This window comes from Rhodococcus sp. 21391, from assembly GCF_016772255.1.
GTDB lineage: Bacteria > Actinomycetota > Actinomycetes > Mycobacteriales > Mycobacteriaceae > Rhodococcus_F > Rhodococcus_F opacus.
On record NZ_CP063781.1, the window covers coordinates 2,057,565 to 2,115,235 of the forward strand.

General features: G+C 68.8%; 52 protein-coding genes, 1 tRNA gene and 1 riboswitch (2 of these 54 cut by a window edge). Of the genes, 23 read left to right on the forward strand and 30 right to left on the reverse strand.

Features of this window, described 5'->3' with window-relative positions; all coding sequences use genetic code 11:
• The 11 genes from GO592_RS09765 to gcvP form a co-directional block, all read left to right on the forward strand.
• Window positions 1–1,031, forward strand: partial view of an SMP-30/gluconolactonase/LRE family protein gene (locus tag GO592_RS09765; RefSeq protein WP_007295583.1) — the 3' portion only. It extends 28 nt beyond the left edge of the window; only the last 1,031 of its 1,059 coding nucleotides appear in the window; its start codon lies off the left edge, out of view; it ends in the stop codon at window positions 1,029–1,031.
• A gap of 115 nt (window positions 1,032–1,146) precedes the next feature.
• Entirely contained in the window at window positions 1,147–1,770 is a 624-nt protein-coding gene (locus tag GO592_RS09770; RefSeq protein WP_005264195.1) for a CDP-alcohol phosphatidyltransferase family protein, read from the forward strand.
• Window positions 1,770–2,633 (forward strand): DUF881 domain-containing protein, encoded by an 864-nt coding sequence (locus GO592_RS09775; RefSeq protein ID WP_007295584.1) that lies wholly within the window; start codon window positions 1,770–1,772, stop codon window positions 2,631–2,633. Before GO592_RS09770 ends, GO592_RS09775 begins: the two co-directional genes overlap by 1 nt.
• Before the next feature lie 32 nt (window positions 2,634–2,665).
• Entirely contained in the window at window positions 2,666–3,028 is a 363-nt protein-coding gene (locus GO592_RS09780; RefSeq protein ID WP_005264197.1) for a small basic family protein, read from the forward strand.
• A gap of 7 nt (window positions 3,029–3,035) precedes the next feature.
• Window positions 3,036–3,782, forward strand: coding sequence for a DUF881 domain-containing protein (locus GO592_RS09785; protein WP_007295585.1), 747 nt, complete (start codon window positions 3,036–3,038; stop codon window positions 3,780–3,782).
• A gap of 42 nt (window positions 3,783–3,824) precedes the next feature.
• Complete coding sequence (gene gcvH / locus GO592_RS09790; protein WP_007295586.1) at window positions 3,825–4,229, forward strand: glycine cleavage system protein GcvH; 405 nt, start codon at window positions 3,825–3,827, stop codon at window positions 4,227–4,229.
• 295 nt (window positions 4,230–4,524) lie between these two features.
• Entirely contained in the window at window positions 4,525–5,049 is a 525-nt protein-coding gene (gene odhI, locus GO592_RS09795; protein WP_206032940.1) for an oxoglutarate dehydrogenase inhibitor Odhl, read from the forward strand.
• The gene (gene ftsR / locus GO592_RS09800; protein ID WP_007295587.1) at window positions 5,046–5,786 is read left to right on the forward strand and encodes a transcriptional regulator FtsR; all 741 of its coding nucleotides are present in this window, start codon (window positions 5,046–5,048) and stop codon (window positions 5,784–5,786) included. Before odhI ends, ftsR begins: the two co-directional genes overlap by 4 nt.
• 142 nt (window positions 5,787–5,928) lie before the next feature.
• Window positions 5,929–6,402, forward strand: coding sequence for a bifunctional nuclease family protein (locus GO592_RS09805; protein ID WP_005264201.1), 474 nt, complete (start codon window positions 5,929–5,931; stop codon window positions 6,400–6,402).
• Between the two features lie 284 nt (window positions 6,403–6,686).
• Entirely contained in the window at window positions 6,687–7,307 is a 621-nt protein-coding gene (locus tag GO592_RS09810) for a MerR family transcriptional regulator (protein ID WP_005243116.1), read from the forward strand.
• Between the two features lie 69 nt (window positions 7,308–7,376).
• Window positions 7,377–7,500: riboswitch (glycine riboswitch) on the forward strand.
• A gap of 174 nt (window positions 7,501–7,674) precedes the next feature.
• A complete protein-coding gene (gene gcvP, locus GO592_RS09815; RefSeq protein ID WP_007295588.1) occupies window positions 7,675–10,527 on the forward strand; it encodes an aminomethyl-transferring glycine dehydrogenase in 2,853 nt (950 codons plus the stop codon).
• A 45-nt stretch (window positions 10,528–10,572) separates the two neighbouring features.
• Here the strand turns inward: gcvP and GO592_RS09820 are convergent, their stop codons facing one another.
• The 9 genes from GO592_RS09820 to GO592_RS09860 all read right to left on the reverse strand — a co-directional run bounded on the left by GO592_RS09820 (window position 10,573) and on the right by GO592_RS09860 (window position 21,091).
• Window positions 10,573–11,727, reverse strand: coding sequence for a metallophosphoesterase (locus GO592_RS09820; protein WP_007295589.1), 1,155 nt, complete (start codon window positions 11,725–11,727; stop codon window positions 10,573–10,575).
• Entirely contained in the window at window positions 11,724–13,454 is a 1,731-nt protein-coding gene (locus GO592_RS09825; protein ID WP_237720325.1) for a substrate-binding domain-containing protein, read from the reverse strand. The genes GO592_RS09820 and GO592_RS09825 overlap by 4 nt, the downstream gene beginning before the upstream one ends.
• 192 nt (window positions 13,455–13,646) lie before the next feature.
• A complete protein-coding gene (locus tag GO592_RS09830) occupies window positions 13,647–15,830 on the reverse strand; it encodes a malate synthase G (RefSeq protein ID WP_202715106.1) in 2,184 nt (727 codons plus the stop codon).
• A gap of 135 nt (window positions 15,831–15,965) precedes the next feature.
• Window positions 15,966–16,931: a sulfite exporter TauE/SafE family protein gene (locus GO592_RS09835; protein ID WP_202715107.1), complete on the reverse strand. Its 966-nt coding sequence runs from the start codon at window positions 16,929–16,931 to the stop codon at window positions 15,966–15,968.
• Between the two features lie 262 nt (window positions 16,932–17,193).
• Window positions 17,194–18,438, reverse strand: a complete 1,245-nt coding sequence (locus GO592_RS09840; RefSeq protein WP_202715108.1) for a saccharopine dehydrogenase family protein — start codon at window positions 18,436–18,438, stop codon at window positions 17,194–17,196.
• Window positions 18,439–18,473: 35 nt separating this feature from the next.
• A complete protein-coding gene (locus tag GO592_RS09845; protein WP_007299020.1) occupies window positions 18,474–18,878 on the reverse strand; it encodes a DUF2784 domain-containing protein in 405 nt (134 codons plus the stop codon).
• A 77-nt stretch (window positions 18,879–18,955) separates the two neighbouring features.
• Complete coding sequence (locus GO592_RS09850; protein ID WP_005243098.1) at window positions 18,956–19,372, reverse strand: universal stress protein; 417 nt, start codon at window positions 19,370–19,372, stop codon at window positions 18,956–18,958.
• Window positions 19,373–19,478: 106 nt separating this feature from the next.
• Window positions 19,479–20,933 carry an SDR family oxidoreductase gene (locus tag GO592_RS09855; RefSeq protein ID WP_007299021.1) on the reverse strand — a complete coding sequence of 485 codons (1,455 nt, stop codon included), beginning with the start codon at window positions 20,931–20,933 and terminating at the stop codon, window positions 19,479–19,481.
• Between the two features lie 72 nt (window positions 20,934–21,005).
• Window positions 21,006–21,091, reverse strand: a tRNA-Leu gene (locus GO592_RS09860).
• A 111-nt stretch (window positions 21,092–21,202) separates the two neighbouring features.
• On the opposite strand from GO592_RS09860, the gene GO592_RS09865 reads away from it, so the two are divergent.
• Together GO592_RS09865 and GO592_RS09870 are read left to right on the forward strand one after the other, a co-directional pair.
• The gene (locus tag GO592_RS09865; protein WP_007299022.1) at window positions 21,203–22,555 is read left to right on the forward strand and encodes a M20/M25/M40 family metallo-hydrolase; all 1,353 of its coding nucleotides are present in this window, start codon (window positions 21,203–21,205) and stop codon (window positions 22,553–22,555) included.
• A gap of 34 nt (window positions 22,556–22,589) precedes the next feature.
• Entirely contained in the window at window positions 22,590–23,120 is a 531-nt protein-coding gene (locus GO592_RS09870) for a YbhB/YbcL family Raf kinase inhibitor-like protein (RefSeq protein ID WP_005243092.1), read from the forward strand.
• Between the two features lie 76 nt (window positions 23,121–23,196).
• On the opposite strand, the gene GO592_RS09875 is transcribed toward GO592_RS09870, so the two are convergent.
• Genes GO592_RS09875 through GO592_RS09885 form a run of 3 tightly spaced genes read right to left on the reverse strand, consistent with a single transcriptional unit; the run spans window position 23,197 to window position 25,528 of the window.
• A complete protein-coding gene (locus GO592_RS09875) occupies window positions 23,197–24,267 on the reverse strand; it encodes a quinone-dependent dihydroorotate dehydrogenase (protein ID WP_005256369.1) in 1,071 nt (356 codons plus the stop codon).
• A 10-nt stretch (window positions 24,268–24,277) separates the two neighbouring features.
• Entirely contained in the window at window positions 24,278–24,517 is a 240-nt protein-coding gene (locus GO592_RS09880) for a DUF5703 family protein (protein WP_005243088.1), read from the reverse strand.
• On the reverse strand, window positions 24,518–25,528 hold the full coding sequence (locus GO592_RS09885) for a hypothetical protein (protein ID WP_007299023.1): 1,011 nt from the start codon (window positions 25,526–25,528) through the stop codon (window positions 24,518–24,520).
• A 184-nt stretch (window positions 25,529–25,712) separates the two neighbouring features.
• Here GO592_RS09885 and GO592_RS09890 point away from each other — a divergent pair, with 184 nt between their 5' ends.
• Window positions 25,713–26,066, forward strand: a complete 354-nt coding sequence (locus GO592_RS09890) for a hypothetical protein (protein WP_007299024.1) — start codon at window positions 25,713–25,715, stop codon at window positions 26,064–26,066.
• Window positions 26,067–26,076: 10 nt separating this feature from the next.
• Here the strand turns inward: GO592_RS09890 and GO592_RS09895 are convergent, their stop codons facing one another.
• The 5 genes from GO592_RS09895 to GO592_RS09915 form a co-directional block, all read right to left on the reverse strand.
• A complete protein-coding gene (locus GO592_RS09895; RefSeq protein ID WP_007299025.1) occupies window positions 26,077–26,955 on the reverse strand; it encodes a heme ABC transporter ATP-binding protein in 879 nt (292 codons plus the stop codon).
• Entirely contained in the window at window positions 26,952–28,025 is a 1,074-nt protein-coding gene (locus GO592_RS09900; RefSeq protein WP_007299026.1) for a FecCD family ABC transporter permease, read from the reverse strand. The genes GO592_RS09895 and GO592_RS09900 overlap by 4 nt, the downstream gene beginning before the upstream one ends.
• Entirely contained in the window at window positions 28,022–29,062 is a 1,041-nt protein-coding gene (locus GO592_RS09905) for a heme/hemin ABC transporter substrate-binding protein (RefSeq protein ID WP_007299027.1), read from the reverse strand. The genes GO592_RS09900 and GO592_RS09905 overlap by 4 nt, the downstream gene beginning before the upstream one ends.
• Window positions 29,059–29,745 (reverse strand): biliverdin-producing heme oxygenase, encoded by a 687-nt coding sequence (locus GO592_RS09910; protein WP_007299028.1) that lies wholly within the window; start codon window positions 29,743–29,745, stop codon window positions 29,059–29,061. The genes GO592_RS09905 and GO592_RS09910 overlap by 4 nt, the downstream gene beginning before the upstream one ends.
• A 98-nt stretch (window positions 29,746–29,843) precedes the next feature.
• On the reverse strand, window positions 29,844–30,773 hold the full coding sequence (locus tag GO592_RS09915) for an aldo/keto reductase (protein ID WP_039952119.1): 930 nt from the start codon (window positions 30,771–30,773) through the stop codon (window positions 29,844–29,846).
• Between the two features lie 235 nt (window positions 30,774–31,008).
• Between GO592_RS09915 and GO592_RS09920 the strand changes: the two genes are divergently transcribed.
• The 5 genes from GO592_RS09920 (at window position 31,009) to mshC (ending at window position 35,442) form a co-directional block, all read left to right on the forward strand.
• Complete coding sequence (locus GO592_RS09920) at window positions 31,009–31,854, forward strand: undecaprenyl-diphosphate phosphatase (RefSeq protein ID WP_039952123.1); 846 nt, start codon at window positions 31,009–31,011, stop codon at window positions 31,852–31,854.
• A 40-nt stretch (window positions 31,855–31,894) separates the two neighbouring features.
• Window positions 31,895–32,593, forward strand: a complete 699-nt coding sequence (locus GO592_RS09925) for a histidine phosphatase family protein (protein ID WP_039952124.1) — start codon at window positions 31,895–31,897, stop codon at window positions 32,591–32,593.
• A gap of 128 nt (window positions 32,594–32,721) precedes the next feature.
• Complete coding sequence (locus GO592_RS09930; RefSeq protein WP_005256347.1) at window positions 32,722–33,315, forward strand: DUF3090 domain-containing protein; 594 nt, start codon at window positions 32,722–32,724, stop codon at window positions 33,313–33,315.
• Between the two features lie 3 nt (window positions 33,316–33,318).
• Window positions 33,319–34,122 (forward strand): SCO1664 family protein, encoded by an 804-nt coding sequence (locus GO592_RS09935; RefSeq protein ID WP_007299032.1) that lies wholly within the window; start codon window positions 33,319–33,321, stop codon window positions 34,120–34,122.
• 72 nt (window positions 34,123–34,194) lie between these two features.
• A complete protein-coding gene (mshC, locus tag GO592_RS09940) occupies window positions 34,195–35,442 on the forward strand; it encodes a cysteine--1-D-myo-inosityl 2-amino-2-deoxy-alpha-D-glucopyranoside ligase (RefSeq protein WP_007299033.1) in 1,248 nt (415 codons plus the stop codon).
• 39 nt (window positions 35,443–35,481) lie between these two features.
• Here the strand turns inward: mshC and GO592_RS09945 are convergent, their stop codons facing one another.
• From GO592_RS09945 to GO592_RS09970, 6 genes are all read right to left on the reverse strand, one after another.
• Window positions 35,482–39,639: a TIGR02680 family protein gene (locus tag GO592_RS09945; protein ID WP_007299034.1), complete on the reverse strand. Its 4,158-nt coding sequence runs from the start codon at window positions 39,637–39,639 to the stop codon at window positions 35,482–35,484.
• On the reverse strand, window positions 39,636–41,030 hold the full coding sequence (locus GO592_RS09950) for a TIGR02678 family protein (protein ID WP_007299035.1): 1,395 nt from the start codon (window positions 41,028–41,030) through the stop codon (window positions 39,636–39,638). Before GO592_RS09950 ends, GO592_RS09945 begins: the two co-directional genes overlap by 4 nt.
• Entirely contained in the window at window positions 41,027–42,478 is a 1,452-nt protein-coding gene (locus GO592_RS09955) for a TIGR02677 family protein (RefSeq protein WP_007299036.1), read from the reverse strand. The genes GO592_RS09950 and GO592_RS09955 overlap by 4 nt, the downstream gene beginning before the upstream one ends.
• Window positions 42,479–42,781: 303 nt before the next feature.
• The gene (locus tag GO592_RS09960; RefSeq protein WP_007299037.1) at window positions 42,782–43,945 is read right to left on the reverse strand and encodes a hypothetical protein; all 1,164 of its coding nucleotides are present in this window, start codon (window positions 43,943–43,945) and stop codon (window positions 42,782–42,784) included.
• A gap of 183 nt (window positions 43,946–44,128) precedes the next feature.
• Entirely contained in the window at window positions 44,129–45,250 is a 1,122-nt protein-coding gene (locus GO592_RS09965; RefSeq protein ID WP_005562906.1) for a helix-turn-helix domain-containing protein, read from the reverse strand.
• A 167-nt stretch (window positions 45,251–45,417) separates the two neighbouring features.
• The gene (locus GO592_RS09970) at window positions 45,418–46,269 is read right to left on the reverse strand and encodes a class I SAM-dependent methyltransferase (RefSeq protein WP_007299038.1); all 852 of its coding nucleotides are present in this window, start codon (window positions 46,267–46,269) and stop codon (window positions 45,418–45,420) included.
• Between the two features lie 47 nt (window positions 46,270–46,316).
• Here GO592_RS09970 and GO592_RS09975 point away from each other — a divergent pair, with 47 nt between their 5' ends.
• Together GO592_RS09975 and GO592_RS09980 are read left to right on the forward strand one after the other, a co-directional pair.
• Window positions 46,317–46,898, forward strand: a complete 582-nt coding sequence (locus GO592_RS09975) for a helix-turn-helix domain-containing protein (RefSeq protein ID WP_007299039.1) — start codon at window positions 46,317–46,319, stop codon at window positions 46,896–46,898.
• An 11-nt stretch (window positions 46,899–46,909) separates the two neighbouring features.
• Complete coding sequence (locus GO592_RS09980; RefSeq protein ID WP_005562911.1) at window positions 46,910–47,122, forward strand: hypothetical protein; 213 nt, start codon at window positions 46,910–46,912, stop codon at window positions 47,120–47,122.
• A 16-nt stretch (window positions 47,123–47,138) separates the two neighbouring features.
• Here the strand turns inward: GO592_RS09980 and GO592_RS09985 are convergent, their stop codons facing one another.
• Complete coding sequence (locus GO592_RS09985) at window positions 47,139–47,939, reverse strand: helix-turn-helix domain-containing protein (protein WP_007299040.1); 801 nt, start codon at window positions 47,937–47,939, stop codon at window positions 47,139–47,141.
• A gap of 65 nt (window positions 47,940–48,004) precedes the next feature.
• Here GO592_RS09985 and GO592_RS09990 point away from each other — a divergent pair, with 65 nt between their 5' ends.
• Window positions 48,005–48,445 (forward strand): DUF3224 domain-containing protein, encoded by a 441-nt coding sequence (locus GO592_RS09990; RefSeq protein ID WP_007299041.1) that lies wholly within the window; start codon window positions 48,005–48,007, stop codon window positions 48,443–48,445.
• Window positions 48,446–48,483: 38 nt separating this feature from the next.
• On the opposite strand, the gene GO592_RS09995 is transcribed toward GO592_RS09990, so the two are convergent.
• The 6 genes from GO592_RS09995 to GO592_RS10020 all read right to left on the reverse strand — a co-directional run bounded on the left by GO592_RS09995 (window position 48,484) and on the right by GO592_RS10020 (window position 56,471).
• On the reverse strand, window positions 48,484–49,062 hold the full coding sequence (locus tag GO592_RS09995) for a carboxymuconolactone decarboxylase family protein (RefSeq protein WP_007299042.1): 579 nt from the start codon (window positions 49,060–49,062) through the stop codon (window positions 48,484–48,486).
• A 99-nt stretch (window positions 49,063–49,161) separates the two neighbouring features.
• Window positions 49,162–51,348, reverse strand: coding sequence for an acyltransferase family protein (locus tag GO592_RS10000; RefSeq protein WP_007299043.1), 2,187 nt, complete (start codon window positions 51,346–51,348; stop codon window positions 49,162–49,164).
• Window positions 51,349–51,472: 124 nt separating this feature from the next.
• Window positions 51,473–51,799, reverse strand: a complete 327-nt coding sequence (locus GO592_RS10005) for a Rieske 2Fe-2S domain-containing protein (protein WP_007299044.1) — start codon at window positions 51,797–51,799, stop codon at window positions 51,473–51,475.
• The gene (nirB, locus tag GO592_RS10010) at window positions 51,796–54,291 is read right to left on the reverse strand and encodes a nitrite reductase large subunit NirB (RefSeq protein WP_007299045.1); all 2,496 of its coding nucleotides are present in this window, start codon (window positions 54,289–54,291) and stop codon (window positions 51,796–51,798) included. Before nirB ends, GO592_RS10005 begins: the two co-directional genes overlap by 4 nt.
• Before the next feature lie 90 nt (window positions 54,292–54,381).
• On the reverse strand, window positions 54,382–55,533 hold the full coding sequence (locus tag GO592_RS10015; RefSeq protein WP_007299046.1) for an MFS transporter: 1,152 nt from the start codon (window positions 55,531–55,533) through the stop codon (window positions 54,382–54,384).
• Window positions 55,530–56,471, reverse strand: a complete 942-nt coding sequence (locus GO592_RS10020; RefSeq protein ID WP_005256316.1) for a PAC2 family protein — start codon at window positions 56,469–56,471, stop codon at window positions 55,530–55,532. Before GO592_RS10020 ends, GO592_RS10015 begins: the two co-directional genes overlap by 4 nt.
• Before the next feature lie 51 nt (window positions 56,472–56,522).
• Between GO592_RS10020 and metH the strand changes: the two genes are divergently transcribed.
• On the forward strand, window positions 56,523–57,671 hold the beginning of the coding sequence (metH, locus tag GO592_RS10025; protein ID WP_007299047.1) for a methionine synthase. It continues 2,421 nt past the right edge of the window; the window shows 1,149 of its 3,570 coding nt (coding positions 1–1,149); it begins with the start codon at window positions 56,523–56,525; its stop codon lies off the right edge, out of view.

The following is a 57,671-nucleotide window of genomic DNA, read 5'->3' on the forward strand; positions in this document are numbered from 1 at the left end:
AGCTCGACCGCACCGGTGTCGACCCCGTCGTCTGGCACGCCCCGCCGCCACCACCTCAGACGGGAGTGCTCGCGCCCAACGGCATGCTCGACGACGCGCATCGCTGGACCCTCCCCACCGGGGAAGGCCCGGAGGACGTTGTTGTCGATCACGACGGCCGGGTGGTCACCGGAGGCAACGACGGCCGGATCTGGCGGTTCGACAGCCGCGGACACGCCACCGAACTCGCGAACACCCACGGTCGGCCCCTCGGGGTCGAGATACTCGACGACGGCCGATTCCTGATCTGCGACGCCGAGCGCGGTGTGCTGCGAGTCGACGACACGGGACGCATCGACGTGCTCGCCGACGCCGCGGCCGGGCGTCCGCTCGTGGCGTGCAACAACTCGGCGGTCGGCCGGGACGGCATCGTGTACTTCACCGACTCCTCGGCGCACTTCACGATCGCCGACCACCGCTACGACCTTCTCGAGCACCGCGGGACCGGCCGCCTGCTGCGTCTGGACCCGCGGACGGGGGAGAGCGACCTCCTGGCCGAGGGACTGCAGTTCGCCAACGGCGTGGGACTGGCCTCGGACGAATCGTTCGTCCTCGTCGCCGAGACCGGCTCGTACCAGATCTCCCGCGTCGACCTGACCGGCCCGTCGCAGGGCAGAACGTCGGTGTGGGCCGCGAATCTGCCCGGCATACCGGACAACATGACGTCCCAGACGTCTGACGGCCTGTTCTGGGTGGCGCTCTACAGTCCGCGGATGCGGTTGCTCGACCTGCTCGCGCCCTACCCCACGCTGCGCATCGTCGCGGCGAACCTGCCGGAGTCGGTGCAACCGAATCCGGAGCACGCCGGCTGGGTGATCGCCCTCGATCACCGCGGCGAGATCGTGCACAGCCTGCGCGGAGGCAAGGGCAGCTATTCCCCCGTCACAGGTGTGCGGGAGCACGACGGGTGGCTGTACCTGGGAAGTCTGACCTCGGACGCCGTCGCGCGCGTCCCGGCCCCACCCCGACCGGGGCTCGCGCCGGGCGAGTGACACGGTCGGACGGACGGGACGATCGACTGAACACCAACCCGGTTGTGGAAGAGTGGCGAGAGCGGTGCGACGAGCGCCCGAAGACAGGTCCGCACTCGACGCTGGGGAGATTTTGGTGAATTCGGTGGACCGGGACACTGCGCGGTCGGACCGGATCGTGACCGTCCCGAACCTCCTGAGCGTGGTTCGACTCCTCGGCGTGCCGCTGTTCGTGTACCTGCTGCTCGTCACCCATTCCGACGGGTGGGCGCTCGCGATCCTCATGATCAGCGGCTTCACCGACTGGCTCGACGGCAAGCTCGCGCGGATCCTCGACCAGTCGTCGAAGCTGGGCGCGCTGCTCGACCCCTTCGTCGATCGCCTCTACGTCGTCACGACGCTGGTGACATTCGTCCTGCGTGGATTCATCCCGTGGTGGGTGGCGGCCATCCTGATCGGCCGCGACGCCGTTCTCGCGCTCACGCTGTTGATCTACCGACGGCGCGGTCTGCCACCCCCCGACGTGATGTACCTCGGCAAAGGTGCCACGTTCCTGCTGATGTTCGCGCTGCCGATGACCCTCGCGGCGCACGGTGACTGGAGCATCGCGACCGTGGCGCAGCCGCTCGGCGCTGCGCTCCTGATCTGGGGCACGGTGCTGTACGTGTGGACCGGACTGCTCTACACCGTGAACGCGCTGACCGTCGCGCGCACCGTTCCCGTGCGAGGACCGGGCGGCGAGGAACGCGAGGTCCATTGATGAAACGGACAGATTCCGGCATTCGCAGGAATCCGGTGCCGTCCCTGCTGCGGTCTCTGATGAACGATCATCTGGACCCCGGGTACGAGGGTGCGGCCGAGGATCGTGAGCAGGGACATTCACGACAGACGCGGGTCGGTCAGCAGGTGTGGATCGCGATCGGCGCGCTGCTCGTGGGGCTCGTGCTGTCGGTCGCCTACCGGCAGGCCACCGAACGCATCCCCGGCACCGAGCAGGTGCGGTCCGAACTCCTGAGCAAAGTGCACGACGCCGAGGATCGGGCGGGCGCCCTCGCCGCCACCCGGGACACGCTGTCGACGCAGACCGACGACGCGCGCGCCACTGCGCTGGCCGGCGACGCCCGAGGTGCGGCACTGCTCGACGAGCTTCGCGGACTCGAGGGAGATGCCGGAGTCGAGGCCGTGCACGGTCCCGGCCTGACCGTGACGTTGACGGACCCCGCGGCCAAGCCCAACCTGTCCGACTCGTCCCAGCGCAGTGTCGGGGGGAAGGCCGTGGTGCTCGACCGTGACCTCCAGTCGGTGGTCAATTCGCTGTGGGCGAGCGGCGCCGAGGCCATCGCGGTCGGCGACGTGCGGATCGGCCCGTCGGTGACGATCCGCCAGGCGGGTGGCGCGATGCTCGTGGACAATCAGCCGGTGTTCTCGCCGTACGTGGTCTCGGCAATCGGCCCGCAGGGGCCGATGCAGACCGGATTCGTGGTGAGCGACGCCTATCTCAGGATGTCCAGCGTGGCGCAGTTGTACGGCATCGGCTTCGCGGTGGCGGAGGCCGATGATCTCCACCTGCCCGCCGCCCCGGCGCGGGAAGTGCGGGCAGCCCGGGAAGTGGGAACACGATGACAACGGCGGAGTCGAATGGAGGCGTCACACGAATGAAGGCAGCACTGAAGGGCGGATCCGCGATCTACGGGGTGCTCGCCCTGATCGTGGGCATCGTGCTGGGCGTGGTGTTCAGCCCGCAAGTGCCCGACGCCGTGCAGCCCTACCTGCCCATCGCCGTCGTCGCCGCGCTGGACGCGGTGTTCGGCGGATTACGCGCGTACCTCGACGAGATCTTCGACTCGAAGGTGTTCGTCGTCTCGTTCGTGTTCAACGTCCTGGTGGCGGCCCTGATCGTGTGGCTCGGTGACCAACTCGGTGTGGGAACCCAGCTGTCCACCGCGATCGTCGTCGTGCTGGGTATCCGCATCTTCGGCAACGCGGCCGCGCTCCGGCGACGTCTGTTCGGGGCGTGATCGCGACGTGAGCGGACACGAGGGCAGACACGAACTCCACGGGAACGAACCGGCGACGTCGCAGCGATCGCACGTCGTCTTCGCCCTGCTCGCCGCGCTCCTGCTCGGCGGGCTGGGAATCGCGATCGTGACGCAGGTGAAGAACACCGGGTCCGGCGACACCCTCGACTCGGCGAGCCCCGCGGATCTGCTGGTCGTCCTGGACACGCTGAACCAACGGGAGGCGGCCCTGCGGCAGGAGATCGCATCGCTGGAACAGACCTTGGCAACGTTGCAACAGAGCGGCAGCTCCGGGGCGGCGCTCGACGAGGCGCAGGCCCGGTTGACGGCGCTGTCGATCCAGGTCGGCAGCGCACCGGCCACCGGCCCCGGGGTGACGATGCGCGTCACCGACCCCAACAAGGGGGTCGGCTCCGAGGTTCTGCTCGACCTCGTGCAGGAATTGCGTGCCGCCGGTGCCGAAGCCGTCCAGATCCAGGGGGCGGACGGCCCGCCCATCCGGATCGGCGTCGACTCCTGGGTGTCCGGTTCGGCCGGCGGTGTGTCGGTGGACGGCCGGAAGGTGAACGCCCCCTACGGGGTGGTCGCCATCGGCGATCCGCCCACTCTGGCGGCGGCCCTGAACATTCCCGGCGGGGTGGTCGACACGGTCGCGCGCAGCGGCGGGCAGCTGACGATCGAACAATCGCAGCAGGTCACGATCTCCGCCTTGCGAGAGGCGAAACCTCGCCAATACGCTCAGCCCGGAAATTGATCTTCGCATCCGCCCGCGGATTGCCATCGAAAGGAAGCCACTGTGAGTGAGCTCGAAATCCCCGCCGATCGTCGGTACACCGCCGAACACGAGTGGGTCGAGCGGACGGGGCCCACGACGGTACGCGTCGGCATCACCGATTTCGCTCAGTCCCAGCTCGGCGACGTCGTGTTCGTCCAGCTTCCGGCGGTCGACGAGGCAGTGACGGCGGGCGAATCGTTCGGCGAGGTGGAATCCACCAAGAGCGTCTCCGACATCTTCGCCCCGCTGACGGCGAAAGTCGTTGCCGCCAATGCCGATCTGGACGGCAACCCGGAACTCGTGAACTCCGCGCCCTACGGGCAGGGGTGGCTGGTGGACCTCGGCGTCGACGACGAGGCGACCCTCGACGCGGCACTGGCCGAAATGCTGGACGCCGTCGGCTATGCAGACATCACGGCAGGATAATTCCCGACAACACGCGAGGCGGTAATCGGATAGTTTCGGAAGATGCCGACAGCCCGGAAAACGGGGTTGCCGGAGAAATCCGCTGTCGGAATACCGGTTCGTAATGTGCTGGCGGCCTGTCTCACTACACGCACCGGCGTGCGCAGGGTACGGTCGATGTTGAACGCATGTGCCGTGTCGGGGCGCAGGTCCGTAGTTTGAATGTGATCGTGGGAGTTTGCACAGAAGTTAATGTGCACGGGAACCGAATTATGTAGTACCGAGTGGCATTGCGTAGTCCAGCGAATCTTGCTGGATGATCGAACTAGGAGGAGAAACGGTGAGCGAGAACGGCAACGACGCGGTCTATGGGGAGACGCCGGCGGAAACCACGTCGGTCTTCCGCGCGGACTTTCTCAATGAGCTCGACAGCTCCTCGGCAACCCAGGCTCCGGAAGCCCCGGTGTCGGGTGTGGAGGGACTGCCCGCGGGCTCTGCTCTGCTCGTCGTCAAGCGTGGACCGAACGCAGGGTCGCGCTTCCTGCTCGACCAGCCGACGACGTCCGCAGGACGGCACCCCGACAGCGACATCTTCCTCGACGACGTGACCGTCAGCCGTCGTCATGCGGAGTTCCGCCAGGAGGACGACGAGTTCCAGGTGGTCGACGTCGGCAGCCTCAACGGCACCTACGTCAACCGCGAGCCGGTCGACTCGGCTGTCCTGGCGAACGGTGACGAGGTCCAGATCGGCAAGTTCCGACTGGTCTTCCTGACCGGACCCCGGACCACGGCCGGTGGCTCGCAGATCGGTGAGACGTCAGCTGGTGCGGGTAGCCAATGACCGCGGTGCGGCAGCAGCAGGCGCAATCGGGGATGTCGATCGGCTCCGTGCTGGATCGACTGCGCCCCGATTTTCCTGATGTGACGATCTCGAAGATCCGATTCCTCGAAGCCGAGGGTCTCATCAGCCCCCAGCGAACACCCTCGGGGTATCGGCGTTTCTCGATCGCCGACTGTGAACGACTGCGCTACGTCCTCACTGCGCAGCGTGATCAGTATCTGCCGCTGAAGGTCATCAAGGAGCAGCTCGAGGCCATCGACAGAGGTGTGGCCACGGTCGGCGCAGGCGATTCGTCGCCGCGCCGGCCGCGCGCGCTCACCGTGGCCCCGGGCGAGGTGTCCCCGGAGGAGTTCCGCACCGACCGCGAGGTGCGGATCTGTCGCGACGACCTGATCTCCCGGGCGGGAATCGACGAGAAGTTCCTCGGCGAACTGACCCGCGGAGGGCTGGTCGTTCCCGGGCCGGCGGGGTTCTTCGACGAGGACGCGGTGACCCTCGCGCGCACCGCGAGGGCGATGTCCGAATTCGGACTCGAGGTGCGGCACCTGAGGGCGTTCAAACTGGCGGCCGACCGCGAGGCCGGCTTGGTCGCGCAGATCGCCGGCCCCGTCGCCAAGGGCCGCGACGCCGGCGCACGTGATCGCGCCGAGGAGATGGTGCGCGAACTGGCCGCCCTGTCCCTGACGTTGCACACCTGCCTGGTGAAGTCGGCAGTCCGGGGTGCGCTCGATCGGTGAGCTGAGCTCGCCGACCGTCCCAACTTCCCAACGACGCTGCGCTCGAACGGCTGTACGGTCGAAGAGCAGACACGAATCGAATAGAATCCTGGTACGGCATTGTGTGCCGCGGACGGACCATTGCAGGGTGGAGGCAGACGCGATGAGCGAAATGCACGTGATCGGAGTTCGTGTCGAGCAGCCCCAAAACCAACCTGTTCTGCTGTTGCGTGAAACCGACGGCGAGCGGTACCTGCCCATCTGGATCGGCCAGACCGAGGCCACCGCGATCGCACTCGAACAGCAGGGCGTCGAGCCAGCGCGTCCGCTGACCCACGACCTGATAAAGAACCTGATCGAAGCCTTCGGTCGCACGCTGAAGGAAGTTCGCATCGTGGACCTGCGCGAGGGCACGTTCTACGCCGACCTCGTGTTCGACCAGAACACTCGCGTCTCGGCCCGCCCGTCCGACTCCATCGCCATCGCACTGCGAATCGGGGTACCGATCTTCGCCGAGGAGGCGGTACTCACGGAGGCCGGTCTGGTCATGCCCGACGAGCGCGAGGACGAGGTCGAGAAGTTCAAAGAATTCCTCGAGTCCGTGTCGCCGGACGATTTCAAGGCTACTGACGGCTAGATTGCACCTGCGGAAGAGCCTCGGGCGCGCAGTAACGGTTGAGGTTCTTCCGGCGCGTTGCGTTGACCCCGTCTCTTCGGAGTCATAGCGTTCGGTGCAGTGATTATCTGCCCTGCAGATTGTATCGGGCGTACGCTGAGTAGGTTCAGGGTACGGACTTGCTCGATGTCACTGGTGGCGCTTGCGCCGCTCGATGTGCTGCGGCTGTGCCGCGGACACTGGCGACGCGCGTCACAGGCGCACTGATCGTCGGGTTCAGTGCAACATGCGAGAGGGAGTAGTCAGTGGGAGATCGGCCGCAGGAGAATGCGCTGAATCTTGCGCCCGGCGACAACGTTGCCGAGTCCGAATTCAGCTCCGAGGAGATCCAACCGGGCCTCTTCCCGGACGATTCCGTGCCCGACGACCTCGTCGGATACCGCGTCCCCATCGCCTGCCAGATCGCGGGAATCACCTACCGCCAGCTCGATTACTGGGCTCGCACATCCCTCGTCGTGCCGTCCATTCGCGGCGCAGCAGGTTCGGGCAGCCAACGGCTGTACTCGTTCAAAGACATCCTCGTCCTCAAGATCGTCAAGCGTCTGCTCGACACCGGAATATCCTTGCAGAACATCCGCGTGGCCGTCGACCACCTCCGTAAGCGCGGAGTGCGGGACTTGGCCAAGATCACACTTTTCTCGGACGGGACCACGGTCTACGAGTGCACCTCGCCCGAAGAGGTCGTCGATCTGCTCCAGGGCGGGCAGGGCGTCTTCGGTATCGCGGTGAGCGGCGCCATGCGCGAACTGACCGGCACCATCGCCGATTTCCCGGCAGAGCGCGCCGACGGCGGCGCGAGCGAGCAGAGCCCCGAGGACGAACTGGCGTCGCGGCGCAAGAACCGCGCGAGCCGCAAGACGGGCTAGCCCGCATCCACCGGAGCGCGGCGCTGCCTGCGCCGTCCTCTGCAGCCGTGACATAGACTGGCTGTGCGTCGACGCCGTGCGGGAGAGTTCCGGGCACTGCAAGCACAGAAACATCGTGTGTGCGGGAGTTCGGGCGCCGAAGGAGCAACACCTCCCCGTCAATCTCTCAGGCAGACAGGACCGTGCGGGCTCCGACGTCTCTGGAAAGCGGTGGGAGCACCCACCCGCCCACGGGGAAAGGGCCGCCTTCACACGTGAACGACGGTACCGAATCTCTCAGGCGCTCGACTCGAGCAGGCGACAGAGGGGGAGGGACGTTCCGCTACGCGGGGCGTGTCCTGATCCTCCGAACTGCTTGGGAGTTGTCGTGATCGACGCTGGAAGCCGTACATTCGCCGATCGTCATGTCGGCCCGAACGCTGCGGAACTCGCGCACATTCTCGAGCTGGTCGGAGCTGATTCGCTCGACGACCTCGCGTCGAAGGCCGTCCCCGCCGTCATCCTGGACGGGGTCACGGGCGGCATCGCGGACGGGCTCGACGCGCTGCCCGCCCCGGTGTCCGAGCACGAAGCGCTCGCCGAACTGTCCGCACTCGCCGCACAGAACACCGTGGCGACGTCCATGATCGGTCTCGGCTACTACGACACCCTCACCCCGCCGGTCCTGATCCGGAACATCATCGAGAACCCGGCCTGGTACACGGCCTACACGCCGTACCAGCCCGAGATCAGCCAGGGCCGCCTCGAAGCCCTCCTCAACTTCCAGACGATGGTCGCCGACCTGACCGGCATGGAGGTCGCCAACTCGTCGATGCTGGACGAGGCCACCGCCGCCGCCGAGGCGATGACACTGCTGCGCCGCGCGAGCAAGAGCAACTCCCCGCGGTTCGTCGTTGACGCCGACCTGTTCCCGCAGACGCTGGCCGTCGTCGAGACCCGGGCCGAGCCGCTCGGCATCGAGATCGTGGTGGCCGACCTGTCCGCCGGCCTGCCGGACGGTGACTTCTTCGGCGTCCTCGCGCAGATGCCCGGCGGGTCCGGCCGCATCGTCGCCTACACCGATGTGATCGCCGCCGCCCACGAGCGCGGCGCACTGGTCGCCGTCGGGGCAGATCTGCTGGCGCTCACCCTCCTCACCCCGCCCGGCGAGATCGGGGCCGACGCCTGCTTCGGCACCACCCAGCGGTTCGGTGTCCCCATGGGCTTCGGTGGCCCGCACGCCGGCTACCTCGCCGTGCACACCAAGCACGCACGTCAACTCCCCGGGCGTCTGGTGGGCGTCTCCGTCGACGCCGACGGTGACAAGGCGTACCGGCTGGCGCTGCAGACCCGGGAGCAGCACATTCGCCGCGAGAAGGCGACGTCGAACATCTGCACCGCACAGGTGCTGCTGGCGATTCTGGCGGCCATGTACGCCAGCTACCACGGCGCCGAGGGACTGAAGGCGATCGCCCTGCGCGTCGCGAACACGGCGCACTCCCTGGCGGCCGCGCTCCGCAAGACCGGGGCGGTCGTCGTCCACGAGCACTTCTTCGACACCATTCTCGTGCGAGTCGACGGCCGGGCGGCGGACGTGGTGGCGAAGGCGAAGGACGCGGGCATCAACCTGCGGCTCGTCGACGCCGATCACGTCGCCATCGCGTGCGACGAAGCCACCACCGACGACGACGTCGCCCACGTGCTCGCGGCGTTCGGCGGCGAAGGCGCCGTGACCGAGGACGCGGGCACGTCCGTCCCCGACTCGCAGCTCCGCGGATCCGACTACCTGCAACACGAGGCGTTCACCCGGTACCGCACCGAGACGGCGATGCTGCGCTACCTGCGGGCGTTGTCCGACAAGGACATCGCACTCGACCGCAGCATGATCCCGCTCGGTTCCTGCACGATGAAACTCAATGCCACCGCCGAGATGGAGGCGATCACCTGGCCCGCGTTCGCCGGACTGCACCCGTTCGCGCCGACCGGGGACACACCGGGAATTCTCCGCATCATCAAGGACCTCGAGAACTGGCTCGTCGCCGTCACCGGCTACGACGCGGTCAGCCTGCAGCCGAATGCCGGTAGCCAGGGCGAGTACGCGGGGCTGCTCGCGATCCGCAACTACCATCTCAGCCGCGGAGACAAACACCGCGACACGTGCCTCATCCCGTCGAGCGCCCACGGCACCAACGCCGCATCCGCGGTCATGGCCGGGATGCGCGTCGAGGTCGTCGCGTGCCGCCCGAACGGTGACGTGGACCTGGACGACCTGCGGGCGAAGATCGCCGACCATGCCGAGCGTCTCGCCGCGATCATGATCACCTACCCGTCCACGCACGGTGTGTACGAGCACGAGATCGCCGACATCTGCGCTGCCGTCCACGACGCCGGCGGCCAGGTGTACGTCGACGGCGCCAACCTCAACGCCCTGGTCGGCCTGGCCCGTCCCGGCCGGTTCGGCGGCGACGTGAGCCACCTCAACCTGCACAAGACGTTCTGCATCCCGCACGGTGGCGGTGGCCCCGGTGTCGGTCCGATCGGTGTGCGGTCCCACCTCACGCCGTTCCTGCCCGGACATCCGCTCGCACCCGAACTCGGCACCGCCGGACCGATCTCGGCGGCCCCGTACGGCAGTGCGTCGATCCTCCCGATCACGTGGGCGTACATCCGGATGATGGGCGCCGTCGGGCTGCGTCGCGCAAGCCTGACCGCCATCGCCTCGGCCAACTACATCGCGCGCCGCCTGGACGAGTACTTCCCCGTCCTCTACACCGGCGAGGGGGGAATGGTGGCCCACGAGTGCATCCTCGACCTCCGGCCGATCACCAAGGACACCGGTGTGACCGTGGACGACGTCGCAAAGCGCCTCGCCGACTACGGTTTCCACGCACCGACCATGAGCTTCCCGGTGGCGGGCACCCTGATGGTGGAGCCCACCGAGAGCGAGAACCTCGAAGAGATCGACGCCTTCTGCGAGGCGATGATCGCGATCCGCGCCGAGATCGACCGCGTGGGTGCGGGGGAGTGGCCGGTGGACGACAACCCGTTGCGCGGCGCCCCCCACACGGCCGGTTGCCTCGCAGCGGAGTGGAACCACCCCTACACCCGTGAGACGGCGGTGTTCCCCCGCGGCAAGGCACGGCCGAAGGTGTGGCCGGCGGTCCGGCGCATCGACGGCGCGCACGGCGACCGCAACCTCGTGTGCTCCTGCCCGCCGATCTCCGCGTTCGAAGGCGCCTGACACCGACGATGCCCGCCCCGCTCACGCGGGGCGGGCATCGCTCGCTCAGTCCTCGCGCACCAGCTCGAGGATCGTGATCTCCGGTGGGGCGGCCACGCGCACGGGCGGACCCCACGTGCCCACACCGCGAGTGGTGTACAGAACGGTGTTCCCGATGCGGTCCAGTCCCGTCACCGACGGCTGCTGCAGCGGCACCAGATAACCCAGCGGCCACATCTGCCCGCCGTGGGTGTGCCCCGACAGTTGCAGGTCGACACCGAGGTCGGACGCTTCCAGTGCCTGCCGCGGTTCGTGCGCGAGCAGCACGACGAACGTCGACGGATCGCGTCCGGCGAGCGCGGCGGATAGATCGGGTTCGTACGGGGCGGGCGAGGAGTAGTCGTGGATGCCCGCGATGTCGAGAGTGGCGCCGCCTCGGGTGATCGTCGCGCGCTCGTTGCGCAGCGTCCGGATGCCCAGTCGGTCCCACACGTCCAGCCATCGGCCACCGTCGTCGGCGTAGAACTCGTGATTGCCGCTGACACCGAACACCCCGAGCGGGGCCTCGACGTCGCCGAGCGGTTGCAGATCGGGCGATACCTTCGCGACGGTCCCGTCGACCAGATCGCCCGCGATCGCGACGAGATCCGGCTGCTCCGCGTTCACCAATTCGACGACACGCCGAGTGAAATCCACTCCTCGCGCCGGGCCGACGTGGAGGTCGGACACGAGCGCCACACGCACACCGTCGAACTCGGCGGGGAGACGTTTCAGCGGCACCCGAACCCGCACGATCCGCGGCCGCGCGGCCTCCGACACCCCGTAGCCGGCGGCGCCGACGGCACCCACCACGACGACGGCGGTGGCGATGCGCAGGCCGCGCCGCCGTGACAGATCGACCTGTTCGCCGTTTCCGGTACCGCGCAGGCGGCCGAACAGCCGCGTCAGCAGTGACACCAGTGCGACCAGTAGAAGCCCGAGCACCAGATAGAACGTCGCGCCGAGCCACACCCAGCCCACCCACCCCGGGGGACGCGCCCATCCCTGGTCGAAGGCTTCGCCGCTGCCGACGCCGATGACCGCGAGAACCCACAGGACCACGAGGGTCACGTCGACGACCACCGGCCAGGGACGGCCGAGCCCGGTGGCCCGGACGAGTCGCCTGTGGAGCCACCAGCTGACGAGTGCGAGGAAGACCGCGAAGACCAGAAGCCTCGTCACGACAGCAGCCTGCTGATTGCGGTCGGCAAGGCCGCTCCTTCCGAGGATGCGACCTTCTCCAGCGACCCGCCGGTGCGATCGGCCAACGCCTGCAACGTGTTGAGGTCGGAATTCTCACCGATCGTCACCACGTCGATGCGCACCGGCTTCGACGTGTTCGAGGCCGCGGCGATGGCCGACAGCAAGTCCGCGCGCGCGACGGAGTCGTCGTTGGCGCCGTCGGTGACGAGCAGCACCGAGTTGGTGAGGCCCGGCGTGTATCCGTCGACCGCACTCTTGTAGGCAGCTTCGAGCGCCGTGTACGTGGAGGTTCCGGTGGCGGGTGTCGCCCTGGCGAGCCGGGCGTCGAGGGCCTGCCTGCGGGTGCCCTCGGTGAAACCGCCCGCCGAGAGCGGACCGGTCGCGACCACGGTCGTGTACGGGCGCGACCCGTCGAGTGTCGTGCTGTACTCCCACAGTCCGAGGTTCGACGAGTCCGGAGCACGGTCGACGTGGGCTGCGAGCGCTGCCGTCGTGTTCGCCAGGCGCGTCGCCGTTCCCTCGCGCTCACCCATCGAGCTGGAAACATCGAGCAGGACGGTGGAGGCGCGGGGCGTGATCGGATTCCGGATCACGTGCATCAGCTCGGCCGCAGCCGCCGCATCCGCGGGAACCAGGGTGGATTCGAAACCGGGAAAGGCCAGCGTGGTGTCGTCGGGGCGGGCAAGTCCCTCGACCCGGAACCCGGCGTCGGCCAGGACCTGCGCCTGTTCGGGTCGACGGACGAACTCCGCGAACTGCGCGGCGGCGCGGCTCTGCGTTTCGTCGACGGCCGGGCCCGCGAGGACGGCCGCCGGATGATCTGCCACGGGTGTCGGGCCTTTCGGCATCGATGTGGTGATGTCGGCTCCGGGTGCGTCGCGCAGGGCCTGGTAGACCTGCTGTTCGGTAGCCGCGACCGCGTGGATGTCGGAGGTCGCAGGATCGCCCTGCTCGGCCAGCGCGGTGAGTGCCTCCCGCGTCGTCGCGGGTTTCGTCCCCGACGACGCCTCGTAGCCGAGCGCCAGACCGGTGAGTGCCGACGTGACCGGAGCGGAACGCGCCTGCTCCTCCGTCACCGGACCCGTGCTGCTTCCCGTGACCGCGGCCGCGACCGCCTCGACTGCCATCTCCGTACTCTCGGCGCCGGGGCCGACGGGGAGCGCCATGCCCAGGCTGCCCCAGCCCGGCAGACCGAGAGCCGCGAGGGAATCGCGGCCGGTCTGCAATGACGGCAGGTCCTTCCAATCGATCGCCGGCGTGCCCGGCGCATTCGCGAACGCCGTCCGGACCGCGAGCACCACCGGGCTGGTCGCCACGGGACGCGCTTCGCCGCTGATGACACCGGTTGCCGACACCTGCTTGACGGAATGCGAGCTCGACGGAATCCACAGACCGGGCCGAGGACCGAGGGCCGCTGCGTCCCACGGGCCGTCCGGCCCCGCGGACAACGCGTCACGCACGGTGTCGGACGCGACGGCAGTGACCGTCACCGACACGCACTGATCGCGTATCACCGGCGCCGTCTCCGTGAAATGGTCGGCGAGAGTCTGCAGCTGGGGTGCGATATCGGGATCCGCCGCGACCGCGAGCACGGATTCGCCTTCGACGCAGGCGCCCGCGGCAGCCACTCCCTGGTCGTTGATTCGGTCACGCAACTGGAACCAGCCCACCACGCCCAGCACGAGGACGACGACGAGACCGAGCACGATCAAAGGCCCCCTGCTGATACCCCTGGCGCGCGATTCGCCGCGATGCTGCCCCACGTGCTTTCCAGCCCCTGTCCGACGAGTTCGACGTTGACCCTCGCAGTGTAGTGATGCGCAGGATCACCCCGGCCTGACACGTGAGTGGCGAAGCGTGCCGGGGCACGCTTCGCCACTCACGTGCGGGGAACCGGGTCAGGCGTTGGCTGCTTTGTATTCGCGGCGGCGGCGGTGCAGGATCGGTTCGGTGTAGCCGGAGGGCTGGGTGGTGCCGTCGAGGATGAGTTCCTTCGCGGCCTGGAAGGCGATGTTGGTGTCGAAGTCCGGGGCCAGCGGCCGGTAGGTGGGATCGCCCTGGTTCTGCCGGTCCACCACGGGGGCCATCCGCTGCAACGATTGCACGACCTGGTCGGCGGTGACCACACCGTGCCGGATCCAGTTCGCCAGCAACTGCGACGAGATGCGGAGGGTGGCGCGGTCCTCCATCAGGGCGACGTCGTGGATGTCGGGGACCTTGGAGCAGCCGACGCCGGCGTCGATCCAGCGGACCACGTACCCGAGGATGGACTGGCAGTTGTTGTCGAGTTCTTCCTGCTTCTCCGCCTCGGACCAGTCGGTGTCGGGGGCGAGGGGGATGGTGAGGATCTCGTCGAGGGTGGCCCGCCGGGCGCCCTTGAGCCGGTTCTGGACGGCGACGACGTCGACCTGGTGGTAGTGGGTGGCGTGCAGGGTGGCCCCGGTCGGGGACGGCACCCACGCGGTGTTCGCGCCGGCCTTGGGGTGGCCGATCTTCTGCTCGAGCATCTCGGCCATCAGCTCGGTCATCGCCCACATGCCCTTGCCGATCTGCGCCCGCCCCTGCAACCCGCAGGCCAGCCCGACGTCGACGTTCCAGTCCTCGTAGGCGGTGATCCAGGTCTGCTTCTTCATCTCGGCCTTGCGGATCATCGGCCCGGCCTCCATCGAGGTGTGGATCTCGTCGCCGGTGCGGTCGAGGAATCCGGTGTTGATGAACACCACCCGCTCACTGGCTTCCTTGATGCAGGCGGCGAGGTTGACGGTGGTGCGGCGTTCCTCGTCCATGATGCCGACCTTGAGGGTGTTGGCGGGCAGCCCGAGGACCTGCTCGACGCGGCCGAACAGTTCGGTGGTGAACGCGACCTCGTCGGGGCCGTGCTGTTTGGGTTTGACGATGTAGATCGACCCGGTGCGGGAGTTGTCCAACGGCCCCGTCGCCTCGGACCGGGACAGCCCGTGGACCGCGCACAGGGAGGTGATCAGGGCGTCGAGGATGCCCTCCGGGATTTCGGTGCCGTCGCCGTGCAGGATCGCCGGGGTGGTCATCAAATGCCCGACGTTGCGGACGAACAGCAGCGACCGCCCGTGCAGGGTGAGCTCGGACCCGTCCGGGGCGGTGTAGACCCGGTCCGGGTTCAGCCGGCGGGTGAACGCCGTGCCGCCCTTGGTCATCTCCTCGGTCAGGTCCCCGCGGTTGAGGCCGAGCCAGTTGCGGTAGCCGATCACCTTGTCGTCGGCGTCGACGGCGGCGACGGAGTCCTCGAAGTCCATGATGGTGGTGACCGCGGATTCGAGCACCACATCCTTGACGCCCGCCGCGTCGGTGGACCCGATCGGGGAGGTCGGGTCGATCTGGATTTCCGCGTGCAACCCGTGGTTGCGCAGCAGCACACTGGTCGGGGCGTCCGGGGCGCCGAGGTAGCCGACGAACTTGCCCGGCTCGGCGAGGCCGGTGATGGTGCCGTCGGCGAGCTGCACGGTCAGGGCGGTGCCGTCGACGGTGTAGGCGGCGGCGTCGGCGTGCGACCCGGTCGCGAGGGGGGCGGCGGTGTCGAGGAAGGTGCGGGCCCAGGCGATGACCCGGTCGCCGCGGACCTTGTTGTAGGAGCTGCCCGCCTCCGCGCCGCCGTCGTCGGGGATGGCGTTGGTGCCGTACAGGGCGTCGTACAACGACCCCCACCTCGCGTTGGAGGCGTTCAGCGCGAAGCGGGCGTTGAGGACCGGGACCACCAGCTGCGGGCCGGCGGTGGCGGTGATCTCGGTGTCCACGTTCGCCGTCGACACCTCGAACGGGGCCGGTTCGGGCACCAGATACCCGATCTCGGTCAGGAACGCCTTGTACTCGGCCGGGTCGATCACGGCACCGGCCCGGTCGCGGTGCCAGGCATCGATCCGGGCCTGCAGGTCGTCGCGGGTGGACAGCAGCGCCTTGTTCTTCGGCGCCAGATCGTCGATCACCTTCGCCGCACCCGACCAGAACCCGTCGACGTCCACCCCGGTCCCCGGCAGCGCCTCCTCGTTCACGAAGTCGTAGAGCACCTTCGCGACCTGCAGACCGCCGACCTCAACACGCTCAGTCATGAAATGCCTCACTGTTCCGCACTTGGAGCACCGGACGGGTGCCATGAACCGCACCCAATGTTACCCGCTGGTAAGGATGCGGTGGGGCCGGATGTCCTGCGGAGGTGCGCCCCGAGGTGAGGGCGGGAGGTGAGGTCAGGCCTTCTCGCCGGTGGACGGCTCGAGGGAAAGGGCCTCCGACTCGACGGGCGTGTCGTTCTCGGCGTCGATCCGGTGCAGATCGCCTGCGGCTTCTGCCGCGCTGAGACGCGAACGACGCCAGGCGACGACCAGCAGTCCGGCCCACACCGCAACGAGAGCAAGGTACCCGAGGGTGGCGGCGACGCCGGTGACGTCGAATGTCTTGAACAGCTTCTGCGCGTTGGTGATGATGATGATGCCGCCGACACCGGTTCCCAGAAGGGTTGCGGGCACCCGGCTGACGAGCCAGGCGGCGAGCGGTGCGGCGATGATGCCGCCGAGAGCCAGCCCCGCGATGATGGGGATGTTGTCGAAGAAGTCGCTGCCGAGACCGAAGATGAACCCGATGCTGGCCGCGGCGGACACCAGGAACTCCGACGCGCTGACCGAACCGATGACGGTGCGCGGTGCGGTCTTGCCGCGCGAGAGCAGCGTGCTGGTGGTGATCGGCCCCCAGCCGCCGCCGCCGCTCGCGTCGATGAATCCACCGAACAGGCCGAGCGGTGACAGGAACTTCGCCGTGTGCGGCGACGTCCGGGCGTCGTTGACGGCGGGAGGGCGGATGGAGAAGCGGAGCAGGACGTACACACCGATCGCCAGCAGGATCGTCGACGTCACGGGGACGGCGGCGGCCGTCGACAACTGGGACAGCACCGTCGCACCGAGGAACGCGCCGATGGCGCCGGGGACACCCAGGCGCAGTACGAGGGCCCAGTCGATGTTGCGGAACCGCCAATGCGACGCGCCGGAGGCGAGCGTGGTGCCGACCTCGGCGAAATGCACTGCTGCGCTGGCGTGTGCCGGTCCGACGCCGCTGAACACGAGCAGGGTGGTCGCAGTCACGCCGAAGGCCATGCCGAGAGCGCCGTCGACCAGCTGGGCACCCACGCCGACCAGCGTGAAAATCAAGAGCTTGAACATCGAGACTCCGACCGAGAGAGCGAACCGTCAGGGCAGCAAAGACCAGCGAGCAGGCTGGTCAGCAACATCCCTGGTCGAAGGCATGGCCTCGGCGGGAGGGCCAGAAGGGCATGAGGGCGAGCGAGGCCGCGGGGCCTGCCTGCGCGCTCGTGCCGTTCACTCGGACTCCCACATCTCTCGTCGCGTGCGCGGCCGTCCGCGCACAAGGCTCGACACTAGCTGGAGGGGTGGGCGCGTGTCATCTTCACACGCGCCCAACCGCTCACAGTTTTCGCGCAGAGATCTCGAAGCCCGCGTCGCGCAGCCGTGTCACCAGGACGTCGCCGAGTGCCGTCGCGGGGGTGAGGACGCCGGCCGAATCCGGCAGTGCGTCGCCGCCGAGGACGAGGCTCAGCGCGGATTCGCCGAGCATCACCGCGGTGGCGCTGTATCCGGGATCGCCCTTCGCCTTCACTCGCGACGTGTAGCGCGCGCCCGTGGTGGTCGTCGTGTACACGTCGATGGTGAAGTGGCCCTTGCGCTGCGCCTCTTCGCTGGGGCCGTCGCCCGGTGAGGGCAGAACGCGGTCGAGGACGTACCGGGTGGGCGGGAGGGCCATTCCGACGATCAACCCGCCGATGCCGGCCGCCACCGCACCCGCGATCACCGGTGTGATCGGGGAGCTTCCGACGTTCATGACCTCGCGGTACTTGAACTCCCGACCGTAGGCCCAGTCGCGGAGCGCGTTGCTGCGCCGCACGACCCGGGTGTTGTAGGGACCCATGAAGAAGGGGGCCTTCCACCCCTTCAGGCCGGGTGCGATGTCCTCGCCGTTGACCACGCTCATGTCGGACTGCTTGCCGAGGTCTGGTTCCTTCGCGCGGTCGGGGCTCAGCGAGTACGGCGACGCCGCGAGATGCCGCGACGCCGGATTCTTCTTCGACACGTCCACCTGTGTGCGCAGCGAATCGATCGTGCCGCCGCTGACGCCGCCGCGCACGGACGTGACCACCAGGGTGGTGTCGGTGAGTTCGCCGGCGCCGTCCTCCCGGACCTTCTCGTACAGGACGTGCACCCCGAGGTCGGACGGAATGGAGTCGAACCCGCAGGAGTGGACGATCCGGGCGCCGGTCTCGCGGGCCCGATCGTGGTTGGCGTCGATGCTCTCGCGGGCGAACAGCACCTCTCCGGTGAGGTCGACGTAGTCGGTGCCCGCCTCGGCGCACGCCGCGGCGAGGGCATGTCCATACTTGGCGTACGGCCCAACCGTCGTCGCGACCACCCGGGTGCGTCCCGCGAGGGCTGCGAGCGACGCGGCGTCGTCGGAGTTCGCGACGATGACGGGCCACTGCGCCGCGCGCGGACCGAGCGAGGACCGCACCGCTTCGAGTTTGGCGGCTGTCCGCCCCGCGAGCGCGATCCGCACGCCGTCCGGAGCGTGCTGTACGAGATAGTCGGCGAGAAGTTTGCCGACGAAGCCGGTGGCCCCGTAGACGACGAGATCCAATTCACGTGCGCTGTCTGTCATGGCACGACCCTACTCGGCGGTAGGGAAGGGCGTGCTCAGACGCCGGTACCGGGGTGGGTGGGTGCGAGGGGTACCCGGGTGCGGAGCCGCAGGACGACGTAGCCGACCCACGAGGTGACGACGCCGAGCGCGACGAGAGTCTGGATCGCTCCCGCGGCGGATTCCGGGTAGACGACCCCGGTGAGGTAGTGGGAGATGAACCCGGACGAGGGGAGCGGGTCCTGCCCGGCGCGGACCCGGGCCCAGCTCTCCAGGTGGGTCAGCGGGCAGTCGATGCCGACGAGGAGGCCGGTGAATCCCCAGGCCACCGCGGCGAGGTGGAGGGCGATGGTGCGCGCCCAGTGCCAGGCGAGAAACCCACCGCACACGACGTAGAGGATGAAGATCAGGTGTGCGACGGCAGTGGCGTCGGCGACGACCTCGTAGAAGACGCTCCCCATCGATGCACCCCTGACATCCGAATTTCCCCCATTAGCCATCGTAGGCGTCGCCCGGCCGGGTCCGCCGGGTAACGGGCTCAGGCGGTGCCGCGCACGTCTTCCTTGACCACCAGGATCGGAATGTCGACCTCGAGAAGGAGGCGTTGCAGCCATCGTTCCAGGAGGAACTTGCCGATCGGGGACATGCGCCGGGTACCCACGACGAGCAGATCCGCGCCGCTGCTGTCGACCAGCGCGCGCAGAGCGCTCACCTGATCACCGTCGTGCTCGTTGGTGCGCAGCTCCCACGACGACTCGCCGACCCCGCCACTCTCGAGCGTGGCCTGGATCTCGGCGCGCAGGGCGGACCGGTCGGACTCGGCGTCCTGGCCGGGGTCGTCGTCGAGGACGTGGAGGACGAGCAGCTGTTCCCGTCGTTGCACAGCCTCACGGGCGGCGTGGACGATGGCCGCCCGGCCTTCCGGGCTGTCTCGGTGGACAACGGCTATCGCCATGAAGCGCCTCCATTTTGCAGGTATCGGTACGACCCCTATTATCCCCGTGCCGGAGTGTGCTCCGGCTGTGTCGATGCTCTCGTACGGAGATCCGAGCGGTGCTCGATCACCAGGGTGAGGGCTCGTAGTCCTTCAGGAAGCAGCCGTGCAGATCGACGCCCTGCTCGCCCTGGACGATCGGGTCGTAGACACGGGCGGCACCGTCGACCAGGTCGAGAGGGGCATGGAAGCCCTCGTCGGCCAGGCGCATCTTGGTGTAATGCGGCCGCTCGTCGGTGATCCACCCGGTGTCCACCGCAGTCATGAGGATGCCGTCCTCGAGCATTTCCTTGGCGCTGGTGCGGGTGAGCATGTTCAGCGCGGCCTTCGCCATGTTGGTGTGCGGATGCCCCGGACCCTTGTAGGCGCGGCTGAACTGGCCCTCCATCGCGGAGACGTTCACCACGTACTTGCGGCGGGCGCCTGCCGCCGCCATCGCGGGCCGCAGCCGGGACACGAGGATGAACGGGGCGACCGAGTTGCACAACTGCACCTCGAGCAGCTCGATCGGGTCGACTTCCTCGACCGTCTGGACCCAGCTGTTCGTGTGCGCGAGGTCGGGCAGGAGTCCGCCGGCGTCGATCGCGAGACCCTGGTCGATGCGATCGGGGGATGCCGACTTCGCGACCAGTGCGAGCGAACTCACCGCGTCGGGGGACAGTGCGGCGCCCGCCATCGCGGACACGTCGGACAGCGAACCGGCGAGTGCCGCCGGGTGGGCGTCGCTCGTCTTGCCGAACGTCAGGACGTCGGGCAGGTCGCCCGAGGGAAGGGCCCCGGACTCCGCGTCCGCCAGCGCGCTGTAGGCGCCGGGGGAGCGCCGCACCGTCTGCGCGGCGTTGTTGATCAGGATGTCCAGCGGGCCCTGCGCGGCAACGGAGTCGGCCAGCGCGACGACCTGCGCCGGGTCGCGCAGATCGATACCGACGACACGCAGCCGGTGGATCCACTCGCTGCTGTCCTCCATCGCCTTGAACCGGCGGATGGCGTCGTTGGGGAAACGTGTCGTGATCGTCGTGTGGGCTCCGTCGCGGAGCAACCGCAGGGCGATGTACATGCCGATCTTGGCGCGACCGCCGGTCAGCAGCGCCCGGCGGCCGGTGAGGTCGGCGCGCGCGTCCCGCTTGGCGCGGCTCTTGGCCGCGCAGTCGGGGCACAGCTGGTGATAGAAGGCGTCGACCCGGGTGTAACGCTGCTTGCAGATGTAGCACGGGCGGGGCCGGATGAGGGTGCCCGCGGATGCGCCGTCGGCGTTCGACGTGAGCGGGATGCCCGCGGTCTCGTCGTCGATCCGATCGGGGGAACCCGTCGCGGTGGCGGCGACGACCTGACGGTCGGCCTCGGAGACGGCGTCGCGGGCCGCGAGTCGCCTGCGTTTCTTCAACTTCTTGAAGAGGTGACCGACGGCGCGCTGGACCGTGACGGAGTCGGGATCCGCGTCGTCGAGTTCCGCCGCCTGATCGAGAACCTTCAGGCAGATCTCGAGATCCGCCGGATCGATCGTCGTCGTTGTTTCACCCATCGAACTTCGCCCTCTCACGAAGAAGGCCCCGGTTCGATGAACCGGGGCCTTTTCGTCTGTCTCAACTCAGAGTGTCCGAGGGGGGACTTGAACCCCCACGTCCGTTAATAGGACACTAGCACCTCAAGCTAGCGCGTCTGCCATTCCGCCACTCGGACTTGCTTGCCCCCATTTCCTGGGTGCTGCAAAAGATTAACCGATGAACCGCCACGGCCCAAATCGCCCCTCTCACCTGAGCGTTTCCGCTGCTGCGGTGGTAGGAACGTGGAGTGCCAACTACACAGGAAACCCCAGGCCAGGGTCGCGCCGAAGCCGAAGTCGTGGATCTCGTCAGTTCACTGATCCGCTTCGACACGTCCAACACCGGAGAGCTCGCCACGACGAAGGGCGAACGCGAGTGTGCGGAGTGGGTGGCGGCCCAGCTGCAGGAAGTGGGCTACGAGACCGCGTACGTGGAGTCGGGTGCACCGGGCCGCGGCAACGTGTTCGCCCGGCTGAAGGGCTCGAACCCCGACCGCGGCGCCCTCATGCTGCATGGCCACCTCGACGTCGTTCCCGCCGAGCCCGCCGACTGGCGTGTGCACCCGTTCTCCGGAGCCGTCGAGGACGGTTACGTGTGGGGTCGCGGCGCCGTCGACATGAAGGACATGGTCGGGATGATCCTGGCGGTCGCCCGCCAGTTCAAGGCCGAGGGGATCGTTCCTCCCCGCGACCTCGTGTTCGCCTTCGTCGCCGACGAGGAGGCCGGTGGCAAGTACGGTTGCCAGTGGCTCGTCGAGAATCGGCCCGATCTGTTCGAGGGTGTCACGGAGGCGGTCGGTGAGGTCGGCGGTTTCTCCCTGACCGTTCCGCGACCGGACGGCACCGACCGCAGGCTCTATCTCGTCGAGACCGCCGAGAAGGGTCTCGGATGGATGCGGCTGACGGCCAAGGGTCGCGCCGGGCACGGCTCGTTCCTGCACACCGACAACGCCGTCACCATCCTGGCGCAGGCGGTCGCCCGGCTGGGTGCGCACACGTTCCCGTTGGTCATCTCCGATTCGGTGGCCGAATTCCTCGAAGCGGCGGGTGAGGAGACCGGACTCGACTTCGACCCGAAGTCGCCCGACCTCGACGGCACCCTCGCGAAACTCGGCACCATCGCCAACATCATCGGCGCTACCCTCCGCGACACCGCGAACCCGACCATGCTCTCGGCCGGCTACAAGGCCAACGTCATCCCGCAGACCGCCGAGGCCGTCGTCGACTGCCGGATCCTGCCCGGCAGGCAGGCAGAGTTCGAGGCGGCGGTCGACGAGCTCATCGGGCCGGACGTCCAGCGCGAATGGATCACGAAACTCGACTCCTACGAGACCACGTTCGACGGACATCTCGTGGACGCCATGAACGACGCGATCCTCGCGCACGATCCCGGTGCCCGGACCGTGCCCTACATGCTGTCGGGTGGAACCGACGCCAAGGCGTTCGCGAAGCTCGGCATCCGGTGCTTCGGGTTCGCTCCGCTGCAGCTGCCCGCCGACCTGGATTTCAGCGCGCTGTTCCACGGTGTCGACGAACGGGTACCGGTCGACGCACTACTGTTCGGTACACGCGTGCTGGAACATTTTCTGCTCCACAGCTGATCCGAGAACCGATACGCGACACGAGAGGAACCGCATGTCACACGACCCGTACGAGGCACTTCCCGACCTGCCGAGTTTCGAGCTGACCTCCACCGACGTCACCGACGGACAGCCGCTGAACAAGGAACAGGTCAGCGGAATCTTCGGCGCCGGCGGCTACGACAACTCGCCGCAGCTGTCGTGGTCGGGGTTCCCCGCCGAGACCAAGAGCTTCGCGGTGACGGTGTACGACCCCGACGCGCCGACGGCGTCCGGATTCTGGCACTGGGCGGTCGCCAACATTCCGGCCGACACGACCACGCTGGTGAGCGGCGCAGGCGACGACGACGGAACCGGGCTGCCGAGCGGTGCGATCACGCTGAAGAACGACGCCGGATTGCGTCGTTTCCTCGGCGCGGCCCCGCCGGAAGGGCACGGACCGCACCGCTACATCTTCGTGGTCCACGCGCTCGACGTGGAGACTCTCGACGGGGTCACCGCCGACTCGACGCCGGCGTTCCTGGGTTTCAACCTGTTCTCGCATGCGATCGCTCGCGCGAAGATCCAGGGGACGTACGAGCAGTAGCTCGGTAGCTTCGGAAGACGCAGGTGGCCGGCGAATCCTCGGGTTTCGCCGGCCACCGGTCTGTGTACGGTCCGTGTCAGCGCACGGCGCCGGCGCCGACCGCATCGGCGACGGAGGAGTAGCCGGCCTCGCGCACCTTCCGGGCCAGCCCCTTGTGGATGCGGCGAGCCCAGAACGGCCCGCCGTAGATGAAGCCGGTGTAACCCTGCACGAGGGACGCCCCGGCCAGGATCCGTTCCCATGCCTGGTCGACCGTCTCGATGCCGCCGACGGAGATCAGCACCAGGCGATCACCCACCCGCGCGTGCAGGCGGCGGAGGACCTCGAGCGATCGTTCGGCGACCGGCGGTCCCGACAACCCGCCCGCGCCGATCGCGGACACCTCGTCGTCCGGGGTGTTCAGCCCGTCCCGGCGGATGGTCGTGTTGGTCGCGACGATGCCGGCCAGGCCGAGTTCGAGCGCGAGATCCGCGACCGCATCGACGTCGTCGTCGGACAGGTCGGGGGCGATCTTCACCAGAACCGGGACGGTCACGCAGTCGAGAACGGCACGCAGGAGAGGCCGGAGAGATTCGACGGCCTGCAGGTCCCGCAGTCCCGGTGTGTTCGGCGAGCTGACGTTGACCACCATGAAATCGGCCAGCGGGCCCAGTAGTTGCGCGCTCGCCGTGTAATCGGCCGGGGCGTCCGCGGCGTCGACGATCTTGGTCTTGCCGATGTTCGCGCCGATCGGGACACCGGCCCGGCGCTGACGAAGATGATTGGCGGCATTGCCTGCGCCGTGGTTGTTGAAACCCATCCGGTTGATCAGGGCGCGGTCCGCGGGCAGCCGGAACAGGCGGGGAGCCGGGTTGCCGGGCTGGGCCTGGGCGGTGACGGTGCCCACCTCGGCGAACCCGAAGCCGAGGGGACCCCACGCGTCGACGCCGGTCGCATCCTTGTCGAACCCGGCGGCCAGACCGAGCGGCGCCGGGAAGTCGAGTCCGAACACGGTGTTCCGCAGTACCGGATCGTCCACGACGAGAACCTTGCCGACGAGCTGACGCAACGGCGAGAACCGCGTGACCAGGCGCATCGCAGCGAAGGCCAGGTGATGAATCCGCTCCGGAGGAACGCGGAACATCACCCGTAAGAGCAGGTGGTACAAGGAGGTCTCCCTAGATTGCGGGGTCGGGGACATGGTGAGCGGTCTTCCTTCGTTTGAGCAGCACACGGCGGCTACCGTCGGAGTAGAGGCGGACCCGGGACAGCTCCCAGCCACCGAACTCCGCCTGGATGGCCAACCTCATCGAAGCACTGATACGGGTGACGTCGGGTGGCAGCCGGAGCGGCACGTACTCGAAGTCCTCGGATTCGATCTCCCACCCGGAGGGGAGTCGACGTGAATGCGATGCCATCTACGAACTCCTCGTCGGGATCTGCTGCAGGCCGTCTCCCGTCGCGGAACCGATCAGGAGGTCACCGTTCACGGTATCCACAGTGACAGAGTTCGGCTGCCGGACGGTGGGATACCGTGCCGTTTCCACGCCGACACCGCTCGACAGGTCGAATCCGACCACTTCGTTGGTCTCGGTCAGCGTGACCCACGCCCGGTCGGCGGTGTCGTCGTAGGCGACGGCGTACGGCGCGAGCCCGGCGGGGAACCGCTGGCGGAGCATCAAGGTGTCGGTGGTGTAGGCGAGCAGTTCGTCGCCGGTTGTGTCGGTGACGAGGATCCGTCCGTAGTGATCGGTCGTGAGCTGCGTCGCACCTTCCCCGGCGCGCAGCGCGACACCGAGCGCGGCAGCGGGGACGTCGATGGCGGTGACGGACGTCTGACCACGGTCGAGAGCGGTGAGCGAGTCGCCGACGACGGCAAGCCCGTCGACCGACGTGAGACCGCCGATCACCTGTGACTCGTTCGTGTCGGTGTTCACGATGTGAATCTCGCCATTGCCCAGGCCCATCGCCAGCCGCCCGTCGGGCAGTTGGGCGACCGATCGGACGTCGCCGGCGGCCGGGACGAACGTCAGCTCGCCCGTTCGCAGGTCCAGGCGTCCTACCTGCGTGTTCATGGCGAGTAACGCCACACCGCCGGGGGCGAGGGAGACCTGGGCGACGGTGTCGTCCAACGGAATCACCCGCGGAGGCGCCGTGAAATCCCCCGCCGGGAACAGCAGGACCTGGTTGCCTTCGCCGCCCAGGACGACGGTCGTGCGGGTCTCGGGGTCGAATGTGGTGGACTCGATGGGCAGTCCGACAGGGTGGACGACACCGGCAGGCGTGGTGTTCTGGGCCGGGGACTGTGCGGCGCTCGCGGGCGCGATCGTGATCGCCTGATCCTCGTCGGAGTTCGACGAACAGCCCGTGACCAGTAGAAATGCCACTCCGATACACGAGGCGACGACGCGCGCTCCCGGTCTACCCATGTGCTGCTCCTCGGGGTTCTCTCATCGACCTACACCTGTACAACTGCCCACAAGCATCCCTGATCCGCGAAACGCCCACGAATGCGGTCGGTGCCGAGCGGGTGCCGAGGCGATACCGTGAGAAACATCGACCCCGCGCCCGGCGGTCTTCCGATCGCCGGCCCAGGTCATCGAGGAGAAGACCGTGGAAATACCCGAAACACCGACGTTCACCGTCGAAGACATCTCGGTAGGACCGCACGCACACGGCTTCGGCCGGACCGCAGAAGGTAACTCCTACGCATTCCGGGTGCGCAAGAGCACGATGCACGTCGAGGTCTACCGCGCCGACGTCGAAACCGAGGTCCCGGCTCCGGACGACATCGTGGCGTCGGCGCGACGCTCGGTCCGGGAGATCGACCTGACCGATGAGCGCAGCATCGTCGCCGTCGTGAGAGATGCCGTGTCCGATCCCGATTCCCACGTGGCAGGGTCGGAGGACGGAATCACCGTGCGTGCGGTGCTCAGCCGCCTCGGCGCGGTCATCGACGGGCTGTGAACCCCGCGGTCTAGCGCTGATCGCGGCGGGGGAGGACGAGGGTCGCACCGGTCACCGGGTGCTCGATGACCTCGACGGGGTGCCCGTACACCCGGGTCAGCAATTCCTCGGACAGGACGTCGCCGGGAGGCCCGTCGGCGGCGACGCGTCCCTGCTCGAGGACCACGATCCGGTCCGCGTACGCGGCGGCGAGCGCGAGGTCGTGGAGGACGACCACCACCGCGGTGCCCTGCTCCGCACGGGAGCGGGCGAGACGCATCACGGTCTCCTGGTGGCCGAGGTCGAGGGCGGCAGTGGGCTCGTCGAGCAGGATCGTCTCGGTGCGCTGCGTGAGCACCCGCGCCAGTGCCACTCGGGCACGCTCGCCACCCGAGAGCGCCGTGAACGGCCGGTCGGCGAACGCCACGACGTCGCAGATCCGCATGGCCTCGGCGATCGCGGCGGCGTCGTCGTCGGAGCGGGGCGTGCGCGCCCACGGTGAGCGGCCCATCGTGATCACCTGACGGGCGGTGAACGAGAATCCGACAGTGTTCTGCTGGGGGAGGACCGCCCGGCGCTGAGCCATCTCGAGCGCCGTCCAGTCGCCGAGGTTCCGGTCGTCGAGGTGCACGGTTCCCGAATGCACGTCCTGATCGCCCGACAGCGCCGCGAGGAGCGTCGACTTGCCCGCCCCGTTGGGGCCGACGAGAACGAGGACCTCCCCGATCCGCACGTCCACGGACACGTCCTCGAGCACGAGCCTGCCCCCGCGGGTGACCGCGATGCCGTCCGCCCGCAGCGTCACGGCCCCCGAGGAGCGCGGCGGCGGCACCGGGTCGGTCCGCCGGAACAGGCTCTGCTCGATCGCTTCGCCGATGCGGGTGCGGAGAGGGCGGGATGCCGGACTCATGCCCACCCACCCTGGCTGGCCCGGGTGCGGCGCAGCAACCAGAAGAAGAACGGCCCGCCGACGAGGGCCGTCAGCATGCCGAGCGGGAGGTCCGCGTTCGCCACGAGCGACCGGGCGCCCAGGTCGGCGAGGAGCAGCACGAGCGAGCCGCACAGCGCGCTCGCCGGAATCAGGGCCCGGTGGCCCGGCCCGACGGCGATGCGCATCAGGTGCGGGACCACCAGTCCGACGAACAGGATGATGCCGGTGAAGGCGACGCTGGAGGAGACGAGCAGGGCGACGATCAGCACGGCGATCTGACGCAGCCGCTCGACGTCGAGGCCGAGGTGCCGGGCCGCGCTCTCGCCGAGGGACAGCAGGTCGAGTTTCCCGGCGATCGTCATCGTGCCGGCGATCCCGGCGACGGTCATCGGCGCCACCACCGCGACCGCGTTCCAGGTCGCCCCGTTGAGGCTGCCCAATTGCCAGAAGACGATCTGATCGCGCGCCGCGGGGGACGCGACGAACGTGAAGAAGGCGATGAGGCCGCCGGCGAACGCGTTGACCGCCACACCGGTAAGGACGAGGGTGACCACCTCGGTGCGGCCCTCGTGCCGGGCGAGGACGTAGACGGCGACGGTGGTGATCAGTCCGGCGACGAAGGCGGCCGCGGCCACCGTCCACCCGGCCGCGAACGCGCCGCCGACCACGATGGCGGCGCTGGCGCCGACCGCGGCGCCGGCCGACACCCCGATGACACCCGGTTCGGCGAGCGGGTTGGCGAACACACCCTGCAGCAGCGCACCCGCGCATCCGAGCGCCGCCCCGACCAGGATGGCGAGGACCACCCGCGGGAACCGAACCTCCCACAGCGTCACCTCACCGCTGGGGTGCGCGGGCATCGGTCCGAGATCCAGTCCGATGCGGTGGAGGATGCTGCCGAGAACCTCTCCTGGTCCGGTCGGCACCTGTCCGATGCAGGCCGAGAACACGGCGGCGACAACGAGGGCGATCAGCAGGCCGCCGAGGACGGCACCGGTTCGAGTGCGTGAGGAAGGCTTACCCGGAGCGCGGAGGTCTTCGACGGTCATGGATTGGCGGTCGGGTAGACGGCGTCGGCCAACGCGCCGAGAACACGGCCCGTGTTGGGGCCGAAGCTGAGCAGCACCCCGTCCTGCATGTCGACGACGCGCTGATTCTTGCCCGCCGGAGTCTGCGCCAGCCCGGGGATCTTCTCGAGTCCCTCGATGCCGCCGATCGATTCGAGCCCGCCCGTCATCATCAGGAGGACGTCGGGGGCGGCGGCGATCAGGGCCTCGCTGGTGATCGGCGCGAACTGCTGCGTGATGCCCGAGGCGGTGCCGGCGTCGACGGCGCCGAGCGCGTCGATCAGTGAGTCGGCACCCGAGCCCGGGCCGCCGATCATGGTGATCGCGGTGCCGCGCAGATACAGGAACGCGATCTTCAGCGGCTCGTCGCCGTGCGGGGCGCGACTCCGGGCGGCCGCGATCTCACTCTCGGTGCGGGCCGCGAGTTCGCGGCCCTGCTCGGGCACACCGAGCGCATCCGCCACCTCCGTGATCTGGCCGGGCACCCCCTCGAGGGTCCGCGTCGGATCGAAATAGACGACCGGAACACCGGCGGCCCGCAACTGATCCTGCACGGCCTGCGGTCCGATGCTGGTGTCGGTGAGGATCACCGTCGGCGCCAGGTCGAGGATGGCCTCGGCGTTGAGGGACTGCCCGCCGGGGGTCACCACCGGCACGTCCTGTGCGGCCGGGAACTCGGAGGCGATGTCCCGGCCCACCACGTTGTCACCGAGTCCGAGCGCGAAGACCGTCTCGGTGAGCGTTCCGTAGCGGTCCGCGGTCACGATCCGGCTCGCGTCCGTGATCGTCACGTCCACCCCGTCGAAACTGCGGACCGTGACGGGCAGCACCGGCGTGGCGGGGGATGCGAGAGGTTCGGGATCGAGGTCGTCGAGGACCGCCGTGCGCGCACCGCCGGTGCCGCCGGCACTGTCACCGGCGCCGGACGTGCACGCCGACACCGCCACCGCGGACACGAGGAGCAGGACGAGAACGGCGAACAGCGACCTCTGCGTGCGGGTCCGGAACACCGATCTCATCGTGCGAGGTACCGGTCGATGTCCGCTTCGAGGGCGGCGAACAGGTCGCCGTTGAGACGGTAGGCGAGGTTGACCTCGTCGATCACCCGTTGCTGATCTTCCGGGGTCAGGGGCGCGGCGTCGAGTTTCGCGCGGTAGGTGTCCTTGAACACTTTCGGTTTCGGGATCTCGTCGAAGATATAGAACTGCAGGCCGTCGGTGGTGTACCCGTAGGCGCGTTCGAGCATGCGCCGGATGATCTGCCCACCGGACAGGTCTCCCATGTACCGGATGTAGTGGTGCGCAACGAAACCGGCGGGCCACTCGTACGCCACCTCGCGGAGCCGCTCCACGTAGCGGGTGGTGGCGGGCAGCGCGGACACGGTCTCGCGCCACGACGACCCGCGCAGGAACTCGAGATCCGCTTCCAACGACGGGACCCGCAGCAGTTCGTCGTGGAGAAACGGCGACGCGACGGGGTCGCCGGTGTGGGTGCGCCCGGCGTCCTCGAGTTCGCGGTAGACGAGGTACGTCTGTGCGAGCAGTTCGGCGTAGCCGTCCGAGGTGAGTTCACCGGCGAGGAGGGCCCCGACGAACCGGGACTGCTCGGTCTCCCGGTGAGCGGCGTCCGTCCCGGCCTTGATGCGCTCGGCGAAGCCGACGGTTCGGCGGTCGGCCGCGTCGGCCTCGTTCAGCGTGGTCATGGACTCTCCTGCAGATCTACGGGCGTCGGCCGGTGGGCACCAGGTTAGCCTGCCCTGCACGTGAACTGCAGGTCCACGTCTGTCGGCTCCTGCACACGCTAGGCGCTGACGTCGTCGAGCGCCGCCGCGATCGCGGCGGGCAACTCCAGTTCCTCGGCGACGAGCACACCGGTCAGCTGTGCGATGTCCCTGGCCCCGACGACCGCGCTCGCGACACCCGGACGGTCGCGCGCCCACGCGAGCGCGACGGCCAGCGGGGAGGTGCCGAGCCCGTCGGCCGCGGTCACGACCGCGTCGACCACCCGGACGGAGGAGTCGGTGAGGTAACTCTGGACGTCCTGCGCGTGCGCGTCGTCGGCACCGCGTGAATCGACGGGGATGCCGTTGCGGTATTTGCCGGTCAGGACCCCGCGGGCGAGCGGAACGGCCGCGAACACCCCGATGCCGTGATGCGCCGCGGCCGGAACGAGCTCCTCCTCGACGCCCCGGGCGAGCAGCGAGTACTCCACCTGGGTGGCGACGAGCGTGGTGCCGCGGGACGCGCCTGCCGCAGTGGCCAGTTGCCACCCGAGGTAACCCCGCGCCCCGACGTACCGGACCCGGCCGCTCGCCACCGCGAAATCGAGAGTGGCGGCGACCTCGTCGACCGGCGTGAACGGATCCCACGTGGCGACCTGCCACATGTCCAGGTAGTCGGTGCCGAGCTCGCGCAGGGTGGCGTCGAGCTGGGCGACGAGACCCCGTCGCGAGCAGTCGATCCGCGAGGGACCCGACGGGTTGATCCCGGAACTCGAGCTCAGGACGAGTTCCGTTCGCGGCACCACGTCGTCGAGCAGTTCCGCCAGGATCCGCTGCGCCACACCGTCACCGTACGCGGGCGAGGTGTCGACGAGCGTTCCGCCCGCATCGACGAATGCCGCGATCTGCGCCGCCGCCTCGTCGCCGTCCGTGTCCCGACCCCACGTGAGCGTGCCCAGGCCGAGCCGAGACACTCGTAACCCGCTTGCTCCGACCGATCTCTGTTCCATAACCGCCTGCGTCTCGTACCGTAGCTGCAATCCCGGCGTCGCCCCCGAAGATGCTGGTGCCCCCCGGAACCGGCCACCACAGGTGCAGAGTAGTGGGGTATCGCGTGGCAGGGGTCCTGCCACGCCGGATTCTGCCGGAGGTCGCCCTCCCCGGTACCGTGGCGCCGGTGAATTACGAACGCGACATGGGAAATTGGCGTCAGAGCGGCACATTCGACCTCGGGACCGGTGAGTGATGGGCGAGGCGATGTCCTGGCTCCAGGCGATTGTCCTCGGTGCGGTCCAGGGATTGACCGAGTTCCTGCCGATCTCCTCGTCCGGCCATCTGCGGATCGTGTCGGAGGTCTTCTTCGGTGACGACGCCGGTGCGTCCTTCACCGCAGTCACCCAGCTCGGCACGGAAGCCGCGGTGCTCATCTACTTCGCCCGCGACATCGGACGGATCATCGCCGGATGGTTCCGGGGACTGTTCCATCCCGAGCATCGCAGTGATCTCGATTACCGGATGGGCTGGTATGTGATCATCGGCACGATCCCGGTGGGTGTGCTCGGATTCCTTTTCAAGGACCAGATCCGCACCGGTGCCCGCAACCTGTGGCTGATCGCCACCATGCTGATCGTGTTCGCGTTGGTCATCGCGGCGGCCGAGTACTACGGGCGGAAGGTGCGTCCCGTCGAGGACCTGCGTGCCAAGGACGGCATCATCATGGGTTCGGCCCAGGCGCTCGCCCTGATCCCGGGCGTCTCGCGCTCGGGCGGCACGATCAGCGCCGGCCTCTTCCTCGGACTCACCCGTGAAGCCGCGGCGCGCTACTCCTTCCTCCTCGCGATCCCCGCGGTTGTCGTGTCCGGGCTGTTCAGCCTGCCGGACGCGTTCGAACCGGCCGGTGAAGGTCTCAACGCGAGCGGCCCGCAGCTCCTCGTCGCGACCGCGATCGCGTTCGCCATCGGCTACGCGTCGATCGCGTGGCTGCTCCGTTTCGTCGTCGACCACTCGATGTACTGGTTCGTCGGCTACCGCATCATCCTCGGCGTGATCGTCCTGTCGCTTCTCGCGACCGGCGTCGTGTCGGCCACCTGAGATCGGGCGGCCGGGGAGTGCACGACACTAGGCTGGTCCAATGACAGTTGTGCTGCTGCGCCACGGGCGGTCGACCTCGAACACTGCACACACGCTTGCCGGCCGGGCACCGGGAGTCGAACTCGACGACCGCGGCCGCGAGCAGGCTCAGGCCATCGTGTCCCGGCTCGCCGACGTGGCGATCGAGGAGATCGTGCATTCGCCCCTCGTGCGGTGCGAGCAGACCGTGGAACCGCTCGCCCGGGCCCGGGGCCTGACCCCCGTGGTGGAACATCGGCTGGTCGAGGTCGACTACGGCGAGTGGACGGGTCGCGAGCTGAAGGTCCTGCTCGAGGAACCGCTGTGGAAGATCGTGCAGCAGCACGCGTCCGCCGCGGTGTTCCCGGGAGGAGAAGGTCTGGCGCAGGTCCAGGCCCGGGCCGTCGCCGCGGTCCGCGAGCACGACGCGCGGCTCGCGGAACTGCACGGCCGCGACGTCGTGTGGGTGGCGTGCTCGCACGGCGACGTCATCAAGTCGGTCCTCGCGGATGCCCTCGGCGCGCACCTCGACGGATTCCAGCGGATCGTCGCCGAGCCGGCCTCGATCAGCGTCGTCCGGTACACCTCCACCCGTCCGTACGTGCTGAAGATGAACGACACCGGGGCCGATCTGTCCGGAGTGAACACGCCACCGGTGTCCGGAGACGGCGCCCGCGCCGAAGTATCCGGATCGGTGCCCGGCGGGGAGGTCCGGCTGTGAGTATTAGGCGGACCCCGCCGGTCACGATTGACGGATAATGAACGCAACATGCTGCGAGGAACAGTCCGAGACGGAACAACGAGTGGGCAGCGCCGCAGTAGGGCCCGGCTCCAGCCGAAGGAGGTGCAATGTCACGCGCAATTCACGTATTCCGCACTCCTGACCGATTCATTGCCGGGACGGTGGGTGAACCCGGCGACAGGTCGTTCTATCTCCAGGCAGTACACGAGGCGCGAGTGATCAGCGTCCTGCTGGAGAAACAGCAGGTCCAGGTACTGGCCGACCGGATGGGACTCCTCCTCGAGGAAGTGCACCGCCGGTTCGGGACGGAGGTTCCCCCGCAGGGGGCCGAACTCGACGACGCGAGCCCCCTCGTCACCCCGATCGACGCCGAGTTCCGGGTCGGCACGATGGGCCTGGGCTGGGACGCGGACGCCGGAGCCGTCGTGGTGGAACTGCTCGCCGTCAGCGAAACGGAGTTCGACGAGTCCGTCGTTCTCGACGACTCCGAGGACGGACCGGACGCCGTGCGTGTGTTCCTCACCCCGTTGCAGGCGCGGGACTTCTCGTTGCGGTCCGAGCGGGTCATCGCCGCCGGGCGCGCGCCGTGCCCGCTGTGCGGTGAGCCGCTGGCCCCGGAGGGGCACATCTGCATCCGGACCAACGGGTACCGCCGTGGCCAGAGCTTCGGTCTCACCCCGGAGATGGACGAGGAGGACTGACGGTTGCCTGCCGAGGAGTCCGATCCTCTGGAGTCCGGCGAGCTGACCCTCATCGGCCAGATCACCCACGCCAGTAACGCCACCCTGGTGTGCGACGCGGTCGAGGGCGAGACCACCGTCCGCTGCGTGTACAAGCCGGTCCGCGGGGAGCGTCCGTTGTGGGACTTCCCGGACGGCACGCTCGCCGGACGTGAATACGCGTCGTACCTCGTGTCCGAGCAGCTCGGATGGGGTGTGATTCCCCGCACTCTCCTGCGGGACGGTCCGTTCGGCCCGGGGATGGTGCAGCGGTGGGTCGACACCCCCGACCGGCACGCCGACGACCCCGGCGGTCTCGACCTCGTCGACATCTGCGCCCCCGACGCCGTCCCCGAGGGCTGGTTCGAGATCCTGCGCGCCACCGACATGGACGGCGAACCGGTCGCGCTCATCCACGCCGACGACCCGCGGCTGCAGCGGATGGCGGTCCTCGACGTGCTGATCAACAACGCCGACCGCAAGGGCGGCCACGCACTCGAGGGGCTCGACGGTTCCGTCTACGGCGTCGACCACGGCATCTGCCTGCACACGCAGAACAAACTGCGGACCGTGTTGTGGGGGTGGGCCGGGACGGAGGTGCCGGGCGCCCTCGTCGTCGACATCGCCGAATTGATCCCCGCGCTCGAGGGCGACTTCGGTGCGCGCCTGGGTGAGCACATCACGTCCGACGAGGTCGCCGCCCTGTACGAACGTGCCGTGGACCTCCTTGCGGCGCCGGTGATGCCCCGGCCGAACGGTCACCGGCCCATCCCGTGGCCCGCGTTCTGACGAACCCGATCAGCGGCCTGCGGGCGGCGGCTCCCTCCGAGGCGGAAACGCGGGTCCACTAGGCTCGCTGTCATGCAGTCTTGGTCCGAAACCGCTGTCCCGTCCGTTCCAGGCCAGGGGCCTCCGCTGCGGTTGTTCGACACCGCTGACCGGCAGGTTCGTCCCGTCACTCCCGGGCGCACGGCCACGATGTACGTGTGCGGTATCACCCCCTACGACGCCACCCACCTCGGTCACGCGGCCACATACCTAGCGTTCGATCTGGTGAACCGGATCTGGCGTGACGCCGGGCACGACGTGCACTACGTCCAGAACGTCACCGACGTCGACGACCCGCTGTTCGAGCGCGCCAACCGCGACGGCGAGGACTGGGTCGTCCTCGGCATGCGCGAGACGGCGCTGTTCCGCGAAGACATGGAAGCCCTCCGGGTACTGCCCCCGCGCGACTACATCGGCGCGGTGGAGTCGATCGGCGAAGTGATCGAGATGGTCGAGAAGTTCGTCGCGTCCGGCGCCGCCTACGTCGTCGACGACCCGGAGTTCCCCGACGTGTACTTCCGCGCCAAAGCGACGGAGCAGTTCGGGTACGAGTCCGGATACGACCGCGAGACGATGGACAAGTTCTTCGCCGAGCGCGGCGGCGACCCCGACCGCCCCGGCAAGGAAGATCCCCTCGACGCGCTGGTGTGGCGCGCGGTGCGCCCGGGCGAGCCGTCCTGGCCGTCGCCGTTCGGTCCTGGGCGTCCCGGCTGGCACATCGAGTGTTCGGCCATCGCCCTCAACCGCATCGGCTCGGGTTTCGACGTGCAGGGCGGCGGCAGCGACCTGATCTTCCCGCACCACGAGTATTCTGCGGCGCACGCCGAGTCGGCCACGGGCGACCGTCGCTTCGCCCGCCACTACGTGCACACCGGCATGATCGGTCTCGACGGCGAGAAGATGTCGAAGAGCCGCGGCAACCTCGTGTTCGTGTCGAAGCTGCGCGGCGAGGGGGTCGACCCGGCCGCCATCCGCCTCGGACTGCTGTCCGGGCACTACCGGCAGGACCGTCCGTGGACCGAGCAGGTTCTCGCCGACGCCCACACCCGGCTGAAGCTGTGGAAGGACGCCGCCGCACTCGAGTCCGCGCAGTCGGCCACCGACACGATCGCCCGGCTGCGCCAGCATCTCGCGGACGATCTCGACACCCCGAAGGCGTTCGACGCCCTCGACGGCTGGGCCCGTCGCGCCCTCGACAACGGTGGCTCGGACACGAACGCGCCGGGCGAATTCGCTGCCGCCGTGGACGCTCTCCTCGGTGTGCGCCTCCGGCGCCCGTGAGTACTTCTCAACCGCCCGCGGTTAAGAAGTACTCACGGGTCAGGCGAACTCGAAGGCGCCCTCCGCGGGCGTCGGGACGCGCCGGCGGAGGGGCGAACCGAGCGCCTGCGCCAGGTCGGTGCCGTCGTGTTCGGCGAGCAGTTCGCCATCCGACCACACGAGCAGCGTGGCGCTGACACTCTGCTCGGCCGTCGAGTGCGCCAGATCGTAGTGCGCACACCCCGGCACCCCGCCGTACGTGATCCACAGGTCGAACCCGGTCATGAACAGGTCGAGGTCGAATTGCACGCTGAGGCCGAGCAGTTCGGCCCGGCCGTTGTCGTCGACGCCGGCGAACGCCTCGTCCAGCGCCAGCAGTCGCGGTGCATGGGGGTCGGCCGAATCGAGCATGACGTGTGCCGCGGCGAACAACGGCAGGTGCAGCGAGACGGACTGCTCGCCGCCGGAGAGTGCGCTGTGCCGGGCGACCGTCAGCCGGTCCTCGTTGCCGTTGCCGCTGATCAGGGTGAACGAGAACACCCGCCACCGCCGGTAGTCGAGGGCTGATGCCAGGATCTCCGGGTACGAACGCTCCGGGTGGGCGGCGCGGGCGGTTCTGATCTGGTGGGCGAAGTGGGCGCGCATCGTGGCGAGCTCGTCCGGCCCCAGCGCCGAGGTGTCGCGCTCGAGCAGTTTGGAGATCGCCTTCGCGCTGTCGTCGAGGTTGTCGGCGAGCACCCAGTGGACGCCGATGGTGTTGCCGGACGACATCCGCCGCTCCCGCATCTCGGTGCCCATCCGGGCGATGAGTTCGCGGGCGTCGACGGTCCGTTCGTGGATCTGCTGTGCGAGACCCGTGAGCAGCGCGTCCTCCAGGATGCGACGCTCGGATTCGGTGAGCAGCAATTCCTGATCGGAGCGAGCGGACGCGATGCGGGCGGCGAACTCGCCGATCGACGAGTATCCCTCGTCGTCCTGCACCTGCACCACGGTCACGCCGTCCGGGGCGTCCCACTGCAATCGGTAGTCCTGGCCGGCGGCCGCCAACTGTGCGTCGAAGTCCTGCAGGGCGGTGGTGAGCGCGGTGCGCGTCGATTTGCGCGCCGAGTCACTGACCCGCACCGATTCGGTGGCGCCGTCCAGTGCGTGGAACAGCGCATCCACTTCGGGCGGCAGGATCGGGGTGTCGCCTTCGGCGTTCTGGATGCGGTACACCAGCTGTTCGGCACTCATCCACGCCGCCGAGCTCGCCGGCCAGGTGTGGCCGCCGTCGACGCCGAGGAGTTCGAGCAGGTCGCGCCGGGCATACGGGGCGAGGCGGGCGGCGTCGGCGTGCGTTTCCGTGAGCGCCAGCCGGAGCGTCTGGACAGCGGTGTTGTACGCGCCCTCGGCTTTACCGATCGCCTCACCCGCGTCCTTGTCCGCCTTGCGGGCGTCGCGCTGCTCCTTCTTGCACGCCTCGATCCGCGCGTGCGCCTCCTCGAGCTGCCGGTCGAGCTGCTCGGCCCCCGCTCCCAGCGTGTCGCGAAGCGTCTCGAGACGTTGGATCTGTTGCGCGAGAACCTCTTCGGCGATGGCCGCCTCTTCCGCGAACTCCTCTGCGTTGCCGCGCGCCTCGTGCAGTCGGTCCTCGGACTCGCGAGTATGCTCCACCTCCTTGGCGTGTTCGCGCCTGCACCGCTGCACCATCTCGCCCTGCTTCTCGAAATGCCGGACGGCCGCGGCGAGCGAGTCGATCTCGCGGGCGACGTGGGGAGTCCGATGTGTGGACGCGGTGGCCCGGAGCTGCTTCTCCTTCGCGGACAGGTCGGCGATGGCCTGGTCGAGTTCGTGACCGACCGCGGTCGCCGTGTCCGAGCGGCTGCGAAGCGCGCCTGCGGATTCGGTGATCTTCTTCAGCGCCGTGAGGATCGACCCGGTGCGGGGCAGGGCCTGCGCCGCCGCGGTCGTCCGCGTCAGCAATGCAGCCGTCGCATCCGCGGACGCCCGGGTTTCGTCGAGGGTCGCCCGGGTTTCGTCGAGGGTGCTGTCGAGTTCGGTGATACGGGCGGCGCGCCTGCGGGCCCGTGCGGTGGTGCCGATGTACTCCGCGTCCGATTTCGTGTGGCGTCCCCGCTGGATTCCCTGCCGGTACGCACCGTCTTCGGCGACACCTACAGGTCCTTCACACAGGTCGAGGTATTCGAGGGCGATGGACTCGAGGAGCCCGCGCACGCGATCGTCGGGAACACCCGTGTCCTGCTCGACCTCGAGGACGTCCGCGAGGGTCTTGCCGGTGGGCCGATCCGCGGCCGGAAGGGCCACGAGGAACTGTTCGGATTCGACGTCGGGGAGCGCGTCGTCGACGGTCACCCAGCCGTCGAGGAGATTCGCGGCCTCCAGCGCGGCCTCGATTCCCGCCGCCGCTGCGGCGTCGACACCGTCGGTGAAGCGGACAAGGCGCCACAGTGGTGCGCCGGCCAGCCGGGAACGGGCGTCCTGCCGGGCGGCCGAGAGCGGTGGGGCGTCGTCGTGCTCGGATTCGATGGCCGCGCGGGCCGATTCGTGTTCGGCGATCGCTTCCTCGGCGGCGGCGACGTCGCGGTCGTACTGCTGACGACGCAGCCGGAGCGAGTCGACGGCGTCCGTGGTCTGTTCCGTCAGCGTTTCCGACAGGGTGGCGGCGTCGTCGTCGCCGATCCGGCCGAGGGCGGTGTCCAGGGAGTCGAACAGTGAAGCCGGCGCGTCGATCTCGGCGTAGAGGGACGACTGTTCCGTCCACCAGGATCGGAGTTCGGTGGCGCACCGGCTGCGGGCCGACTCGACCGCGGTCTCGGCCTCGAGAACGGCCACCTTCGCGGTGTCGAGTTGCTCCTGGCCACGGCGGGCCGCCTCGTCGGCGCGGGTCCGCTCGGTGGCGGCCTTCTCGACGGTGGCGAGCGCGGCCCGGACCGCGCGGATGTCGCCGTCCCGTTCCTCGGCGTGCCCGCGCAGCGCGGCGGTCAGCTGGTCGGTGCGCGCGTTCTCGGGGAGTGCGGTCCAGGTGATTCCCGCGTCCTCGGCGGCGAGGTGAAGCTCGTCTTCGGCATGGGTGAGCGCCTCGACGGCGCGGGCGACGGCGTCACCGGCCTTGTCGTGCTCCTCGGCTCGCTGTTCGAGGGTCGCCTTCGCCTTGCGTGCCTTCTCGGCCTGCAGTTCGGTCGATTTCTCGAGTGTCGAAACAGCCTGCGCGAGGTCGTCGAGCTGCGTCCGTCCCTCGTACGCCGTCGATCGCTTCAGTGCGTCGAGGGTGGCATTGGCCTGGTCGAGTGCGCGTTCGGCGGCGGTGAAGCGTTCCTCGGCGGCCGCTCGGCTCTCCTGGCTGCGGGCCCGGTCGGCCGCCGCGTCGTGGAGGGCGGCGATGCCGGACCGGACGGCCTCGAGACGGGTCGCGAGGTGATCGACGTCCGTACGCGCCTGCTGGCGAAGGTATTTCGCGTACACGCCGACGAAGCTCTGCGCTGCCTGGTCGGCCGCGGCCAGCCCCTCGAGCGCGCGGCCGACCTCCTCCATGTCGCTGAACGAGCGGGCGGCCTCGAGGACCAGTTGCTCGTCGAGCGGTCGCAGACCGTCGGTGAGTGCCTGCGACAGTCCCTTGGGGTCGAGGTTCTTCGCGAGCTGGGGCCGCCGGAGCGTGAGGATGAGGTTGATCAGCTGGTCGTAGCGTTGGACGCCGAGCCCGAACATCCGGGCGTCGATGGCGGCGCGGTAGTCGAGCGGCCGGTCGGTGATGGAGTCGGTGCCGATCTGTTCGCCCAGTTGCTTCTTCGTGAGCGGCCGGTCGTCGCTGCCGAGTAGGGAGAAGTCGACGCCGACGCGACCGTCGGCCACGAAGTACCAGCGTGTGACCTTGTCGTTGGTGCGGGTGGCGCGCATGCCGATGCCCACGGTGACGGCCTCGGGGTCGTCCTTCGCGCCGCGGCAGAATTCCATCCAGACGTACGAGTACGCGCTCTCCTGCCCGCGGTACAGGAGGTTCGACTTCATGGTGCGTTCCTCGCCGGCGAACGGATTGAGCCGCCGGGGTTCGATCCTGCCGTCGAAGACGAACGGGAACAGCACTTCGAGGGCCTTCGTCTTGCCGGATCCGTTGGGACCGCGGAGAACGAGGCGACCGTCGGCGAAGGAGAACTCCTGATCGCGGTAGTCCCAGAGGTTGATGATCCCGGCGCGGGTGGGCCGGAAACGCGCACTCGTCATGCTGTGACTTCCTCGCTGTCGTTCGCTGAGCTCTGGAACAGGTCGATCTCGGGTGTGCGGTCGCGGATCGTGACCACCACACCCCGGTAGCGGGCGAGTGCCGGGAGTGCGAGCACACCACCCGGGACCGCCGCGGTGAGGCGTAGCCGCTCGAGCAGCGTCAGCGCCGCGCGTCCCAGACCGTCGGGGTCCGCCTGCCACCCGGCGGCGAACGTGCGCCCGAACCGTTCGGTCAGTGTGCGGACGGTGCCGGCGATCCATTCGTCCTCGACGACCGGGAACAGCCGGTCCGCGGGGGCGGGGTCGGCGGGTTCGAATCCGTCGTGGCCGGCGAGGCTGTCGAAGATCCCGGACTGCGGAATGGCGCTGTCGACCTGTTCGATCAGGTCGTCGAACCGGCCCCGCGGCAGCGGCATCCGGGCGGTCTCCGGGGCATCGGGATCCAGTACGCGATCGGCGATCTCCCCGGCGAGCAGGAGTGCGACCTGCGCGACCGTTCCCGTCCCGGGGAACCGGACGTCGGAGAGACGCCCGGAGGAGTCGATCATCGCGACGCCCTCCTCACGCCGTTCCGCGACCAGTCCGGTGAGCAACTCGACATCGGCTGCGGTGCGGGGGAGCGTGAGTTGCACCAGTTCGTCATCGTCCAGGTCGGCGGCGTAGACCACGGGCCGTTCGACGAGGGCACGCCGCACCCGCCGCGCCGTCTCCTTCACGTCCACCGGCCTGGCCGTCCCGAACTCCGAGGTGTCGTCCTCGGTCACCGAGTCCGCACCGGCAAGCAGTCCGCGGATGGACCGGAGGTGCTGCAGTGCGCGCGGCGGCCGGAACAGGGCGATGACGACGGACCTGTCGATGTCGTACAGCGCCTCTCCCGCATCGGGATTGGCGGCCCAGCCGCCCGCGTCACCGTCGGCGAGGGCGATCGCGCCGCGGGCGGCGAGCCAGCCGACGGCGTCGACGAACGCGTCCCGGTCGGACGCGCGTTCCGTGGACAGATCCACACCGTCGACCTGTGCGGCGTCGGCGGCCACGTGATCGGCGAGCTCGGACAGGGTGATCTGGTTTCCGGCGCGGCCGAGCGCGGCCAGCGCCAACGCGAGGTAGGCGTAGCGGTACCGGTCGAACGTGCGGTCGGTGGACGTCTTGGCCGGCGTCCCGGCGTCGAGTCGGTCGCTCACCGTGAACAGCCGGGCGGTCGTCTCGGTGACTTCGAGTCGGTACCCGAAGAGCGTCATCAGATCTTCGCGTAGTTCGGTCGCCCACCGGCGGAGCAGGGGAAGAGCGATGCGATCCGGATAGGTCTGTGTCACCAGGTGATTCGACAGGATGACACGGGCGGCGCGCTGATACGAATCGAGGGCGAGCGGCGAGATCTCCCGCGCCTTCACCGAACGCTCACCTGAAGTCCGTCGAGGTGCAGACGTCCTCGGGCGGTGCGCACCACCGTCGATTCGCTGTGCGGGCTGAGGGTCAGCTTCACGCCGTTCTCCGATCCTGTACTGCTTTTCACGCGGCCGCTGACCGGTACCCGTGCCGTCAGCGCGGCGTTGAGCAGACTCAGCAGCACGTCGGTTTCGGCCTCGTCGAGTTCCCGCTCGTAGACTCCGCCCCGGGCCAGCGACTGGGCGGCGGCGGCGCGAAGTCGTTGCGCGGTCAGCTGTTCCTCCCGCAGGCGGCGCACGCTGCCCTCGTTGCGCTGCACCCGCGCGGGCAGACCGGGCGACGGGGGACGTCCGGTCTCGGCCAGCGTGCGGGAGATCTCCACGGGCTGGGCCTCCCACCACGACCGTGTGTCGGGAATGATGTCGGCGTCCGGATGCACCATCGACAGATGGCGCGGACGCCCGAGGTCGAACACGGCTCGGAACAGCGCATGCGCGGCGTCCTCGGTCGGAGTGGCGGCGAACCAGCCTGCGAGGTGACGCAATTGGCTCTCCCTGCTGACACCACCCCTGCGGGTTTCGGTGACGCGGCGCAGCAGCGACAGGACGGCGGCGATGGCGCTCATCGTGCCCTCGCGCAGGCGTTCCGACTCGCTGAGACCGGCCTCGCTCCCGACGAACCAATGCGTCAGGCCCGCCCACCGCGCGCGCCAATCGGCTTCGCGCTCGTCGATGCCGAGGAACACCCGCTCGTCGCTGGCGGCGGCTCGGGCCACCATCGTCTCGACGCCGGTGTCTTCCACGAGCGCGATCGCCGCCGCGAGTTTCGGTGCATAGCGCGAGAGGTCGGAGCTGAACTCGCGCATGTGCGTGAGGAGAGCGTCCTTGTGGGACATGAACGTCTCCGGCGTGATCTCCGTGGTGCGGACGAGGTCGCCCAGGGTCAGGTAGAACTGGGCGGCGCGCCCGGCCATGTCCGACAATGTCGCATCGAGGCGGTTGAGTTTCCGGTACACCAGGTCGTTGTCGGCCGCGCGGTTGGCGGCGGCCAGGTCGTTCATGTCGGCGAGGAGGTCGGGCAGCGCCAGCCGGGACAGCGACGCGTCGTCGAGCCGGGCTGCCAGAGCGTCCTCGACGGCTCGGAACACCTGGTAGCCGGCCTGGCTGAACTGATAGACGAAGTGTCGGTTCCGGTATTCGGCCAGCGTCGCGGCGCGTGTTCCGTCGTAGCTGCGTTCGAGCACTTCCCAGACGTGAAGTTGTTCGAGCAGGGGAGTGACGTCTCCGGCGCCGAGTTGTCCGGCCGGATCGTCGCCGGCGAGGCCGTCCAGAATCCGGGCGACGTCGGCGGCGTGGAGCAGGACGACGTAGTTGGCGCGGGCGTGGTCGAAGGCCCGCAGCACCCACAGGTATTCCGCGCGTTTCTCCGCCGTGGTGAAGGCGAACAGTTTCAACCGGTCGTCCCGGAGTGGGGGAGCAACCGCCGGGCGCGCTGCACGCGGCCCCGAGGGGGACCGACCTGGATCGCTGCCTGATTCACTCACCGTGACAGGTTATGCGGTCGCGCAGTCGTCGAGCGAACGCCGTGCCGACCTGCGTCATCAACCTCTGAATTTGAATCGGACCCTGACGGAACACTGTTGATTCACGAATTAGCGGTACCCGGCTCAGCACGAACCACCCTCTGTCACCGATGTTTCATCGTCACGATCGGCCCGCCTCACCCCACCGCTGCACCGATGAAGGGAGGCAGGCATTCAGAGGACGAACAGCACGAAGACGATCGCCACCAGCACGAGAGCCAGCCCGACCACCGCGGCGACGAGCCAGGACGCCCGGGACGTCGAGTCGGCGGTGGATTCGTCGCCGGACTGCGCGACGGCACGAGGGTCCGGCGGTGTCGCCACGGCCGTTCCGCCCGACACCCGGGCGGGGGACGCGCCGACCGCTGCGGCCGACGCCGGGTTGTGCGTGCGCGTCGCCGGCCGGTTCGGGGTTGTCGAGGTCGAGGGCACCGACTCGCCGACGACGGCGTCGATCACCTCGGTGACGTCGTACGACGGCGGCAGGCCGATCGGGGTGACCTTGTGGGTGGTCGGGTTGAACCCGGCGGCGCGGATGGCGGCACCGAGCGCTGCGGTCTGCTCGGGGCCGGGGCCGACGACACACCGCACACCGAACTTCTCGCCGACCGTGGTCGCGAACCCGTGAATGGTCGCGGAGTCCCGCGCGATCAGCCCGTCGCCCGTCACGACCACGGCATCGAGGTTGCTGGGCAGCCAGCCGAACGCACCGAGCGCGGTGGCGATCTGGGCCGTGGGGGAGCCCCCCGAGGAGAAGCGGAACGCCTTGCCTGCCTCGACACCCGAGCGGATCAGCGCGACAGTCGCGCCGGTGTCGTCGACGTGATAGATGCCGACCAATTGCCCGGGACGCTCCGCGATCTCGGATTCGAACCAGGCCGCGGCCGCTTCGGCGTCCGAGACGAGGGACAGGTAGGACATGTCGGCGTAGTCCAGCGCGTCGCGCAGCGCCGCGACGGCGGCCGAGTCCCAGCGGGTGGGGTAGGTGGCCATGATGTCGGGGGCGCCGCCCGTCCGGCCGCCGTGGTCGGGGAGAGGTTCGCACTCCCGGAGCAGGCATCGCATCGCGCCGGCGACCAGGTCTTCGGCGCGGTACCGCGATCCGTTGCCTACCGCGACACCGGCCGGGTCGCCGACGCGGGGAAGGAACCCCGACACGGTGTGGGTTTCGCCGATCGTGTGCGGCGCCGATCCGCCGAGAATTGCGGTGCCGTCCGGGCACATGTGCAGGACGGTGTCCCGGACGATGACGACCGGATCCGGGGATCCTGGATCGTTCGATGCCACCACGGCGGTGGACACGACACTGCCGATCCTGAGCCCGACTCCCATGGACATGCAAGTACCTCTATTCGTTTCACGAACGGATTGCGACTTCCGTCAGGCCCGTTCCGATTCGCTCGGTGAAGCCACAAGATGTACATCCTGCTACCCGAGCGCGCTTGTGCGCGCCATCACGCGCGGCGTGGCGTGGTCGTGTTGCGCACACTCGGGTCGTTTTCGCTCCCGGCGTGCGATCCGTCAGGTAATCGTCGGTGCGCCGAGGGCCGTTCTCCACTCGGTCACGTTCTCGGTCATCCAGTCGAGGAGGTGCTCCGCCTCCTGCGGATGGCGACCGGTGCCGGCGAGAAGATCCGCGAAGGCCTGCGCGGGGGCGACCAGACGGACGTTGTCGCGGAAGAGGGTGCGCTCGAAGACCGCAGCCGATCGGGGAGTGGCGACGAGGACGTTGGCGCCCTGATCGACGGGGCGTAGCTCGAGTGCGCCGGCCAGCGCCTCGCCGTGGTCGGCGTAGATCTGGATCTGATGCGCCGGCGCGTATTCGACGAATGCCGCGGCGGCGAGTGACCCGGTCACCGCGTAGAGGTGGCCGGAGACCTTCGCGAGTTTCGCGACGAACGACTGCACCCCCTCGGGTGCGAAGTAGCCGACGGTGGGGCAGTCCTTGAAACTGGAGTCGCTGCTCCAGGCGCGCAGCATCGGCTGCCATCGGACGCTGGTGATGGGACCGCGGGGGAGTCGTTCGAGCAGATCGCGTTCTTCGAGGGTTTCGACCACCCGATAGGTCGCGCCGGTGGACGCGCCGGACAGCCGGACGAGTTGGGGGACCGTCAGCTGACCCGAATGATCGGCGAGGGCACGCACGACCCGGGCGGCAGGATCGCCGGTCAGCTGTGCGGCCGGACGGCCCGGGCCGCGCCATGGGTCGGCGTCCGCGCCCCGGTCGCGTACCCAGATCGCGGGCCGGTCCGCGGCAAGGGAGGTGTTGCCCGTCGCATCGGCGTAGGAGAGACCCCTGGCGTCGAGTTGGCGACGAACCGGCTCGGAAAGGTAACGGGCACAGACGAATCCGCGATCGGATCCGGACAGTCCGTCGGCGAACCGGGCGGCGTCGCCCGCGAGAACTCCTCGGGCGGGGATGACGGAGAAGGACGCCACCTCGCCGTTGGGCGCGCCGACCAGCAGTCGTTCCGGCGCGTCGGCGAGGGAGCGGGACTTTCCGGACGTCAAGGTCCAGCCGTGGGGGAGTGCGGCTTGGAGGGTGGCGATCGCCCGGCGGTAGAGATCGATGTCGCGTTCCGGCTTGGGAAACGGCACCTTCGGCTCGCTACCTGCGAATTCGGCGTTTTCCTGATTCGGCACATCGCCAGTCTACTTAATCGGTCCGAGACGGAACCGAAAATAGACCGAACAATCGTGGCGCTCCCAGCGCCACCGAGTAGTCGGATGCCACCACAACTCGCCACCTCCACGTGAACGGTTCCCCGAGGCCGGGGCGGCGTGGGGGAGTTTCACTCCCTCCGGCGGGTTCAGGGGCGGCGGGCAATCCAAACGGTCCGGCTGCCCCGGACCGTCAGGTCCCCGCGGTGCAGGACGCTGTCGGGGTTGTCTTCCGAGAGAAGGCGATCGAGAGTGGCGCGGTCGTCGGCGGCAAGTTGCCCGTCGAGCGCGGAGCGGATGCGGCGCAGGAAATTCTGTGCGTAGCGTCCGGTGCTCCGCGGGGCCGGGGTTGCCTCGCTGGTGAAACTGCGCTCCTCGACGTCCACGAAACCGGCCCGCTCCACGTGGGCCCGCCAGTTCGGGTGTGAGTTCCAGTCCAACCGCGTCAAGGCTTCGTGGCAGCGCGACTCAAGGCCCGGGCGGCCCAGGCCGAGGTCGTCCGGCAGCAGGCGCGGCAGCGCGTCCATCTCGACGACCACCAGCACGCCGTCGGTGTTCAGCGCGCCGTACATGGCACGGAGCACCCGGTCGGGATCGGCGACCTCATGCAACGAGGACGCCGCCCACACGACGTCCGCCGCGTCGACTGCCGGCCAGGCGACATCCAGATCGGCGTGCACGACGCTCAATCGGCCGGCCAGTCCCCACCCGTTCGCGGCCGTGCGGAGGCGCTCGAGCATCACCTCCGACCTGTCGATCGCGATCACCTCGGCCGCGGGGAATTGTCGAGCAAGGGTCAGGCTGCCGACGCCCGTTCCCGCCCCCACGTCGACGACCCGGTGCGTGGTCTCCCCGGTGCGCTGTCCGACCCATTCGGCCACCGGGTCGAGGTAGGAGCCGAAAACCTCGGCGTCCAGGTCCAGTAGATCCGCCAGCGCCGCCTCGTGGTCCCGGGTGTGCCCGCCGTGGTGAGGGGAGTGGTGATGAGAATGCTGTGTCATTACTCCAGGCTAGCCACATCCTGCGCAATACGCATACACTCTTGCCTATGACGCAAGAAGTCGGGCTGGACAGCGTGATCCGTCAACGCATCCGAGGCCTTCGGCTGGCCCGCGGCTGGTCACTGGACGTGCTCGCTGCGCGCTGCTTTCTCAGTCCGTCCACCCTCAGCCGCATCGAAACCGGCCACCGCAGGATCGCCCTCGACCAACTGGTTCCCATCGCGCGGGCCCTCGGCACCACGCTCGATCAGCTCGTCGAGTCCGTCGAGGACGAGGATGTGGTGATCCGGCCGCAGCCCGAACACACGCGAGGTCTGACGATCTGGCTCCTGTCCCGCGAACGCGCGCTCCACGGAGCGACCGTGGCGAAGATGCGCATCACCTCCGATCGGCCCGCGGGCCCGGAGCATGTGAGTGTGCACCCGGGCCACGAGTGGTTCACGGTGCTGTCGGGGACAGCCCGCCTGCAGCTCGGTGAGCGAACCATACTGATCGAAGCGGGTGCCGCAGCGGAGTTCTCGACCATGGTGCCGCACTCCATCGGCGCCCACGACGGTCCCGTCGAGATCCTCACGATCTTCGACCACGACGGGGAGCGTGCCCACCTGCACGCCGATCACAACGAGTAGAGAGGACAGGCATGTCGACTTCCGACACCGCAGGCCATACGGAGTTTCCGGCGAGCATGGGGAAGGTCTCCCGTCGTGAGCTCGCGTCTCACGGCTATACGCGTTTCGACCAACTGACGACGGTCACCGCCAATGAGCTGTCGAAGATCCACGGCGTCGGGCCGAAGGCGATCCGAATCCTCGAGGAGGAACTCGCGGAGCGGGGGCTCGGCTTCGCGAACTGAGTCGAGCCCGGCCGGGCTACAGCAGGCCGTGCGTGCGCTGATAGGTGGCCGGTGGTGTCCCGACCACGTGAGTGAAGACACGGGTCAGGTGCGCCTGGTCGCTGAACCCCAGTTCGTAGGCCAGCGCAGACCAGTCGATCCTCTCGCCCGAGTGGGCGACGCCGGCCGCGTCGAGGATGCGGAATCGCTGGATCACCCACTTCGGGCCGATGCCGACGTACTCGGTGAACAGCCGTTGCAGGGTGCGCAGGCTGCAGCCGGCATGTGCGGCGAGCTGGCCTGCCCGGACGATGTCGCGGCGGCGCTTGGCGTCGCCCACCAGGGCTGTGATCTCCCGACCCGTGGGATCCGGAACGGGATCGGTGTGAAGAAGGTATCGCTCGAAGGCGTCGATCATCTCCGCGCTGTCCGTGCCGGTCAGAATTCGCTCCGCGACCGGGCGATCGTCACCGGCGAGCAGATCCCGGCCGGGCTGGGCGGTTCCCGAGATCGCTCCGACGCTGCCCCTCAGCAGAGGCCGGAACCCGCCGGCGTGGAAGGCAGCTCCCAGCACGTGGCCGTTCCCGGTCAGCGTTCGGTAGAACGGCGACCGGGAAATCCCGTGCACCAGCAGCTGTCCGTCCTCGGCAGCGACATGTACGCGGGGCTGGGACACCACCTGCTGACGATGGGGCTGCGGCACCGACCACCTCACCAGCCAGTGGTAGTCGACGAACTCGGCCAAAGCTTCTCGGGGAGCGACCCGTTCGACCTCGAACCCCGGTGCGGCGGCCGTCGGGTGGACGATCGCCTCGGGATGTCCTGGCACGGTCGGCATTCGCTCGTCCTAGTGTCGCGAATGTTCAAGAACGTCACGCTGCCGCGTACCTAGAGTCACGTGTCATGAGCTACTCACACACTGCACGAGGCAAGTTCTCCATCGCGTCGTGGTCGGAATCGGTGATCGTCGACATCGACGGCGAAGGTACGACCGCCGGCGACACCTATTTCCCCACTCGCGGTGCCAACCGAGCGACCGTCGCGTACTCGTACTCCGGGGACATCGACGGAACGAGCACGGTGGTCTACCTGATCGCATACAAGGCCGATGCCGCGCCGGTGCTCGGCCTCGAACGCTTCGAGGGCTCGATCGGCGGGCACGACGGAACGTGCGTGTTCCAGCACATCGGCAGCCAGGACCAGGGTTCGGTGTCGGCACGGATCGAGGTGGTGCCGGGTATGGGCACCGGCGGTCTGATCGACCTACGCGGCAGCGCGGACCTGTCCATCGCGGGCCCCGGCGACAGCGGCTACGAATTCATTCTGTCGTACGACATCGGATGAGCTTTCGTCGTCGATCGTGTCTTCGAGCCCGGCGGCCGTCAAGTCGTCGAGGGTGCGGCGAAGGGCTTCAGGCCACACGCCGTCGCGAAGCCCTGTGATTCGATGCCGAACGCGGTGTTGGTGCGGGTCGCGAAGTTCGCCAGCGCGATGAACGCGGTCAGTTCCACCAGCGCGGCCGGGCCGAGCGCGTCGAGCAGCCTGGCCGACATTTCGTCGGTGACCGTCGGCGGGGTCAGGGTCATCGCTTCGGCGTACTCGAGCACGTCCCGCTCCAGCGGCGTGAACACGTCCGACTGGCGCCAGCGGGGTACTTCGCGTGCCTTGGTCAGATCGAGCCCCTCGTTGTGGGCTTGGAAGTAGCCGAAGTCCAGGCAGAAGCTGCAGCCGACCAGGCCGGCCACCGCCATGTGGGCAAACGACTTCAGGTTCGCGTCACACCGATCCCACTTCTGCGCTTGGCGACCGACGCTGAAGCTGAAGTTCAGCACCTTCCGGTTGTGCCACGCGACCTCGACCGGCTCGGCCACCTCGCCGAGCATTCTGCGGGACATCCGCTTGACGATCGCGCCGTAGATGCCGGTCAGCTCGGCCTTCAGGATCCGAGTATTGCCGGCCACGATTCCTCCTCCGGTTGTCGTGCTCTCGGCATGAGACACCGGCCACGAACCGAATGTGACACCCGAACCGGAATTGGCGGCAGGAACCTTCGCTACCGCTCAGCCCGGTGCGAGTGCGCGGTCGGCCAGCGCGGCGACGACGGGCGAGAGTGCCTGAGCGTGTTCGAGGGTCAAGTGATTGTCGTCGCGGTACACGAGGTCGTTGCCGACGATGACGGGGCAGCGCTCGGTGGTGCAGAACAGGGCAGTGAGGTCGGCGTACCGTCCGCCGCCTGCCGCGGTGGCCACCGCCTCGGCCACGACGCCGGCGTCGTTCACCGCGACAGGCCGTGGCGGCGAGCAGGCGGTCGCGTCGTCCAGGTGGGCGGATAGGCACGTCGGCACGGTCGACTGCGGATCCGGGATCGGTCCGAGGACGAGGACGGCCGCACCCGTGGCCCGCAGTTCCGTGACCAGGCGGGTCAGGCTGTCGAGCCAGGCCTGACCGTAGACGGTGAAACCGAAATCGACGCCGTACCGCCGGGACATGCTCAGCACCACCAACCGGGGCCGTTCGGTCCGCAGCCGATCGACGATCTCGCCGCGCCACTGCTCGCACTCGGTGTATTCCCGCCCGAGGTAGGGGCTGGTGAGTGGGAGGTCGAGAAGCGGGCAGGTGACCTTGCCCATCGTCTCGAGCCGCCAATGATTCTGCTGGGCTGCCGATTCGAATGCCGGGGCCCACATCGCGGCATGCGAATCGCCGACCAGCGCCACCGTCGTCGGAGACGCCACGTCCCCCGACGCGCACTCGCCCTGACCCACTTCGAGCCACGACCGCACACAGCCGTTGACGAACACCTCCGGCTTGTCTGCCGGCGCGTCGGCGAGCGGTGGAGAAAGATTCGACGGGACCGCTTGCAGCCCTGCCGATTCCGCGACCGCTGCCTGCACCTGCGCGGTCATGTCGTGCACCGCCGCGTCGCGCGGATCGACTGCGGTAGGCGCCGATTCGGCCGGCGCAGAGACGGTGAGGGCTGTGGCCGCGGCTCCGTGTCCGACCGGAACCGGCCGCGCGATCAGCAGCACCAGTGCCGCACACACTGCGATGGCGGTGACGGCACCGCCGAGTACGAGGCTGCGCGAGGCCGAACGACGCAGCGGAGCAGCGAAGCGGACGGGGTTCTCGACCAGGACCAGTGTCAGTCCGGCCAGACCCGCGGACACCATGACCATCGCCAGACGATCGGTCAGGTCGAGCGAGCGGCCGAGCACGATCGGCGCGAGCAGCAGTACCGGCCAGTGCCACAGGTACCAGGAATAGGACACCCGACCGACCGCCCGCATCGGCGGCAGCGACAGGCTCCGACCGACCCCCAGCCGGGGTGTGGCACACCCCGCCCCAATCACCAGCACCGTGCCGACGACCGGAACCAGCGCGGCGGTTCCGGGGTAGGGCGTCGTCTCGCCGAGTCGAAAACAGGCGACCACGATCAGTGCGAAACCCGTCCATCCGGCCGCGGCGGCGACCACCGACGGCAGCCGCTGCCAGTGTCGAACCGACAGGGCGACCAACCCGCCTGCGGCCAGTTCCCAGCCGCGGGCGGGCAACGAGAAGAACGCCCACGGCGGCAGGGTCCGGGTCCAGTCGAGTGAGACCGCGAACGACACTGCGGCGACCACGGCGAGCACGATCAGATACGGGGTCGTCGACGGTGTTTCGTCCGCGTCGAGGCGCCGTGTCCTGCGCCGGACGAGCCAGGCGACCCCGATGATCAGCGCCGGCCACAGCAGGTAGAACTGCTCTTCCACGCCGAGCGACCAGTAGTGCTGGAACGGTGACGGGGGTGCGTCGGCGGCCAGATAGTCGGTGCCGTGCAGCGCGAACCGGTAGTTACCGACGTAGAGCGCACTGGCGATCCCGTCACCGAGGACCGCGCGGGCCTGCAGAGGGGGCAGGAGCAGGGCCGAGCCGATCGCAGTGGCCACCAGCACGATGCACCCGGCGGGCAGCAACCGGCGGGCCCGGGCACCGTAGAACTCGGCCAACCGCACGCGGCCGGTGCTCGCGACGTTCCGCCACAGCAGCCCGGTGATGAGAAACCCCGAGACGACGAAGAAGATGTCGACACCGACGAACCCTCCGTCGATTCCGGGCACGCCCGCGTGAAAGAGGACCACGGCCAGCACGGCGACGGCCCGTAGACCCTCGATGTCCGCGCGGAACCTCGGCTCGGCCGGCCGGACACCGGCCGGAGGGCGGTTACCGGATCGGCGTCGCCGTTCCGGACTCGCGACGGTATTCACTCGACCAGCGATCTGTCCATGCGACGCGCCCCTTCAGCTGCAGCATTGAGCTCATAATGACAGCGGTGCCGAGACTTTCCCGAAAGGCACGCCGTATCAGGGCAGAGCACTGGTGAATGGCCACTCACACGTGCACGACGACCGACCCCTCGCGAACCGAGGCGGAGTAGGTGCGGACCGAGCCCACACCTTCGGATGCGCAGGCGCCCGTGTCGAAGGCGAACGCGTACTGGTGGAGCGGGCACGTCACGCCGTCGGCGTCGATCTGTCCGTCGGCGAGGGGACCGCCCTTGTGCGGGCACACCGCATCCATCGCCCGAACGGTGCCGTCCGACAACAGGAACACGGCCACCTGACGGTTCTGCACGACGTACGTCCGGCCTTCGCCCGGCGTCAGGTCGCTGACCGGCCCCACCGCGACCTCGGAAGGCCCCTCGACCAGGGCGGTCATCGGACCGGCACCTGGGGAAGCGGCAGCAGCGGGAGCGACGGAGCGAACTGTGCGGGCGATTTCGGCGCGCTGCGCTCCTTCCAGGGATCCCGGTAGCCGTCCACCGCCGTCTGGATCCGCTCGTCCAATCCCGTCACGATGTGCTCCTCGTCTCGGACCAGTAGCGCCTGAAGATGTTCGAGTCCCACCCGCGGCACGAAGTCGTACGTGCGCTCGAGCCATTTCGCGTTCTCGCGGTAGTACTGGATGAATCGTCCGCCGAGTTCCACTACGGCGTCCGGTGATTCGACCGTGGCCAGCAGGTCGCCCTTGCGGATGTGCGCTCCGGCGGCGCCGCCGACGTAGATTTCCCACCGGCCGTCGCCGACCGCGACCACACCGAAGTCCTTGCACAGGGCCTCCGAGCAGTTGCGTGGGCACCCGGCGACCGCGAGTTTCAGTTTCGCGGGCGTCTCCAGGCCCTGGAACCGCTCCTCGAGCGCGATGCCGAGGCTGGTCGAATCGCCGAGACCGTAGCGGCAGAAATCGGTTCCGACGCACGTCTTCACCGTGCGCATGCTCTTGCCGTAGGCGAACCCGGACGGCATGTCGAGGTCACCCCACACCTTGGGTAGATCCTCCTTCTTGATGCCGAGCAGGTCGATGCGCTGCCCGCCGGTGACCTTCACGAGCGGCACGCCGTACTTGTCGGCAACGTCGGCGATCTTGCGGAGTTGCTCCGGCGTGGTGACGCCGCCCTTCATCTGCGGGACCACCGAGAACGTGCCGTCGCGCTGGATGTTGGCGTGCACGCGGTCGTTGATGAACAGCGCGCCGCGCTCGTCCACCCAGTCGGGTCCCCAGATGGTGCGGAGCAGCGAGGCCAGGGGCATCTTCGCGGACGCGTCCTCCTTCGCGTCCGTCGCGAGCTCGGCGAACACCTGGGACACGGCGCGGAGATCGCGTTCCCGGATGGTCGCGATGAGTTCGGGCTTCGTCATCGGGATGCAGGGCACATACCAGTCTGCGGAGGGGTCGGCCTCGAGTTCGCCGCCCGCGGCGCAGGCCACGATGTCGGCGACGAGACCCTTGCACGAGCCGCAGCCCTTGCCTGCCCGGGTCTGGGCGCAGACGTCGGTGAGTGTCTTGGCGCCGGAATGGACGCACGCCACCAGATCGCCCTTGCTTACACCGTTGCAGTTGCACACCTGCAGTTCGTCGGGGAGATCGGCGACACTCGTCGCGGCGTTCGGGGCTCCGACGTCGAAGAGCATGCTGATCCGCTCCTCGGGCAGCGGCACCTTGCCGTCGAACGCCTGCGTGAGGAAACCGGCCTTGCTGATGTCGCCCATCAGGGTGGCGCCGATCAGCTTGCCGTCTCGGACTACGATGCTCTTGTACGTGCCGCTGCGCGGTTCGTAGTACTGGACGAACTCGTCGTCCGCCGTCTCCGGTCCCTTGACGCCCATCGCGGCCACGTCGACACCGGCGACCTTCAGTTTGGTGGTGGTGCGCGAACCGATGTACGCCGCTTCGGGATTGGAGCCGGTGAGGACTTCGGCGAGGATGACCGACTGCTCCCACACCGGGGCGACGAGGCCGTAGGTCTCCCCGCGGTGCTGTGCGCACTCGCCGACGGCGTACACGGAACCCTCGTCCTCGCAGCGCATCTGGTCGTCCACCACGACGCCGCGTTCGACCACGAGCCCGGCGGCCCGCGCGAGTTCGGTGTTGGGCCGGATTCCGGCGGTGACGACGACCATGTCGGCGTCCAGGGTGGAGCCGTCGACGAACGACACCCCGGTCACGAGGCCCGCGTCGTCGCGCAGCACGGCGGTGGTCCGCATCGAGGTGTGGACGCCGACGCCGAGTTTCTCGATCTCGCCGCGCAGGACGCTGCCGCCGCGTTCGTCGAGCTGCTGGTTCATCAGGTGCCCGGGGGAGTGCACGACGTTGACGGTGAGACCCTGAGTGCGCAGCCCGTACGCGGCTTCCAGGCCGAGCAGACCGCCGCCGATCACCACCGCGGACACGTCGTCGCGGGCCTGCGCCATCTGCAGCATTCCGTTGGTGTCGGCGATGTTCCGGAAGCCGAACACCCCGCGGGCCAGGCGCCCGTCGTGCTCGCGCAGTCCGTCCATGTTGGGGAAGAACGTGTTGCTTCCCGTGGCGATGATGAGGACGTCGTAGTCGACGACGCGGCCGCTCTCACACGTAACGGTCTTCGCGAACCGGTCGAGTGCGACCGCGCGGTCGCCGGCGTGGAGTTTGACGCCGTTGGCGGTGTACCAGCCCATGGGGTTGAGGATGAGGTCCTCGTCGTCGACGGCCGCCTCCCCGGACAGCACGTGCGAGAGCATGATCCGGTTGTAGTTGCCGTAGGGCTCGTCGCCGATCATGGTGATCTCGAAACGCTCGCCGCCGCCACGGTTCAGGATCTCCTCGACGGTGCGTGCGCCGGCCATACCGTTGCCGACGACCAGCAGCTTGCTCGAACTCGGTGTGTTGGCCATGCGTCGAGGCTCCGCCCCGGGAGTGTCGTAACGGCTGCGCGCACGTTACGTGGGAATCAGGAACACCTCACAGCCCTCCCGGAAGTCATGTCAGGCAGGTGTGCGGTCGCGGGGCATGAGCAGCGGGGCCAGCACGGCGAGGAGCAGGGCGGGCAGCAGGAAACCGGCCGCGGGCGACACCGAATACACCGGGGTGAGGGTGATCGGGGCGAGCGCGTTGCCCATGAATCGCAGCGCCTGCACGACGGACACCGCGCCGCCCCGGTTCGGTCCCGGCGAACCCAGCACGGCGGCATTGACCCCCACCAGGATGAACTGACCGGCGATTCCGGCCGCGAACCACGCCACGGCCACGACCGCGAGGAGGGACACGGTCCCGGCGGCCGCGACGAGAATCGCCCCGCCGAACGCGCCGATCAGGACGGCCGCCCGGGCCCCGATCTTGTCGATGACACCGCCGACGAGGCGTGCGGTGAGGATGCCGGCCACGCCGAACCCGGTGAGCAGCAGCCCACGCTGGGTCGGGCTGAGCCCGAAGACGTCCTCGGCGCGGAACGCCACCAGGAAGCTCAGCCCACCGAGCGCGCCCCAGCCGAGGAGTGCGACCACCCCGATTCTCAGCACCGACGGGGTGAGGGCGTCGCGCAGTCGCGGGCGCGGTGCCCCCGGCTCGGCGGGAGCACTGTCGGGAACGCCGACCAGACCCAGCACCGCGGCGACGAGGGCGATGACGAGGAATGCGAGACGCCAGTCGACCTCCGCCGCGAGCCCGCCGACGAGCGGCGCGCTCGACTGTCCCGCGGCTTGGAAGGCGCCGAAGATTCCCAGCGCCCGGCCGAGATGTTTCTTCGGAGTCGAGGCGGCGAGCGCCGCCAGCAGCAGCGGCGTCGTGAACGAGTTCGAACACCCCTGGAGCACGCGGGCGCCGAGGAAGAGCGGCAGCGTCGGCGCCACGAAACACGCCAGCGACGACAGCAGGTAGACGCCGTACGCGATCCGCACGGTCCGCGTCTGCCCCCACCGGGCGCCCAGCGTGCCCGACACCAGCATCAGCAACGCGAACGGCAGCAGGTACGCCGTCAGCGAGCCGGCCGCGGCGGACGCACTCACGCCGAGGTCGTCACCGATCTCGGGAAGGATCGAGGCGACGACCCCGCCGCCGAACGGACCGAGGAAACCGCCGGCGTAGAGCGCCGTGCGCTGGAGCGAGGAACGAAGCGACTCGGATGAGTTCTTCGTCACAGCCCGAAGCTGCCGGGCCCACGCCTGCGGAGATACCGCTCGAACTCGGCCGCGAGCGCGTCACCGTCGATCTTCGAGATGGCGTCGGAGATGTCGGTCTCGGCGTCGCCGCGCTCCTCGAGTGAGCGGACGTACTCGCCGATCTCCTCGTCGTCCGCGGTCATCTCGGTGACCGCTTCCTGCCAGTCGTCGGCCTGGGCCGGGAGTTCCCCGAGGGGAACCTCGATGTCCAGGACATCCTCGACGCGTTGGAGCAGCGCCACCGTGGCCTTCGGATTCGGCGGCTGGGACACGTAGTGGGGCACGGCCGCCCAGAACGACACGGCAGGCACACCGGCCCGGACGCACGCGTCCTGCAGCACCCCGGTGATCCCGGTCGGCCCCTCGTAGCGGGTCTGTTCGAGCTTGAACCGCTCGGCGGCCTCGCTACTGTACGCGCTGCCCGTCACCGGGACCGGCCGCGTGTGCGGGGTGTCCGCGAGCAGTGCCCCGAGGATCACCACGGTGTTGATCTGCAGCTGATCGATCAGCTCGAGGAGGTCCTCGCAGAAGCTGCGCCAGCGCATGTTCGGTTCGATCCCGCGCAGCAGAACCACGTCGCGGTCGCTGCCGGGAGGCGAGCACACCGACAGGCGGGTGGCGGGCCACACGATCTCCCGGGTGACACCGTCGACCTGCCGCACCGTGGGTCGATTGACCTGGTAGTCGTAGTATTCCTCGGAGTCGAGCTCGGCGAGCGGCTGGGCGTCCCAGGTCAACTCGAGGTGCTCGACGGCTCCGCTCGCGGCGTCGCCGGCGTCGTTCCAGCCCTCGAAGGCGGCGACGAGGACAGGGTCACGAAGCACGGGCACGCCACTGTCCGCCGCACCGGCATCCGCGGTGTCGGGGGTGTCGTCGGCGCGGCCCGCAGGCGTGACGGGGAACTCACTGGAACTCACCCACCCAGCCTACGGCCAGCATTGGTTCGCGCGCCCACTAGTCTGGACGGCATGTCTGCGCCATTTCACTCTGCCCTGCTCGATGCGTTGAACCAGCGCGTTGTCATCGGCGACGGAGCCATGGGCACCATGTTGCAGGCCGCGGACCTCACGCTCGACGACTTCCTCGGGCTCGAAGGCTGCAACGAAATCCTCAACGACACTCGCCCTGACGTGCTGAAAGACATCCACCGCGCGTACTTCGAGGCGGGGGCGGACGCCGTCGAGACCAACACGTTCGGGTGCAACCTACCCAACCTCGCCGATTACGACATTTCGGACCGTATCCGGGAACTGGCCGAGAAGGGCACCCGGCTGGCGCGTGACGTGGCCGACGAGATGGGGCCCGGACGCGACGGCATCGGCCGCTTCGTCCTCGGCTCGATGGGACCCGGAACCAAGCTGCCGACGCTGGGCCACGCGCCGTTCGCGGTCCTCCGCGACGCCTACGCGGAGGCTGCGATGGGCATGATCGACGGGGGAGCGGACGCGATCCTCGTCGAGACCTGCCAGGACCTGCTGCAGGTGAAGGCCGCCATCCTCGGCAGTCAGCGGGCGATGGAGACGCTGGGGTCGCGGCTGCCGATCATCACCCACGTCACGGTCGAGACCACCGGCACGATGCTCCTCGGCAGTGAGATCGGTGCCGCGCTGACCGCGCTCGAGCCGCTCGGTATCGACATGATCGGCCTCAACTGCGCGACCGGACCGGCCGAGATGAGCGAACATCTCCGTCACCTGTCCAAGTACAGCTCCCTCCCGGTGTCGGTGATGCCCAACGCCGGACTGCCGCAGCTCGGCCCGAACGGCGCCGAGTACCCGCTCACCGCGGAGGAGCTCGCCGAGGCGCTCAGCGGCTTCGTCACCGAGTTCGGTCTCGGTCTGGTCGGCGGCTGCTGCGGGACCACCCCGGAGCACATCCGGCAGGTGGCCGAAGCGGTCCGCCTGGTCGAGAAGGCCGAGCGGAACCCGGTGCACGAGTCGGGGACGTCCTCGCTGTACACGGCGGTGCCGTTCCAGCAGGACGCCAGCATCCTGATGATCGGTGAACGCACGAACACCAATGGCTCCAAGGCGTTTCGCGAGGCGATGATCGCCGAGGACTACCAGAAGTGCCTCGACATCGCGAAGGACCAGACCCGCGACGGCGCCCACATGCTC

What these genes read in the sequence shown, in the direction of transcription:
- GO592_RS09985 (WP_007299040.1), bottom strand. Translation starts at nt 47,939, where the DNA reads ATGCCGACCGTGCCAGGACATCCCGAGGCGATCGTCCACCCGACGGCC.
- GO592_RS09870 (WP_005243092.1), top strand. Translation starts at nt 22,590, where the DNA reads ATGTCACACGACCCGTACGAGGCACTTCCCGACCTGCCGAGTTTCGAG.
- GO592_RS09990 (WP_007299041.1), top strand. Translation starts at nt 48,005, where the DNA reads ATGAGCTACTCACACACTGCACGAGGCAAGTTCTCCATCGCGTCGTGG.
- GO592_RS09975 (WP_007299039.1), top strand. Translation starts at nt 46,317, where the DNA reads ATGACGCAAGAAGTCGGGCTGGACAGCGTGATCCGTCAACGCATCCGA.
- GO592_RS09945 (WP_007299034.1), bottom strand. Translation starts at nt 39,639, where the DNA reads ATGACGAGTGCGCGTTTCCGGCCCACCCGCGCCGGGATCATCAACCTC.
- GO592_RS09885 (WP_007299023.1), bottom strand. Translation starts at nt 25,528, where the DNA reads ATGGGTAGACCGGGAGCGCGCGTCGTCGCCTCGTGTATCGGAGTGGCA.
- GO592_RS09970 (WP_007299038.1), bottom strand. Translation starts at nt 46,269, where the DNA reads ATGACACAGCATTCTCATCACCACTCCCCTCACCACGGCGGGCACACC.
- GO592_RS09960 (WP_007299037.1), bottom strand. Translation starts at nt 43,945, where the DNA reads ATGTCCATGGGAGTCGGGCTCAGGATCGGCAGTGTCGTGTCCACCGCC.
- GO592_RS09775 (WP_007295584.1), top strand. Translation starts at nt 1,770, where the DNA reads ATGAAACGGACAGATTCCGGCATTCGCAGGAATCCGGTGCCGTCCCTG.
- GO592_RS09835 (WP_202715107.1), bottom strand. Translation starts at nt 16,931, where the DNA reads ATGTTCAAGCTCTTGATTTTCACGCTGGTCGGCGTGGGTGCCCAGCTG.
- GO592_RS09840 (WP_202715108.1), bottom strand. Translation starts at nt 18,438, where the DNA reads ATGACAGACAGCGCACGTGAATTGGATCTCGTCGTCTACGGGGCCACC.
- mshC (WP_007299033.1), top strand. Translation starts at nt 34,195, where the DNA reads ATGCAGTCTTGGTCCGAAACCGCTGTCCCGTCCGTTCCAGGCCAGGGG.
- GO592_RS09925 (WP_039952124.1), top strand. Translation starts at nt 31,895, where the DNA reads ATGACAGTTGTGCTGCTGCGCCACGGGCGGTCGACCTCGAACACTGCA.
- nirB (WP_007299045.1), bottom strand. Translation starts at nt 54,291, where the DNA reads ATGGCCAACACACCGAGTTCGAGCAAGCTGCTGGTCGTCGGCAACGGT.
- GO592_RS09915 (WP_039952119.1), bottom strand. Translation starts at nt 30,773, where the DNA reads ATGGAACAGAGATCGGTCGGAGCAAGCGGGTTACGAGTGTCTCGGCTC.
- GO592_RS10005 (WP_007299044.1), bottom strand. Translation starts at nt 51,799, where the DNA reads ATGACCGCCCTGGTCGAGGGGCCTTCCGAGGTCGCGGTGGGGCCGGTC.
- GO592_RS09880 (WP_005243088.1), bottom strand. Translation starts at nt 24,517, where the DNA reads ATGGCATCGCATTCACGTCGACTCCCCTCCGGGTGGGAGATCGAATCC.
- GO592_RS09830 (WP_202715106.1), bottom strand. Translation starts at nt 15,830, where the DNA reads ATGACTGAGCGTGTTGAGGTCGGCGGTCTGCAGGTCGCGAAGGTGCTC.
- GO592_RS09920 (WP_039952123.1), top strand. Translation starts at nt 31,009, where the DNA reads ATGGGCGAGGCGATGTCCTGGCTCCAGGCGATTGTCCTCGGTGCGGTC.
- GO592_RS09895 (WP_007299025.1), bottom strand. Translation starts at nt 26,955, where the DNA reads ATGAGTCCGGCATCCCGCCCTCTCCGCACCCGCATCGGCGAAGCGATC.
- GO592_RS09910 (WP_007299028.1), bottom strand. Translation starts at nt 29,745, where the DNA reads ATGACCACGCTGAACGAGGCCGACGCGGCCGACCGCCGAACCGTCGGC.
- GO592_RS09805 (WP_005264201.1), top strand. Translation starts at nt 5,929, where the DNA reads ATGAGCGAAATGCACGTGATCGGAGTTCGTGTCGAGCAGCCCCAAAAC.
- GO592_RS09845 (WP_007299020.1), bottom strand. Translation starts at nt 18,878, where the DNA reads ATGGGGAGCGTCTTCTACGAGGTCGTCGCCGACGCCACTGCCGTCGCA.
- GO592_RS09905 (WP_007299027.1), bottom strand. Translation starts at nt 29,062, where the DNA reads ATGAGATCGGTGTTCCGGACCCGCACGCAGAGGTCGCTGTTCGCCGTT.
- GO592_RS09900 (WP_007299026.1), bottom strand. Translation starts at nt 28,025, where the DNA reads ATGACCGTCGAAGACCTCCGCGCTCCGGGTAAGCCTTCCTCACGCACT.
- GO592_RS09930 (WP_005256347.1), top strand. Translation starts at nt 32,722, where the DNA reads ATGTCACGCGCAATTCACGTATTCCGCACTCCTGACCGATTCATTGCC.
- GO592_RS09855 (WP_007299021.1), bottom strand. Translation starts at nt 20,933, where the DNA reads ATGGGTGAAACAACGACGACGATCGATCCGGCGGATCTCGAGATCTGC.
- GO592_RS09780 (WP_005264197.1), top strand. Translation starts at nt 2,666, where the DNA reads ATGAAGGCAGCACTGAAGGGCGGATCCGCGATCTACGGGGTGCTCGCC.
- ftsR (WP_007295587.1), top strand. Translation starts at nt 5,046, where the DNA reads ATGACCGCGGTGCGGCAGCAGCAGGCGCAATCGGGGATGTCGATCGGC.
- GO592_RS09850 (WP_005243098.1), bottom strand. Translation starts at nt 19,372, where the DNA reads ATGGCGATAGCCGTTGTCCACCGAGACAGCCCGGAAGGCCGGGCGGCC.
- GO592_RS09980 (WP_005562911.1), top strand. Translation starts at nt 46,910, where the DNA reads ATGTCGACTTCCGACACCGCAGGCCATACGGAGTTTCCGGCGAGCATG.
- odhI (WP_206032940.1), top strand. Translation starts at nt 4,525, where the DNA reads ATGATCGAACTAGGAGGAGAAACGGTGAGCGAGAACGGCAACGACGCG.